The organism is Gemmata sp., assembly GCF_051859125.1.
Taxonomy (GTDB): domain Bacteria; phylum Planctomycetota; class Planctomycetia; order Gemmatales; family Gemmataceae; genus Gemmata.
The window spans coordinates 1-48,745 of record NZ_JBHYGG010000255.1; the positions used below are offsets into that span (position 1 = coordinate 1).

The 48,745-nt window shown below is 71.5% G+C and carries 34 protein-coding genes and 4 pseudogenes; 19 read left to right on the forward strand and 19 right to left on the reverse strand.

Going from position 1 to position 48,745, the window contains the following annotated elements; genetic code table 11:
* The 8 genes and pseudogenes from ACTIGN_RS23015 to ACTIGN_RS23050 all read left to right on the forward strand — a co-directional run.
* Positions 1-665: pseudogene (locus ACTIGN_RS23015) on the forward strand (protocadherin); the annotation flags it as partial.
* Positions 666-705: 40 nt separating this feature from the next.
* Positions 706-912 (forward strand): hypothetical protein, encoded by a 207-nt coding sequence (locus ACTIGN_RS23020; protein WP_439628223.1) that lies wholly within the window; start codon positions 706-708, stop codon positions 910-912.
* 93 nt (positions 913-1,005) lie between these two features.
* Complete coding sequence (locus ACTIGN_RS23025; protein WP_439628225.1) at positions 1,006-3,729, forward strand: MGH1-like glycoside hydrolase domain-containing protein; 2,724 nt, start codon at positions 1,006-1,008, stop codon at positions 3,727-3,729.
* A 76-nt stretch (positions 3,730-3,805) separates the two neighbouring features.
* Positions 3,806-5,083, forward strand: coding sequence for an efflux RND transporter periplasmic adaptor subunit (locus ACTIGN_RS23030; protein WP_439628228.1), 1,278 nt, complete (start codon positions 3,806-3,808; stop codon positions 5,081-5,083).
* Positions 5,084-5,125: 42 nt separating this feature from the next.
* Positions 5,126-8,446 (forward strand): efflux RND transporter permease subunit, encoded by a 3,321-nt coding sequence (locus ACTIGN_RS23035; protein ID WP_439628230.1) that lies wholly within the window; start codon positions 5,126-5,128, stop codon positions 8,444-8,446.
* Positions 8,443-10,494, forward strand: coding sequence for a glycogen debranching protein GlgX (gene glgX / locus ACTIGN_RS23040; RefSeq protein WP_439628232.1), 2,052 nt, complete (start codon positions 8,443-8,445; stop codon positions 10,492-10,494). Before ACTIGN_RS23035 ends, glgX begins: the two co-directional genes overlap by 4 nt.
* A gap of 282 nt (positions 10,495-10,776) precedes the next feature.
* A pseudogene (locus tag ACTIGN_RS23045) lies at positions 10,777-11,004 on the forward strand (DUF1559 family PulG-like putative transporter); the annotation flags it as partial.
* Between the two features lie 37 nt (positions 11,005-11,041).
* A pseudogene (locus ACTIGN_RS23050) lies at positions 11,042-11,578 on the forward strand (DUF1559 family PulG-like putative transporter); the annotation flags it as partial.
* 512 nt (positions 11,579-12,090) lie between these two features.
* Here ACTIGN_RS23050 and ACTIGN_RS23055 read toward each other — a convergent pair.
* Positions 12,091-12,504 (reverse strand): hypothetical protein, encoded by a 414-nt coding sequence (locus tag ACTIGN_RS23055; RefSeq protein ID WP_439628234.1) that lies wholly within the window; start codon positions 12,502-12,504, stop codon positions 12,091-12,093.
* A 133-nt stretch (positions 12,505-12,637) separates the two neighbouring features.
* Here ACTIGN_RS23055 and ACTIGN_RS23060 point away from each other — a divergent pair, with 133 nt between their 5' ends.
* From ACTIGN_RS23060 to ACTIGN_RS23070, 3 genes are all read left to right on the forward strand, one after another.
* Positions 12,638-13,852 (forward strand): DNA polymerase Y family protein, encoded by a 1,215-nt coding sequence (locus tag ACTIGN_RS23060; RefSeq protein ID WP_439628236.1) that lies wholly within the window; start codon positions 12,638-12,640, stop codon positions 13,850-13,852.
* A gap of 190 nt (positions 13,853-14,042) precedes the next feature.
* Positions 14,043-14,201 carry a hypothetical protein gene (locus ACTIGN_RS23065; RefSeq protein ID WP_439628238.1) on the forward strand — a complete coding sequence of 53 codons (159 nt, stop codon included), beginning with the start codon at positions 14,043-14,045 and terminating at the stop codon, positions 14,199-14,201.
* A 3-nt stretch (positions 14,202-14,204) separates the two neighbouring features.
* Positions 14,205-14,336: a hypothetical protein gene (locus ACTIGN_RS23070; RefSeq protein ID WP_439628240.1), complete on the forward strand. Its 132-nt coding sequence runs from the start codon at positions 14,205-14,207 to the stop codon at positions 14,334-14,336.
* Between the two features lie 93 nt (positions 14,337-14,429).
* Here ACTIGN_RS23070 and ACTIGN_RS23075 read toward each other — a convergent pair whose 3' ends face one another.
* From ACTIGN_RS23075 to ACTIGN_RS23105, 7 genes are all read right to left on the reverse strand, one after another.
* On the reverse strand, positions 14,430-15,395 hold the full coding sequence (locus tag ACTIGN_RS23075; RefSeq protein ID WP_439628242.1) for a DUF1559 family PulG-like putative transporter: 966 nt from the start codon (positions 15,393-15,395) through the stop codon (positions 14,430-14,432).
* A 44-nt stretch (positions 15,396-15,439) separates the two neighbouring features.
* Entirely contained in the window at positions 15,440-16,039 is a 600-nt protein-coding gene (locus ACTIGN_RS23080) for a hypothetical protein (RefSeq protein ID WP_439628244.1), read from the reverse strand.
* A gap of 75 nt (positions 16,040-16,114) precedes the next feature.
* Positions 16,115-17,155 (reverse strand): DUF1559 family PulG-like putative transporter, encoded by a 1,041-nt coding sequence (locus ACTIGN_RS23085; RefSeq protein ID WP_439628246.1) that lies wholly within the window; start codon positions 17,153-17,155, stop codon positions 16,115-16,117.
* 95 nt (positions 17,156-17,250) lie between these two features.
* Positions 17,251-20,412, reverse strand: coding sequence for a sigma-70 family RNA polymerase sigma factor (locus ACTIGN_RS23090; protein WP_439628248.1), 3,162 nt, complete (start codon positions 20,410-20,412; stop codon positions 17,251-17,253).
* A gap of 1,013 nt (positions 20,413-21,425) precedes the next feature.
* Positions 21,426-21,773 (reverse strand): hypothetical protein, encoded by a 348-nt coding sequence (locus tag ACTIGN_RS23095; RefSeq protein ID WP_439628250.1) that lies wholly within the window; start codon positions 21,771-21,773, stop codon positions 21,426-21,428.
* 139 nt (positions 21,774-21,912) lie between these two features.
* Positions 21,913-22,200, reverse strand: a complete 288-nt coding sequence (locus tag ACTIGN_RS23100; protein ID WP_439628252.1) for a hypothetical protein — start codon at positions 22,198-22,200, stop codon at positions 21,913-21,915.
* A gap of 48 nt (positions 22,201-22,248) precedes the next feature.
* Positions 22,249-22,710 carry a chlorite dismutase family protein gene (locus ACTIGN_RS23105; protein WP_439628290.1) on the reverse strand — a complete coding sequence of 154 codons (462 nt, stop codon included), beginning with the start codon at positions 22,708-22,710 and terminating at the stop codon, positions 22,249-22,251.
* A 432-nt stretch (positions 22,711-23,142) separates the two neighbouring features.
* Here ACTIGN_RS23105 and ACTIGN_RS23110 point away from each other — a divergent pair, with 432 nt between their 5' ends.
* Both ACTIGN_RS23110 and ACTIGN_RS23115 read left to right on the forward strand, forming a co-directional pair.
* The gene (locus ACTIGN_RS23110; RefSeq protein WP_439628254.1) at positions 23,143-23,994 is read left to right on the forward strand and encodes a PP2C family protein-serine/threonine phosphatase; all 852 of its coding nucleotides are present in this window, start codon (positions 23,143-23,145) and stop codon (positions 23,992-23,994) included.
* A gap of 175 nt (positions 23,995-24,169) precedes the next feature.
* On the forward strand, positions 24,170-24,646 hold the full coding sequence (locus ACTIGN_RS23115) for a DoxX family protein (protein ID WP_439628256.1): 477 nt from the start codon (positions 24,170-24,172) through the stop codon (positions 24,644-24,646).
* Positions 24,647-24,658: 12 nt separating this feature from the next.
* Here the strand turns inward: ACTIGN_RS23115 and ACTIGN_RS23120 are convergent, their stop codons facing one another.
* Complete coding sequence (locus tag ACTIGN_RS23120) at positions 24,659-25,210, reverse strand: RNA polymerase sigma factor (RefSeq protein ID WP_439628258.1); 552 nt, start codon at positions 25,208-25,210, stop codon at positions 24,659-24,661.
* Between the two features lie 202 nt (positions 25,211-25,412).
* Positions 25,413-27,311, reverse strand: a complete 1,899-nt coding sequence (locus tag ACTIGN_RS23125; protein ID WP_439628260.1) for a sigma 54-interacting transcriptional regulator — start codon at positions 27,309-27,311, stop codon at positions 25,413-25,415.
* A 92-nt stretch (positions 27,312-27,403) separates the two neighbouring features.
* Here ACTIGN_RS23125 and ACTIGN_RS23130 point away from each other — a divergent pair, with 92 nt between their 5' ends.
* From ACTIGN_RS23130 to ACTIGN_RS23145, 4 genes are all read left to right on the forward strand, one after another.
* The gene (locus ACTIGN_RS23130) at positions 27,404-27,946 is read left to right on the forward strand and encodes a DinB family protein (RefSeq protein WP_439628262.1); all 543 of its coding nucleotides are present in this window, start codon (positions 27,404-27,406) and stop codon (positions 27,944-27,946) included.
* Positions 27,934-28,677 carry an NRDE family protein gene (locus ACTIGN_RS23135; RefSeq protein ID WP_439628264.1) on the forward strand — a complete coding sequence of 248 codons (744 nt, stop codon included), beginning with the start codon at positions 27,934-27,936 and terminating at the stop codon, positions 28,675-28,677. Before ACTIGN_RS23130 ends, ACTIGN_RS23135 begins: the two co-directional genes overlap by 13 nt.
* A complete protein-coding gene (locus ACTIGN_RS23140) occupies positions 28,677-30,320 on the forward strand; it encodes a VTT domain-containing protein (protein ID WP_439628266.1) in 1,644 nt (547 codons plus the stop codon). Before ACTIGN_RS23135 ends, ACTIGN_RS23140 begins: the two co-directional genes overlap by 1 nt.
* Positions 30,321-30,450: 130 nt before the next feature.
* On the forward strand, positions 30,451-31,059 hold the full coding sequence (locus ACTIGN_RS23145) for a peroxiredoxin family protein (RefSeq protein WP_439628268.1): 609 nt from the start codon (positions 30,451-30,453) through the stop codon (positions 31,057-31,059).
* 617 nt (positions 31,060-31,676) lie between these two features.
* Here ACTIGN_RS23145 and ACTIGN_RS23150 read toward each other — a convergent pair.
* The 4 genes from ACTIGN_RS23150 to ACTIGN_RS23165 form a co-directional block, all read right to left on the reverse strand.
* A complete protein-coding gene (locus tag ACTIGN_RS23150; RefSeq protein ID WP_439628270.1) occupies positions 31,677-33,269 on the reverse strand; it encodes an alkaline phosphatase D family protein in 1,593 nt (530 codons plus the stop codon).
* 64 nt (positions 33,270-33,333) lie between these two features.
* Positions 33,334-34,416 carry a metallophosphoesterase gene (locus tag ACTIGN_RS23155; protein WP_439628272.1) on the reverse strand — a complete coding sequence of 361 codons (1,083 nt, stop codon included), beginning with the start codon at positions 34,414-34,416 and terminating at the stop codon, positions 33,334-33,336.
* A 50-nt stretch (positions 34,417-34,466) separates the two neighbouring features.
* A complete protein-coding gene (locus ACTIGN_RS23160) occupies positions 34,467-36,140 on the reverse strand; it encodes a LamG-like jellyroll fold domain-containing protein (RefSeq protein WP_439628274.1) in 1,674 nt (557 codons plus the stop codon).
* A complete protein-coding gene (locus tag ACTIGN_RS23165) occupies positions 36,137-36,691 on the reverse strand; it encodes a sigma-70 family RNA polymerase sigma factor (protein ID WP_439628276.1) in 555 nt (184 codons plus the stop codon). Before ACTIGN_RS23165 ends, ACTIGN_RS23160 begins: the two co-directional genes overlap by 4 nt.
* A 225-nt stretch (positions 36,692-36,916) precedes the next feature.
* On the opposite strand from ACTIGN_RS23165, the gene ACTIGN_RS23170 reads away from it, so the two are divergent.
* Positions 36,917-37,888, forward strand: coding sequence for a DUF1559 family PulG-like putative transporter (locus ACTIGN_RS23170; RefSeq protein ID WP_439628278.1), 972 nt, complete (start codon positions 36,917-36,919; stop codon positions 37,886-37,888).
* A gap of 36 nt (positions 37,889-37,924) precedes the next feature.
* Complete coding sequence (locus tag ACTIGN_RS23175; RefSeq protein ID WP_439628280.1) at positions 37,925-38,341, forward strand: hypothetical protein; 417 nt, start codon at positions 37,925-37,927, stop codon at positions 38,339-38,341.
* Between the two features lie 187 nt (positions 38,342-38,528).
* Here ACTIGN_RS23175 and ACTIGN_RS23180 read toward each other — a convergent pair whose 3' ends face one another.
* From ACTIGN_RS23180 to ACTIGN_RS23200, 5 genes and pseudogenes are all read right to left on the reverse strand, one after another.
* Positions 38,529-41,921 carry a tetratricopeptide repeat protein gene (locus ACTIGN_RS23180; protein WP_439628282.1) on the reverse strand — a complete coding sequence of 1,131 codons (3,393 nt, stop codon included), beginning with the start codon at positions 41,919-41,921 and terminating at the stop codon, positions 38,529-38,531.
* A gap of 6 nt (positions 41,922-41,927) precedes the next feature.
* Positions 41,928-43,772, reverse strand: coding sequence for a serine/threonine-protein kinase (locus tag ACTIGN_RS23185; protein ID WP_439628284.1), 1,845 nt, complete (start codon positions 43,770-43,772; stop codon positions 41,928-41,930).
* A gap of 216 nt (positions 43,773-43,988) precedes the next feature.
* Positions 43,989-45,248 carry a DUF1552 domain-containing protein gene (locus ACTIGN_RS23190; protein ID WP_439628286.1) on the reverse strand — a complete coding sequence of 420 codons (1,260 nt, stop codon included), beginning with the start codon at positions 45,246-45,248 and terminating at the stop codon, positions 43,989-43,991.
* A 57-nt stretch (positions 45,249-45,305) separates the two neighbouring features.
* The gene (locus tag ACTIGN_RS23195; RefSeq protein ID WP_439628288.1) at positions 45,306-47,780 is read right to left on the reverse strand and encodes a DUF1592 domain-containing protein; all 2,475 of its coding nucleotides are present in this window, start codon (positions 47,778-47,780) and stop codon (positions 45,306-45,308) included.
* Positions 47,781-48,231: 451 nt separating this feature from the next.
* Positions 48,232-48,745: pseudogene (locus ACTIGN_RS23200) on the reverse strand (hypothetical protein); the annotation flags it as partial.

Below are 48,745 nucleotides of genomic sequence, written 5' to 3' on the forward strand. Positions count from 1 at the left end.
CCGCGACCGGCGGGGCCGTGCGGACGAACTTCGGGTACTACAACGCCTTCCGCCCCGGGTGGTACGCGCAGTACCCCGGGGCGTGGTTCGCCGCCGGGTGGACCGCGGCCCGGGTCTGGAGCGCGCCGGCGTGGGGCGCGGTCGCGACCTACGGCGGCTACCCGGCCGAGCCGGTGTACTACGACTACGGCGAGACCGTCGTGTACTCGGGGGACACCGTGACCGTGAACCAGACCGAGGTGCCGGCCGCGCAGTTCGCCCAGCAGGCCACGGACCTCGCGGCGACCGGCGCGCCGGCGAAGGACGAGCCCAAGCCCGACGATTTCCAGCCGCTGGGCGTGTTCGCGATGGTCGGCGCGGGCGAGGAGAAGTCCACCAACATCTTCCAGCTCGCGGTGAGCAAGGGCGGGCTGATCCGGGGGAACTACTACAACGCGCTGACCGACACCGACGAGCCCGTGTACGGGTCGGTGGACCCGAAGACGCAGCGGGCCGCGTGGACCGTCGCCGACCGCAAGAGCCCGGTGTACGAGGCCGGGGTCGCGAACCTGACGAGGGACGAGACGACCATGCTCGTCCACTACGGCAAGGACAAGCGGCAGCAGTTCGCGCTGGTCCGGTTGCAGCAGCCCGACGGCGACCCACCCGCGGGCGACAAGAAGTAAGCACCCTCCCGATCCCCGGCCCGAACTCAAGGAGCGAGTGATGATCTCGACGCGGAACCGTCTGGACATTTATGTGGCCCGGGCCAGCGGCCAGTGGGTCGTCCGCGACGCGGACGGGCACTTCTGGTCGCTCCCGCCCACCGACACCCCGTGGGACGACCGCCGGCCGTTCGAGCCGGACGAGGGCGCGGAACTGGAGTCCGTACCGGGGCACTACCGGTACCTGCTCCGGCTGCCCCGCGACTGACCCCCGTGCCGGGCGCGGCCGTCGCGCCCGGCCCTCAGGGACGGGGCACCCGGCTCGACCCGAACCGCACCCCAACCCGAAGCGAGTGCCTCGATGAACGCGGAACAGACCCGACTCCGGGAGGCCCGGGACCAGACCGCCCCGTGGAAGAAGTGGGGGCCGTACCTGAGCGAGCGGCAGTGGGGGACCGTCCGCGAGGACTACAGTGAGGCCGGCGACGCCTGGGCCTACTTCAGCCACGACCAGGCCCGGTCCCGCGCGTACCGGTGGGGCGAGGACGGCATCGCCGGGGTGTCCGACGACAAGCAGCACCTGTGCCTCGCCGTCGCCCTGTGGAACGGGACGGACCCGATTCTTAAGGAGCGGCTGTTCGGTCTCACGAACGCCGAGGGGAACCACGGCGAGGACGTGAAGGAATACTACTTTTATCTCGATAGCACGCCGACGCACTCGTACATGAAGTGCCTGTACAAGTACCCACAGGCCGCGTTCCCGTACGACGACTTGGTCCGCACCAACAAGGCGCGGTCCCGCACCGATTACGAGTACGAGTTGCTCGACACCGGCGCGTTCGACGAGAACCGGTACTTCGACGTGTTCGTCGAGTACGCCAAGGCGTCGCCCGAAGACGTGCTGGTCCGCGTCACCGTCCACAACCGCGGCCCCGAGGCCGCGACCGCGCACGTCCTGCCGACGCTCTGGTTCCGCAACGAGTGGTCCTGGCTCACCTCTCCGGAGCGGCCGACCCTCCGGCAGGAGGCCGACGGTCCCGGCCGGGGCGTCGTCCACGCGGCCCACACGGCCCTCGGCGACCGGTACCTGTACTGCGACGGCAACCCCCCGCTCCTGTTCACCGAGAACGAAACTAACACGCAGCGTGTCTTCGGCATCCCCAACCGCACCCCGTTCGTGAAAGACAGTATCCACGACCACGTCGTCCACGGCCGCGAGGGGGTGGTGAACCCGCAGAAGACCGGCACGAAGGTCGCGGCCCACTACCGCCTCACCGTTCCCGCGGGCGGGTCGCGGACGGTGCAGGTCCGGCTCTCCGACGCGCCGCCCGAGGCGATCGCCCGGGCGAACGGCTCGAAGGGCGCGCCGTTCGGGGCCGCGTTCGACTCGGTGCTGAACGCGCGCCGCGCGGAGGCCGACGAGTTCTACGCGGGCGTCATCCCCGCCAAGCTCGGGGCGGACGGCGCGAACGTGATGCGGCAGGCGCTGGCCGGCATGATGTGGGGCAAGCAGTTCTACCACTACGACGTGGACAAGTGGCTGGAGGAGCGGGGCTCCGACCCGTTCAAGGCGACCCGCAAGGCGTCGCCCCGGAACGACCACTGGCACCACATGTACAACGGCGACGTGATCTCGATGCCGGACAAATGGGAGTACCCGTGGTACGCCGCGTGGGACCTCGCGTTCCACGTCCTGGCCCTGACCCTCGTGGACCCGGACTTTGGGAAGCAGCAGCTCAAGCTCATGCTCCGCGAGCGGTACATGCACCCGAACGGGCAGATCCCGGCCTACGAGTGGAACTTCGGAGACGTGAACCCACCGGTCCACGCCTGGGCCACGTACTTCACCTACAGCCTCGAAAAGCTCCAGGGCGGCGAGGGCGACCGGGAGTGGCTCAAGAGCAGCTTCCAGAAGCTCCTGTTGAACTTCACCTGGTGGGTGAACCGCAAGGACCGGACCGGGCGGAACGTGTTCGAGGGGGGGTTCCTGGGCCTCGACAACATCGGCGTGTTCGACCGCAGCTCGCCGCTGCCGACCGGCGGCTACCTGGAGCAGGCCGACGGGACCGCGTGGATGGCGCTGTTCTGCCAGAACATGCTCCAGATCTCGGCCGAACTGGCCCTGAGCGACCCGGACTATGCGGACATGGTCCTGAAGTTCACCGAGCACTTCTTATGGATCGCGTCGTCCATGACGCACGTCGGGAACGGGACCGGGATGTGGGACGAACAGGACGGCTTCTTCTACGACGTGTTGCGGCTGCCCGACGGCCGGTCCGAGCGGCTGAAGGTGCGGTCGATGGTCGGGCTCCTGCCCCTGTGCGCCGCCACGGTGTACGACGGCCGGGTGCTCGCGAAGTACCCGGAACTGGGCGAGCGGCTCCGGTGGTTCCTCGAGTCCCGGCCCGAGGTCCGCGCCGCGATCCACGACCCCGGGGCGCGGGGGTGCGCCGGCCGGCACCTGGCGTCGATCCTCGACGAGACCAGGCTCCGCCGGGTGCTGGAGAAGATGCTCGACGAGAACGAGTTCCTGAGCGAGTTCGGCATCCGGTCCCTGTCGAAGTACCACGAGGCGCACCCGTTCGTGATGAACGTGGGGGGCCAGGACTACCGGGTGGGCTACCTCCCGGCCGAGTCGGACACCGGGATGTTCGGCGGGAACTCGAACTGGCGCGGGCCGATCTGGGTGCCGGTCAACGCGCTCATCATCCGCTCGTTGCTCCAGTACTACTCCTACTACGGCAACGACTTCACCGTCGAGTGCCCGACCGGGTCCGGGCGGCACATGACGCTGTACCAGGTGGCCGAGGAGATCGGCCGCCGGCTGGCCAACATGTTCCTCCGGGGCGCCGACGGCCGCCGCCCGGTGTACGGCGGCTCCGAGACGTTTCAGACCGACCCGCACTGGAAGGACCTGGTGCTCTTCTACGAGTACTTCCACGGGGACAACGGTGCCGGGCTCGGAGCGAGCCACCAGTCCGGGTGGACCGGGGTCGTGGCGCGGGTCATGCACCTGTTCGCGACGATGCCGGCGGAGTGGTTCCTGAACCCGAACCGGGCCGCCCTGCCCCCGACGACCGCCTGAGGGCAAGCCAACCAGCCGTGCCCGCCCGCATCGGCCACGGGCGAACCGCCCGCACCGACCTTCACCAGAGACCCCTATGACCCTTGACATGTTGTTGGCCCGGGCCGGCCTCCTCGCCGCGACCCTCGCCCTCGCGGCCGGTTGCGGCAAGTCCGGCGACGCCGGCAAGGCCGAGTTGCCCCCGCCGATCGTGACCGTCGCCCCGCCGGCCGAGAGGACGGTCACCCGGTACGAACTGGCGACCGGCCGGGCGGAGCCCCTCGAACAGGTCGAGATCCGCGCGCGGGTCAGCGGCTACCTGATGGACGTGGCGTTCGAACCGGGGACGGAGGTGAAGAGGGACGCGCTGCTGTGCGAGATCGACCCCGAGCCGTACAAGGCCGACCTGGCCCGGGCGAAGGCGAGCCGGGCGACCGCCGAGGCCGACCTGGCGACCGCCGAGGCCGACCTGATCCGCGCGAAGAGCCGCGAGGCGACGACCAAGATTTCCTACGACCGGGAGGAGACCGCGCTGAAGAAGGGGGTGGGGGCCGAGGCCACGCGGGACGTGGCCAAGGGCATGTACGACGAGGCCGTCGCGACCGGCAGGGCCTCGGCCGCCAAGATCAAGCAGAGCGACGCCAAGATCGAGGAGGCCAAGGCGAACGTTCGGAACGCCGAGCTGAACCTGGGGTACTGCACGGTCCGGGCACCAATCGCGGGGAAGGTCGGCGACAAGCTCGTCACCCCGGGCAACCTGGTGACCGGCGGCATCGGGTCCACCACGCTGCTCACGACCGTCGTCGCGGACGAGAAGATGGACGTCGCGTTCGACGCCGACGAGAACACGCTCCAGCGGATCCAGCAGGCGGTGCGGGACGGCAAGATCAAGGCGCCCGCGGCCGGCGAGATTCCCGCCGAGGCCGGGGTGGCGGTCCACGGCACCACCTACCCGCTGAAGGGCCTCATCAACTTCTCCGACAACCGCGTGGACCCCAAAACCGGGACCATCCGCATGAAGGCCCGGTTCGACAACCCCAGGCCCGATAAGGGCCAGCGGCTCCTCGCCGCCGGCATGTACGCCCGCGTCCGCGTGCCCATCGGCGAACCGGTCAAGGCGATGCTGGTGCCTGACTCGGCGTTCGGGTCGGACCAGGGGATCCGCCACTTGTACGTCGTCGGGGCGGACAACAAGGCGGTCCGGATGGACGCCGCCACCGGCGCCCTGGAGGGGGACCTGCGGGTGGTGGAGTCGGTGGTGGTTCCCGGCGAGGGGAAGCCGCGGCCGCTCGCCCCGGGCGACCGGGTCATCGTCAGCGGCATCCAGCGGGTCCGCCCCGGCATGGTCGTCGACCCGAAGCCCGCCACGAAGTGAGCCCGGCCGCCGGTCCCCCAACCACCCCCGCGAGGACGCACCGTGTCCGGATTTTCCAAGGTCTTCATCGATCGGCCCATCTTCGCCGCCGTCATCTCGGTGGTCATCGTGATCGCCGGGCTGCTCTCGGTCCGCAAGCTGCCGATCGCGCAGTACCCGGAGATCGCGCCGCCGAGCGTCGAGGTCCGGTGCACGTACACCGGGGCCAGCTCGACGGTCGTGGCCGAGACGGTCGCCTCGCCCATCGAGCAGCAGGTGATCGGCGTCGAGAAGATGCTGTACATGTCGTCGCAGTGCACCAACGACGGCACGTACGTGCTGACCGTCACGTTCGAGGTCGGGACGGACGTGGACATCGCCCAGGTCCAGGTCCAGAACCGCGTGAACCTCGCCCTGCCGACGCTCCCGAACGAGGTCAAGCAGACCGGCGTGAGCGTCAAGAAGAAGTCCCCGAACATCCTGCTCGTGGTTAACCTGCTGTCCCCGGACAACTCGCGGGACCAGCTGTACCTCAGCAACTACGCCACGATCCGGGTCGTCGACGAGCTGAAGAAGCTCCCGGGCGTGGGCGACGTGACGATGTTCGGCCAGCTCGACTACAGCATGCGGATCTGGCTCGACCCGGACAAGGTCGCGTCCCGGAACCTGACCGCCCCGGACGTCGTCAACGCCCTGAAGGCGCAGAACGTGCAGGTGGCCGCCGGCAGCCTCGGGCGGCCGCCGGTACCGACCGGCCAGGCGTTCCAGTACACCCTCAGCACCCAGGGGCGGCTCATCACGGACGCGGAGTTCGGTGACGTCATCCTCAACATCAGCGACAAGGGGGCCGTCACCCGGCTCCGCGACGTGGTGTCGGACAAGCGGAAGATCAAGGACGAGGCCGGGGTCGAGCGGGAGGTCGGCGGCATCCAGCGCGGCGCGAAGAACGAGGACACCGGGTGCACCCTCGACGGCCGGCCGTCGGTCGGGCTGCCGGTGTACCAGCTCCCGGGGTCGAACGCGATCGAGACGGCCGAGCGGATCAAGAAGCGGATGGAGGAGCTGAAGGAGGAGTTCAAGGGCGGCGTCGACTACGCCATCGTCTACGACACGACGCCGTTCGTCGAGGAGTCGATCGCCGAGGTGTTCAACGCCCTGCGGGACGCGATCATCCTCGTGGCCGTCGTGGTCCTGGTGTTCCTCCAGAGCTGGCGGGCGACGCTGATCCCGCTGGTCGCCGTGCCGGTCGCGATCATCGGCACGTTCGCGGCGATGGCGGTGATCGGCTTCAGCCTGAACAACCTGTCGCTCCTCGGGCTCGTCCTCGCCATCGGCATCGTGGTCGACGACGCGATCGTCGTCGTCGAGGCGGTCGAGCACAAGCTCGCGCACGGCTTCCCCCCGCGGGAGGCGGCGCGCGCCGCGATGGACGAGGTGGCGTCGCCCATCGTGGCCATCTCGCTGGTGCTGATGGCGGTGTTCGTCCCGTGCGCGTTCATCAGCGGCATCACCGGCCAGTTCTTCAAGCAGTTCGCGGTCACCATCGCCGTCTCGACATTCTTCTCGGCGCTCAACTCGCTCACGCTCAGCCCGGCCCTCTGCGCCCTGCTCCTGAAGCCCAAGGCCGAGCAGACCGACCCCCTCACGCGGCTGCTGAACGCCTCCCTCGGCTGGTTCTTCAAGCTGTTCAACGCCGGGTTCGACCGCGGCTCGTCGGCGTACGCGGGGGCCGTCGGCTGGCTGATGCGGCTGTCGCTGATCGTGCTCGTCGTGTACGGCGGGCTGCTGTTCCTGACGTACAAGGCGTTCACCACGGTGCCGACCGGCTTCATCCCCACGCAGGACAAGGGCTACCTCGTCGTGAACGTGCAACTCCCGGACGCCGCGTCGCTGGAGCGGACGGCGGCCGTGATGGCGGAGGCCGAGCGGATCGCCCGCGGCGACCCGAAGGACCGGGAGAACTACCCCGGCATCCCCGGCGTGACCCACACGATCACCATCCCCGGCACGTCGGTGGTCCAGAACGCGAACGGGTCGAACTTCGGGACGATGTTCGTCGTCCTCGACGAGTTCCACAACCGGCACGCCGCCGAGTTGCAGGGGCCGGCGGTCATGGGCAAGCTGCGGGCCGAGCTGTTCCGGCGGGTGGAGCGGGCGGCGGTCGCCGTGTTCCCCCCGCCGCCGGTGGACGGGCTCGGCAGCGCCGGCGGCTTCAAGGTCATGATCCGGGACCTCGGGGCGCAAGGGCTGGCCCCGCTCCAGGCCGCCGCCGACACGGTGGTCGCCGACGGGAACCAGGCCCCGGGCCTCGTCGGGCTCTTCACCCCGTTCCGGTCGAACACGCCGCAGATGTACGTGGACGTGGACCGCACCAAGTGCATGTCGATGGGCGTGCCCATGAACGACGTGTTCCTCACGCTCCAGGTGTACCTCGGCGGGTACTACACGAACGACTTCAACGAGTTCGGCCGGACGTGGCAGGTGAACCTCCAGGCCGACCCCGGGCGGCGGCTCACCCCGGACGACGTCAAGCAGCTCAAGGTCCGCAACGGCGAGGGGAAGATGGTGCCGCTCGGCAGCATCGCCGACGTCCAGCCGGTCGGCGGGCCGGTGATGGTCACCCGGTACGACGGGTTCACGGCGGCGGCGATCAACGGCGCCTCGCTGCCGGGGGTGAGTTCCGGGCAGATGATCTCCTCGATCGACGTGATCGCAACCAAGACGCTCCCGCAGGGCATGGACTACCAGTGGACCGAACTGACGCTACTCCAGATCCGCGCCGGGAACACGGCCATCGTGGTGTTCGCGATCGCGGTCGTGCTGGTGTACCTGCTGCTCGCCGCACAGTACGAGAGCATCCGGTTGCCGTTCGCGGTGATCCTGGTGGTGCCGATGTGCCTGCTGTGCTCGGTCGCCGGCGTGGCGATCGCGAAGATGGACGTGAACATCTTCGTGCAGATCGGGTTCGTGGTGCTGGTCGGTCTCGCGGCGAAGAACGCCATCCTGATCGTCGAGTTCGCCAAGGAAGAGCGGGCGAAGGGACTGCCGGCGTTCGACGCGGCCGTAAAGGCGTGCCGGTTGCGGTTGCGACCGATCCTGATGACGTCGTTCGCGTTCATCCTCGGGGTGGTCCCGCTGGTGCTGGCCGCGGGCGCCGGCGCCGAGATGCGGCGGGCGCTGGGGGTCGCGGTGTTCGCCGGCATGCTCGGGGTCACCCTCTTCGGCATCTTCCTCACCCCGGTCTTCTACTACCTGATGGAGCGGATCGCGGGCGAGCCCGTACCGGCCGCGGCGCCCGGTTCCTCCGCGGCACCGGCGGAACACAACCCCTCACTCGAAGCTTCATCGCACCCGAAACCCTCTCCCACAAGTGATTCGCCATGAACGCCGTGATCGCCGGCCGCCCCTCGCCCCTCGGGGCAACGGTACTTGATGGTGGGGTCAACTTCAGTCTGTTCTCGCGCACCGCGACCGGCGTGGAGCTGCTGTTCTTCGCCCGTGAGGACGACGCCCGGCCGTCGAGCGTCGTCACGCTCGACCCGGTGAAGAACCGGACGTACCACTACTGGCACACGTTCGTCCCCGGGGCGGGGCCGGGGCAGCTTTACGCCTACCGCGTCCACGGGCCGAACGAGCCCGCGGAGGGGTTGCGGTTCGACCCGACCAAGGTGCTGATCGACCCGTACGGGTACGGCCTGGCTGTGCCGAAGAACTACCACCCGGACGCCGCACGGAAGCCCGGCGACAACGCCGGGACCGCGATGAAGAGCGTCGTCGTGGACCCCCGCGCGTACGACTGGGAGGGGGACGCACCGCTGCGGCTCCCGTCGTCCCGGACGGTGATCTACGAGATGCACGTCCGCGGGTTCACCCGGCACCCGAGTTCCGGTGTCGCCGAGCCGGCCCGCGGCACGTACGCCGGCCTCGTCGAAAAGATCCCGTACCTCAAGGACCTCGGAATCACCGCGGTCGAGTTGCTCCCGGTCCACGCCTACGACACGCACGCCTGCCCGGCCGGGCTGGTGAACTACTGGGGCTACCAGACCGTGTCGTACTTCGCGCCGCACCCGCAGTACAGCTCGCGCCCCGACCCGCTCGGGCCGGTGAACGAGTTCCGCGACATGGTGAAGGCGCTGCACCGGGCCGGGATCGAGGTCATCCTCGACGTGGTGTACAACCACACCGCCGAGGGCGGGCACGACGGGCCGACGCTGTGCTACCGCGGCATCGACAACCCGACGTACTACATGCTCGAGCACGGCGGCGGGCGGTACGCGGACTACTCCGGGTGCGGCAACACGGTCAACGCGAACCACCCGGTCGTGCGGCGGATGATCGTGGACAGCCTGCGGTACTGGGTCACCGAGATGCACGTGGACGGGTTCCGGTTCGACCTCGCCAGCATCCTCTCGCGCGGTCCGGACGGGCACCCGCTGCCGAACCCGCCGGTGCTGTGGGACATTGAGTCGGACCCCGACCTGGCCGGCACCAAGCTGATCGCCGAGGCGTGGGACGCGGCCGGGTTGTACCAGGTCGGCAGCTTCGTCGGCGACACGTGGAAGGAGTGGAACGGCCGGTTCCGCGACGACGCCCGCGACTTCTTCCGCGGCGAGGCCGGCACCGTCGGGAAGTTCGCCGACCGGATGCTGGGCAGCCACGAGGTGTACGGACACAAGGCCCGCGAGGCCGAGCAGAGCGTCAACTTCGTGACGTGCCACGACGGGTTCAGCCTCAACGACCTCGTGAGCTACAACGAGAAGCACAACGAGGCCAACCGCGAGGGGAACCGGGACGGGGCCAGCGACAACAAGAGCTGGAACTGCGGCACCGAGGGGCCGACCGGCGACCCCGCCGTCGAGGAGTTGCGGAACCGGCAGGTAAAAAACTTCCACACCGTCACGGTGCTCGCCCTCGGGGTCCCGATGATCCTGATGGGCGACGAGGTGCGGCGGACGCAGGCCGGGAACAACAACTTCTACTGCCACGACACTGAGGCGAACTGGTTCGACTGGTCCCTGGTCGAGAAGCACGCCGACGTCCACCGGTTCGTCAAACTACTCCTCTCTCGGCGGCTGCTCCGCGACACTTCGCACGAGGAGCGGCGGACGAGCCTGACCGACCTGATCGAGAAGGCGAAGAAAGCGTGGCACGGGGTGAAGCTGAGCGAGCCCGACTGGGGTCCGAACTCGCACAGCATCGCGTTCGGGGTCGAACTACCCGGTGAAAAGTTGCTCATGCACCTGATCATGAACGCCTACTGGGAACCGCTGGACTTCGAGCTACCGGCCGCCCCGGCCGGGTGGCGGCGGTGGATTGACACGGCGCTGCCGTCCCCGCAGGACATCGTCGAGTGGCGAAGGGCCGTGCCCGTCCCAGGGGGCTCGTATCGTGCCGGCCTACGGTCCGTTGTGGTACTCGTAGGTGGGTTGTAAGAACGGTGTTGGTAATCCCCATTTCCGAACCTGAAGTGATTGTGCGAGCTGGGGCGGCCGAGACCCGGGTGTCTTGTCTGCCAGGGGCGCGGGAAACTCGGGGCCGGTGGCGAAGAGCCCGTCCCGGCTCAGTTCCCCGAACGCGGCCAGCCACTCGTCCTCAGTCCGGTAGCCTCGATCGGCGCCGTGGGCACCCAGTGCCGGAACGTCGGGGGCCCCCCATCCACTTGCACTCGCACCCGGTCCGCTCGCGGAGCACGGGCTCCAGCTCGTCCGCCGGCCATGATCGCGCCGGGCGGCACTAACGCGAACCCCCCGAACAGCACCGGGTACGGCCCGAACTGGCTCGTACTGGTGCTCCCGTACGTCGAACAGGGCGCGCTGTACAACCAGCAGTCGGCCGCGATCACCGCCTGGGTCAGGGCCAGCACCACGGCCCCGACCGGGGCCGACGGGTGGCGGACCCTCGGGGCCGCGGCCGTGCCCGCGTTCCTGTGCCCGTCGGACCCGAACACCGCCACCGCGTACTCGGGCGCGGGCGGGGGGCAGCTACGTCGCGAACTGCGGCCCGGGCCAGTACAACGACTACGACGGCGCGACCCGGTCGTTCACCCTCACCGGCGGGTCGGCGATCACCGCCCGCGGGCCGTTCTGGGTCGCCACCAAGGGCCCGCACCGCGGCCCCGCGATCCTCGGCATGGCCGACGGGACCACGAACACTGTCCTGCTCGGGGAGGTCCGGGCGGAGACCGTCGCGTCCGACGCCAGCGGGGTCTGGGCCGTCGGGCACCGCAGGTCCAGTTCCGTTGGCGCGTACAGCTTCGGCGACGACGTGCTCATCAACAACCGGAACAGCGGGGCCGACGAAGTGCAGGGGTGCACCGACGCGGCCGCACAGGGCATGGGGTGCTGCGCCGGGTGCAACACCCACCAGGCCATCTTCCGCAGCACGCACACGGGCGAGGTGAACGTGGCGATGGACGACGCCTCGGTGCGGTTCCTCCGGGACGCCACCCCGGCCCAACTGCTCGCCCAGCTCGGGTCCGACTCCGACGGCCTGGTCCTCCCGTCGAACGACTGGTGAGCCGGCGACACCGTTCGGAGCTCCCAGCACGCTGCCGCACCCGATTCGAGGGACCGCACCCCAGTTGGGTGCGGCTCGCTTCCCGCCGACCGCGAAACCAGCCCCGCGGGGCCACGCGGACTCCCGGTGCCGCTTATGTGCCGCTTATGTGCCGCTTATGTGCCGCTTATGTGCCGCTTATGCGGCCTCTCCCCGGCCCTCGCTCGGCCTCCGGGCCAGTGCCCCGCGGACCACACGGCCGCCGCTCAGGTGGACCTCGACCTCCAAAACCTTTACCTCCGGGTCGTCCCCGAAGGCCCGCCCCCGCCACCCCAGGGCGTCAGCGTCCAGGCGGTCGCGGAGGGCGGCCAGAACGTCGCGTGGGCGCGTCGGGCGGGAGCGGGTAGGCCTCGGCCCAGCGGAGAAAGGCGAGTACGCTCTCGGCAATGTCGTCCATCGGCGCGGGTTCCGTTGGTGTGGGTCGAGCCTACCGCGCAGTACCGGTAGGCGGTGAGGTCCGTTGCCGGGGCCGGTTACTCGAACAAACTCGGGGTCGCGTCCTTCCTCCAGGTCGGTAGTCGGTAGCCCCGCCCGTCCCGCGGGTTCACCAACTCGCCCCCCGCGGTGAGGTCGGCCAGCGCCTTGTCGACGGTCCCCGGCCCGTGCCTCTTCCCCGCGGCCTTGAGCGCCCGGAGCACCTCCTTGCGGGTCAGCGACCGGCCGGCCGCGGCGACCACCGCCACCACGTCGGCCTTGCACCCGGTCCGCCCGCCCGGGGACCGCCACCGCACCGTGGGCATGGCCCGCTTTGCGTCCCACACCAGGACCAGACAGGCCACACCCTCCTCGGCGTCGGCCACGCGGACCGTCGGCGGGGTCCTCAGTGGTGCGAGGGACTCGACCAGGGCTCGGGCGGCCTCGACGGCGGCGCGGGGAGTGGTCGGCACGGCGGGACTCGGGTACGGGAACAAATCGGAACACGCTCAACCCCCTCCTGCGGCTGGACCTCACCTCAGATGAGTGTAATACTTCACCCGTTGATAGTGAGCACCCAATCACTATCGGCAGGGAGAACGACGCATGGTCGGGCACCTCGACGCGGACTGCTTCTACGTGAGCGCGGAGCGGGTGCAGCACTCGGACTTGGTGGGCGAGCCGGTCGGGGTGCTGGGCAACAACGGGGCGTGCGTCATCGCCAGGAGCTACGAGATGAGGGCCGCCGGCGTCAAAACCGGCGCTCCGATCTGGGACGCGGTGAAGCTGTGCCCCCACGGGGTGTACGTGAAGCGGGACTTCTACTGGTACGAGGTCCTGTCGCGGAAGATGCTGGAGGCGGTGGGCCGGCACTTCGGCCCGCTCGAATACTACTCCATCGACGAGTTCTTCTTCCGCGCCCAGGCCCCGCGGGCCGGTCAGTCCCTCCACGACGCGGCGCTCGCCGTTCGGGACCACGTCCTCGAAGCGTGCGGGCTGCCGGTGACCATCGGCGTGGCCCGGACGCGGACCCTCGCGAAGTTGTTCAGCGACACGGCCAAGCCGTTCGGCGCGGTCACGGTGACCGACCGGGACCACGAGCGGGCGCTCCTGGCCACGATGCCGGCGACCGAGATCAGCGGCATCGGGGGCCGGCGGGCCGCGCGGCTCGCGCCGTACGGCATCCGGACCTGCCTCGACTTCGCGCTGGCCGACGGGAAGCTCATCAAGCAGCTCCTCACGAAGACCGGGTACGAACTGTGGCTCGAACTCAACGGGCACCCGGTGACCCCGATCCGCCCCGAGCGGTCCCCGCACCAGGTGCTGGCCCGGGGCGGGAGCCTGAAGGGCCACGTCGAGGACCCGGCGGTGCTGTGGGCGTGGTGCGTGCGGCACACCGAGCGGCTCATCGAGGAGCTGCACTTCCACCACGTCCGCACCGACGCGCTGGGCGTCCACTTGAGCTGGAAGGACGGCGCGTCCACGGCCGGCCTGTGCAAGCTGCCGGTCCCGTCCGACCGGCTCGACGAGCTGCTGGACGCGGCCCGCTCGGCACTGCGGCGGGCGTACCGGCCCGACCAGCCGGCCACGCACATGCACGTCGTCGCCCCGAAGTTGCGTCGGGCGCGGGGGTTCCAGCTGAGCCTATTCGACCCGCCGGACCCGAAGCGGGAGGCGGTCGCGCGGGCGAAGGCCGCGGTCAACGAGCGGTACGGCAGGTTCACGCTGCGGAGCGCGTCGACGCTGTACCTGCCGGCCGTGTACGCGGGCCCGGCGAACAACTTCGACACCTGCGACGTGCGGGGCAAGGTGTGCTTCTGAGGTGGCGTCGAGGGCTCAGCCGTGTGTTCCGCCGTCGCCCTCGCCACCAGTGACCTCCCGCTCGCGCTCCTCGAGCAGCACGGGCTGGGGGGGCGGGTCCACGACCGCGGGGGCGAGCGTGAGGTCCGGTTCTACTGGCAGGCCGACCCGACGCTGTTGCCGGTGTGGTGGGACGGCTCCAGGTGGTCCGGTGGGGAACCGGGACCGGGCCGAGCGGAAGCTCCCCCCGACCGGGTGGATGTGGAAGGAGTCGGTCGCGAAGGGCACGTGGGCGGCACTGTCCCCCGAGCCGGTCTTGGTGCCGGCGACCTACGGGTACGCCAACGGCGTCTGGTACCGGGTCAAGTAGGGCATGCAGGGCGTGCTCGTTCGCGACCGCACGGGCCTGCATGTGGTGTGCGTGGTGACCGAGCGGGCCACGCGGTACTACCGGGTCGTGACCCGGGCCGAGTGGGTGCCCGCACTGGTCGGCGAGGTCATCTGAACGGAGCGGTACGATGCCGTACGGACAGAAGTCACCGCAGCAGGATCACGGCTCGGCCGGGCGGACCGACGGAGCCCCCGGGCTCGCGAGGCTTCACTCAAAGGGCGACGACAGCGGGGTGCCGTTCGTCGGGTTGTGGGCCTGGTCCCACACCGACGACCCGGCCGTCGTGTCGGAGCGCTGGCGGATGCTGCGGACGCTGCCGTCGCCCATGCCCACCTGGATCACCCCGGAGGCGAAGCCCTGGACGCGGGTCGGGTCGCAGTCCTCCGGCCGCGGGCGGTCCTGAAACCACGTGCCGTCCGGCGACGAGTCGTTGAAGTAGATGTACACCGGGGGAATCGTCTGGACCGACCAGACGAACGGGATGTCCGGGTAAGCGGCGGCGAAGGTCCACCCGGAGTCGAAGTTCCAGGCCGTCCGGCGGACGCCCGCGGTGTCGTTCGACGGGTCGTCGTCGCCGGCCGTGTTCCGCCGCCGGCAGTTCGCGTACCCCTCCTCCACAAAGACCGTGTTGCTCAGCCCGTCGGTGATGCTCAGAAACGTCGACCCGCCGGTGTACGGCATCCGGTTGACCAGGTACGAAATCGGGCCGGTGTTCTCGGGGTCCGCGGTCAGCGTCGGGTCGAGCCTGTTGACCAGGGCCTTGATCCGCGGCCCGGGTTTCAGGGCCGGGGCGGACGCCTGGTAGATCGTGGCCGGGCCGGGTTCGGACGCGTTCGCGCCCCAGGCACTAACGGTGGTCCGCCCGGCCTCGTAGACCGGGCCGCCGTCCATGAACGGCAGCAACCGGTAGAACACCGGCCCGGTCCACTCCGCCACGTTGCCGTCGTCCTCGACCTTGTCGACGTTGGCCTCGGGCATCACCTTCCTGGTGTCGTGGTAGCTGTGGGTGGCCAGCACGACCTGCTTGATGTTGTTCTGACTCTCGGCCCGCGCGGCCGCCTCCCGGACCCTCTGGACGGCGGGCAGCAGCAGGCCGATCAGGACGGCGATGATGGCGATCACCACCAGCAACTCGATCAGCGTGAACCCCCGGCGGGGTGTTGAGTGGGGCACGTCCGTCTCCGTGGAGTGTTGTGCGGGGTTGGGGTCCGAACCGGTTACGGGAGGGCGATGTCGAAGACGGAGGCGCCCGGCCTGACCTCGACCTTCGGGGAGTCCTTGCCGTAGGGCGACGAGTACTTGGCGTGCAAGGCCTGGAGGGCCGCTCGTTCCTCGGGCGGCACGCGGAAGTTGGTCAGCCCGGGGATCAACTTGGTGACCGGAGTCCGCTTCGCGAGCACCGGCGGGCGGGCGGCACTCGGGCCGGCCGGGACCGGCTCCCACCCGGGGGCGCCCTTCTTCCACGGCACGAACCGCTGGGCCGGCGGCTTCCCGCTCGGATCGAGGACGAGGGCCACGCGGGCGGTGCCGGCGGGCAACTGGTACGCCACGTACGTCCCGTCCGGGTTGATCGGCGCCGGTACCGGGACCGGGCCGTTGGCGTAGTAGAACAGCACCCGGCCGGCGGGAACCGGCCGGCCCCGGTGCGTCACCCGCCCCTTGACCACGCTGGTCCCGACCGGGGTGGTCCCGGGCAGTGCGCGGGGGACCGCCTGCCCGGCGCCGGCCTGCGGCGCCCGCCCGCACGAGGCCGCGACAAGGCACAGCGGGGCGACGACGGCCAGGAACAACAGCAACCTGCGGCGGAAGGTGGGCATGACTCGTGAACCTTGGTCCGGCGTGGCGGGATTCGAAACCGACGGGTGCGGAGCGGGCGGCGCCCGGCCCGGCGGTTACCAGTCCGATCCGAGCAGGTCGCCGCTCTGGGGCGTGCACGCCGCCACCCACGTCGCCACCGACACGGACCCGGCCACCTTCCGCACGCTCCCGTCGGCCAGGGCGACTTGCAGGACCCCGGAACTCAGAGCCTGCGGGACCGTCCCGCGGAAGTTGTCCCGGTCGCCGGCCGTGTCGAACAGCGGGCTGTACGCGCCGCCATCATCGACCGGGAAGACGCCCGGGATCACGATGAACCCGGGGCCGGAGAGTTCGATCCGGTCGGGGCCGGGGAACGGTTTCGGCGGCGCGAGCCAGCCGTCGCCGAAGGTGGTCGTGTCCCACCGCCCGTCCCGGTTCACGCCGATCGTCGTGCCCCCCTGGTCCGCGATCGACTCCGGGCTGGTGTCGGGGAACGGCGGGTGGCCGGACACCGTCGCGGTCGTGCCGCCGGACCCGTACTCCGCGTACCCTTCGGCGAGGAGGACGGTGTTCGACGTGCCGTCCGAGATGCTTTGCAACCGCCCCCGCCCGTTCAGCACGGCCCCGTTCCCGAGGTAGCTGCACATCCACGGCGAAGCCCCCTCGGCAACGAACGGGTCGTTCGGGGCGAGGAGCACCTTGATCGGCCCCCCGCGGCTGGAGTCGGCCGAGAAGTAGGTCTGGGCGCCGGGGGGGTAGTCCGGCGTTACCGCGGACGCCGCGTACAGGTCGCCCTGCTCCAGGTACGGGAACACGAAGAACGGCCAACTGCCGCTCGCGCCGCCCTGGCCGACGTACCCGCCGCCGATGAAATTCATGTCGGCGTCGTACTTCGCAGGAACGTACGGGATGCCCCCGCTGATCGGCGGCAGGAACTTGCGGGCGTCGTAGAACGCGTGGAGGGCCAAGGCGCACTGCTTCAGGTTGTTGGAGCTCTCGGCGCGGGCCGCGGCGTCCCGGACCTTCTGGACGGCTGGCAGCAGGAGGCCGATCAGGACCGCGATGATGGCGATCACCACCAGCAACTCAATCAGCGTGAACCCCGGTTTACGGGGCCGGAAGCGGGTCGGAAGCATCGGACGAATCTCCCCGAGTGGTGCCGATCCTCCGCGCCGGGGAGAGGGGCGGTCGCGGAACTCGACGACGAACGTACTGCGGGCGGGCCGTACCGCTACGGCTGTTCCGCCGCCCTCGTCTTGAACCGCGAGAGGGCCGCGGTCGCAAGTTGCCGGAGGTGGCCGCCGGCCGGGTCCGCCGCCAGTTCCCGGACCGCCTGGCGCGCGGCCGGGGTGCCGACGGACTCGATGACCTCGACTGCCCGGACCTCCGAGATCGCCGCGTACCCGGGCGGACCGTACCGGTCCAGCAACTGCTTGACCCGGGCGCGGGCCGCGCCCGACAACTCCCCGGCGGCCGCCCGTTCGAGGGCCGGCGCGATCGCCCCGAGGTTCCGGGCCAGCTCCCGGCCGGCGGCGTCCCGGACCCTGTCGTTCGGGCTGTCGAGATCGGACAGCCACCGCCCCACCGGCAACTCGGCAGCGGCGGGCGCGCGGACCCGGAGCTTCGCCACCACCCGACGCACGGCTTCGTCGCCGCCGCCGGCCAACTCGGACGCGGCCACGGCCGCGGCGTCCGGGGCCGGGTCGCAGAGTGCGGCCCACAGCCGGTCGAACCGGTCGCCCGTCATGCGGGCCGGTGCCGGCCGGGTCGGGACGGCCCAGACGAGACAAGTGGTGTCGGCCGACGCGGTCACGACCGACCCGCCGAGCGGGTCGAAGCCGATCGCGGTCACCGGACACGGCGGGGCGGCCAGCCTCGTGAGTTCCGCCCCCGTGCGCGGGTCGCAGAAGGCGACGGCCCCGGGGCGCCCGACCGCCAGCCACCGGCCGTCCGGGGAGAACTCGAACACGGGGTTCTGTCGCGACGACTCCGGCGCCGCGACCCGGCCCCGGAGCCGGCCCGTCGCTGTTTCGTAGAGCAGGACCTCGGGGGGCACCGCCGCGGACGGGACGGCGGCGACGGCCAGCGTCCGGCCGTCCGGCGAGAACCGCGTCCGGCCGACCGTGCCGGGGAGCGGGTACCGCCCGAGTTCGCGGAGCGTAGGGAGCTCCAACACCCTCACCCCGGCCTGGTCCGGGACGGCGAGGCGGTCGCCGGAGTGCGACAGGGACAGCGGGCCGATCAGGTCCGGTGGGGAAGCGTCGACCGCGGCGACGAACGTGCGGTCCCACTCCCCGCCGACCGCCCGCACCAGCCCGTGGCCCTCGCGATCGACGGCGGCGATCACGGTCCCGTCCGCCGACACCGCGGCCGCCACCACTTCTTCGTCCGGCTCGCAGCTCTGAATAACGGTGCCGTCCGACCGGCGGACGACGACCGCGCGGCGGCCGTCCGGTACGGCGACCGCGTGACCGGCAGCCGTCCGCCCGACCAGGAGCCCGGAATCGGCCCGCCCGCCCGCCGGGCGGCCGCCGGGCAACCCCCACAGCGTCGAGCCCGCGAGCCCACACGTCTCAACGGACCGGCCGTCCCGGCCCACGAGAACGGTGAGGGCGGGTTCGAACGGTCCCGCCCGCTGGGCGGCGGCCGAGGCGGCCGTCTCGGCCCCGGCCGCCGGGTCCCAGACGCGGACCGACGACTCGGTCTGGCCGGCCGCGAGGGACACGTCCGGGGCCATCCTCGCCCCGACCATGTGGGCCCCGCCCGGGGCCGGGGACCGGACCTCGGCCCCGGTCGCGCGGTCCCACCGGTACGCGGCCCCGTTGACCACGCACCCGACCAGCGATTTTCCGTCCGGCGTGAACGCGAGGTCGGAGTAGCAGCCGTCGGTCGGACCGTAGCCCTGGGACCTGCCGCCCGCGGCCAACTCCCAGACCGTTACCGAACCGAGCCCCGCCGCGGCGACCGCGTCCGCGGTCAGCGCGACCACCCCGCCGGCGGCCGCCGGGCGCGCGAACCGGAATCGCTCCGTTCCGTTCGCGGCGTCCCAGACGGCCACCCGCCCCGTCGCGTCGACCGCCGCGACCCGCTCCCCCGACGGGTCGAACGCCACGCCCGAAACGGCCCCTTCCGGGCCGGCGAGCGACCGGGGGGCGCCGCCGACGCGGACGACTTTGACCACCCCGACGAGCCCCGCGGCGGCGCTCTGGCCGTCGGTCGTTACCGCGATCGCGTGAGACGGCCCGTCGATCACCCAGGTGGCAATCGGCTGCGTCCCGCCCAGGTCCCACGCCCGCAGCTTCCCGGCGGCGGCGACGAACACGCGGCCGGAGGCGGCCACGGCCACCGCCGTCGGCTCGTCCCCGGTCCCGACGCACGTCCGCGCGACCCCGGTGCGTGCGTCCCACACCCGGACCGTGTGGTCGGCCCCGGCGGACGCGACCCAGCGCCCGCACGGTGCGGCCGAAACGAGCTGAACGGTTCCCGCGTGACGGAGTACACCGGTGCCGAGCCGCGCCGTCGCACCCGGGGGCAGCGACTCAGACGTTTGCTGGGTCAACGCGACGGGTGCGGCCGTTGGCGGCCCCCCTGCCGTGCCCGCGAGAACCCAGCCGGCGACCGCCGACGCCACCAGGAGGCCGACGACCGCCGCCCCACCGACCCCGGTCAGCCCGCCGCCCGACCCGCTCGCCAGTTGGGCCGCGGCGGCCGACACGGGTTCCCCGAAGGCCGCCCCGGTGGCGGCCGCCATCGCGCGCTTGGGAACAACGGACTCGACGACCGCGACCACCAGAAAGGCCGCGGGCAGCGACAGCCCCCGGGCGGACAATCGGGTCCGGAGTAACTCCCGCCCCTCGGCCAGCCGCCGGTCGAGCGTCCGCGGGGCAACGCCCAGGCGGGCGGCCGCCGCGTCGCGGGGAAGTCCCTCCAGATAGTAGGCGACGAGGGCCCGCCTACAGGCTTCGGGGAGGCGAAGCAGTTCGTCATCGAGAGCGGCCATCAGCTCCGCCGCCGTCACAGATTCCAGCGGGGACGCGGCCACCGGGCCGTCGTGCTTGGGGGGCGGGACCGGACGACGGGCGGCAACTCGGGCCTTCGTCGCCAGCCGGACCGCGACCCCGTGCAACCACCCCCCGACCCCGTCCGGGTCGCGGATCTGCCCGGCCGACCGGACCAGGGCGAGGAAGACGGCCTGGAAGGCGTCTTCGGCCACGGCCCGGTCGCCGGTCCGGCGGAGGCACACGTTCCACACCATGCCGGAGTGCCGGTGGACCAAGGCCGCGAGGGCGTCCCGGTCCCCGTCCCCGACGTACTGCCGCAGGAGCCGCCCGTCCGCCGACCGGTCATCCCCGGCCTGGGCGGCCTGACAAACGGTCCGAATCAGTGGTGCCAAGTCGTGGCGACTCACAGCCGCTCCGGTCCGGGGACCCGTCGTTGTCGTGTCGTGATTTGACGCACCCTATTGTTCTCCCCCGGGCACAACTTCGCCATTTTTTTTCGACCGTCCGTCGTGACCGAGGGGAGGTGGTTTTCCGACAGCCGGTCATTACCGCCGGGTCCAGCGCGTTCTTCCCGTGCGACTCCTCGGTCAACTCACGGGCGTGGGACGCCATCTCGTGCCCCATTCGGAGCGCGTCCTCCGGCGCCGGGCACCGGACCTCCATCCCACGGTGCCCGTCCGCCAACTGCGAATCTGGGCTGGTCGCCACCAGCAGGTTCCCCAGCGACCGCCGTCCTCGAAGAGCGGGCAATCCAGTCAGCGCCCGAGAGCGGCGGCCGTGCCGAGTACGACGGGTCCAAGCGGCGACGGAGGTCGAAGGTTCCCACGGCCGTCGGCACCTTGGGGCTGTTGCGGGCCCTCCGGGTGACAGCGGCGAGCGAGCCGAAGCGGGCTTGGCCTTGAGTGGCGGGAGCGGCCGCTCCTCACCGCGACCCGAATGAAGACAAACCCGACATCTCCACTGGGGGCGATGGAGACGATGAACGAAGCGTTGAAGAAACTCCTGACGACAGAGCTCGACGGCTGCCACGGCGCGAGCGAGCGAGCGAGCGACGCGCCGCGGCCGCGTTCGTCCTGGCCTGTGTCGAGGACGCGGACTTCGCGGAGCGGGCGGGCGAGGCGTTGACCCGCCTCGGCCACGTGCCGGTGGCCGGTCCCCAGAGGGAAAACTGCCCACCGGCTGGGGATACCCGCCCTCGCGAGGACGAGCCGCGGACCTGGGCCACGGTATCGAGGTGCAGCAGGAACGCATCCACGCCGCCGCACGCGCGGACGGCCTCGGCCACCTTGCGCGCCGGCTCGACGCCGCCGGCCGCGGTGACCACCGTGTTCACCATCGCCACGTTGGCCAGGACCGGCGCCGGGTCGGCGGCCGCCGCGACCGTGTCGGCCTTCGGCTTGTGGAGTTAGGCCCGAACCTCGTACACGGCCCCGCGGGGCGACCGCTCCGAGGCGGTCACCCCGCGGGCCCGGGCGCGGCGGACGACGTCCGGGGTCGGCTGATCGAGGCCGTCGGCGAGAACCTCGCGGACCACGGGGCGGGCGGGGAGCGGCACGAGGCGGCCCCGGTGAGGGTGCGTGACGCGGCTGCCCGTAGCGACCGTGCGGTCCGTACGGGTATCGTGCCACGCACCAAACCCGGCGTCGACGGGCCGGACCGACGAGTCGTGGGGATCTGCGGGAGACGAACCGGTCGCGCCGGTTGTGCGGCCACGCAGGTCCGACGGGATGTGTGCGTCGATGAGGTCGAACATCGAACCTCCTCGGCTGCTGCGATTGGTCTCGAAATGGAACCGACGAATTGCCGCTTCCTGCGGAACGGTCCGGGCCACTTGCGCGACGTGCTTCCAGTCCTTGCGCGTGCGGATGCGGTACACGGCCCGTCCGCGAGGGTCAGTCCGCTCTGGCGGCCAGCTCTTCCGGCCGGTCGGGGAGGATCAGGATCGGCACACCGGGATCGCGGCACAGGGTCCTGCTCACCACCCACCCGTCGGCCCCGAAGAGTAGGTGGTCCAAAACGACCAAGGCCGGGGCCTCGGCACGGGCCACGTCGAGCGCCTCCCGACCGTCGTGTGAGGTGCGGGTGTGATACCCCCGCGTTCGTGTAGGTGGCGACCCCGCACCGGTCTTCGGGTCGTCCTCGGCGATCAGAACCGCGGCGCTGTGACCGGTCCCCTCCATCACACAAACCTCCCCGGTGCGAAGCAGTCCGACCGGAAGCGACCACGGTCAGCCGCCGTCGCGAACGAGTCGGACGTCCACCTCGCGCTCGACGTACTTCCACTCCTCCGACGCCCGCAGCTCGGCCACCATCTGCTCGAACGCGGGCGCGTCGGCCCCGGCGTAGTCGAAGAGCGTGACGAAGTCGAACGGCTCCGCCTCGCCGAGGTCGCGGCAGTGGTGCAGGCGGCGGGCGACGGCCGGGAGGTACCGGAGCCCGGTCCTCACGTGGTGCGACGTGTCCTCGAAGACGGCCCGGCGCTCGTCCTGGGTGAGCGCCCACCACGCCGCGTTCTTGCGGATGGGGATCAGCGCGGCGTGGGTCGCGGTCGGCCGCCCCAGGCCGACCTGCTTGGCCGCGAGTTCGGTCTTCTCGGGTCGGGTGGCGTACCGCTCGTTGCTGGTGACCCCGCGCAGCACCCACCCCGCCCCCGCACCGGCCGGGTGGGTGAGAACGTTCCGGTTGACCATGTCCAGCCGCTCCACGCTCGGGAGCGGCTCTCCGAGGTACGGCTTGATGAGCGTGACGCGCCAGGCACCCGTGGGGCCGCCCACGAAGCTGAAGAGGCGCGGGTTCGGTTCGGCGGTCACGTCGGTGCCCCCTGGGGTCGGTTGAGGAATCGGGTTGTTCCGCAGCGCGCGGTACGCGACCGCCGCACCGGCCGCACCGGCGGCGACCCCGGCGAGGAAGCGTCGCCGGGTGGTGCGGGGGCGATCGGGTTCGCTCATGTGAGGTCTCCGCGGTAAGGGCTGCGCGTCACACTGGTCTGTGTTCTGATGCGAGCGCCGCGCACGGAGTTACGCGGTGCCGGTGTAACCCGGCCGGTGCCCGCGCATCCAACGGGGAGCGGGTCGGCGGGTCGGCGCGCCGACCCGTGGCCCCCAGCGAGACCGGAGCACGCGATGACCACCCCGCACCCGACCCCGGCCCGAACGCTCCAGTGCATGGAGATCTGGGGCGGGAGCCGGGCGGCGGAGCGGTCCATCTCGACCCCCGGGTTGGACGTGTGGGTGTACAGCCGGCCGCACGATCGGGCGACCCACGGCGGGGACGTGTACTACGCCTCGCTGTGCGGCGGCGGGTCCATCACCCGGCTCATCCTCGCGGACATCTGCGGCCACGGGGCGTCCGTCGCCGACCTGGCGCACTCGCTCCGCGGGCTGATGCGGCGGAACATCAACCGCCGGAACCAGGCGCGGCTCGTGGGGGCGCTGAACCGCGAGTTCGGCGAGTTGGCAAAGATGAACCGGTTCGCCACCGCGGTCGTCGCCACCTACCTCACCGACGACGACACGCTGACGGTGTCCAACGCCGGGCACCCGCGCCCGCTCTGGCGCAGGGCCGCGACCGGGGCGTGGTCGGTGCTCAAGCCCGACGGTCCCGCGTCCGCCGCGCTCGAGGACCTGCCCCTCGGGATCGTCGCCGAGATGGCGTACACGCGGCACGAAATCGTTCTCCAGCCCGGCGACCTGTTCCTCCTGTACACGGACGCGCTGACCGAGGGGGAGAGCCCCGATGGCGTTCAACTCGGAGAGGAGGGGCTGCTCGCCCTCGTCGCGGCACTCGATACCACCGACCCGACGACCGTCCCGGACGCGCTCGTGGCCGCGCTGGACGCCTTCCGCGGCGGGCGTGCGGTTGACGACGACGCGACGTTCATTCTCATGCACCACAACGCCGCACCGGGCCGCCGCCCGGGGTTCCGCGAGAACCTGACCATCTACGCGAAGATGCTAGGGCTGAAGTCGGTGTAGCACCCCCGCACCTCAATAGACGGCGCGAATGGACCGTCCGTCGAGTCGCGCTCGCGCCGGGGTGCGGTCGATTCCGCGCCGGTAGCGGGCCTGTAACCGGCGCGGGCCGCCAGACATCAGAGGGTGTAGCCGCGGCCCGATCTGGGACGCCAACACTGCTGGGAGCGACCACCGAATGTCCGCTGAACAGACCCCGCACGCCGCCCACACCGTCGCGGGTCGGGCGGCCCGGCCCGCGGCTACGGTCGCATGGGCGGCCCAGGTCATAGTGGCCGCGGTCCTGGCGCAGACACTGTTCTTCAAGTTCACCTACCCGCCGGAAACGCAGTACATCTTCGAGGGCCGCGGCGGCCGCCCGGCCGCGACCCTGATCGGGCTCGCGGAACTCGCGTGCGTCGCGCTGCTGCTGGTCCCGCGCACGGCCGCGGTCGGCGCGGTGCTGGCGCTGGCCGTCATCAGCGGGGCGATCTTCACGCACCTCACCGCCCTCGGCATCGAGGTGAAGGACCCGGCGACCGGCGAGGGGGACGGCGGGCTGCTGTTCGCGCTGGCGGTCACCGTCGCCGCCGGGTCACTCGTCGTGCTGGCCGTGCGCTGGAGGCAGTTGCCGTTGCTCGATCGTGTCCGGGGGCGGGGGTCCGTGGCGGCCTGACGGGCCGCGGGGCTACACCGCGTTCGCGAGGTGCGGCTCCAGAACGGTCTTGAGCGCCTGGCGGGCGCGGTGCAGGCGCGTCTTCACGGCACCGCTCTTTACCCCGAGCCGGGCGGCGGTTTCCTCCGTGCTCAGCCCTTCCAGGTCGCGGAACCGGATCACGTCGCGGTACGCCTCCGGGAGTTGGTCCACACCCTCGCGGACGCGGGTGCAGGTCTCGGCCTGCGACACCGCACTGTCGCACCCCGGTGCGCTCGTGGCGGTGCCCTCCTCCAGCGGAACGAGACGCGACCGCTTGCGGCGGCGGAGATTCAGGAGGCAGGCGTTCACCGTGATCCGGTGCAGCCAGGTGCTCAGTTTGGCCGCCCCCTCGAACGCGGCCATCGCCCGGAACGCGGCCACGAACGCGTCCTGGACCGCCTCGGCCGCGTCTTCGGTGTCGCCGAAGAACCGCCGGGCCGCGGCCGTCATCGCGCCGGAGTGGGTGCGGAACAACTGATCGTACGCGGCGCTGTCGCCGGCCCGCAGGCGGACGATCAACGCGGCTTCGTCGAACGCGGACATGCTCGGCTCCTGGTGGGGTCACCGGGGCCATAGCGAGGGCCGTGCCGGGGGGCGAACCGGCCGGCGGGAGGCGACGGAAGCGCTTACGGCGCGGCGGGTTCGCGTCGCGAATTCGGGCGGCCGCGGTGCCCGCCCCTTGCCCCGCCGCGCTGCGGACGCCCACGACCCGTCGTGGCACCCACGACATGTCGTGGGCGGACGGCTACGACCCGCTGGTGTCGGGCCGCGCGATGTCGAGCTTCTTCATGCGGCTGCGGAGCGTGTTCGGGTGCAGGCCGAGTACCTTCGCGGCACCGTTCGGGCCTTCGATCACCCACCCCGCCTGGTTCAGAACACCGAGGATGTGACCCCTCTCGACGTCGGCAAGGCGCGTGCCGCCCGGGACCGAGGGGTCCGAGTCGGCGAGCGGGGCCGCGACCGGCAGCACCTCGGGGTCGATCTCCAGGTCCGGGCCGTCCGAGAGGATCACCGCGCGCTCGATCACGTTCTCGAGTTCGCGGATGTTCCCGGGCCACCGGTACGCGGTCAGCAGGGCGAGCGTGTCCGGGCTAACGCGCTCGACCCGCGCGCCGAGGCGGCCGGCGAACCGGGCCAGGAAGAACCGCACCAGGAGTGGGATGTCGCCGGGCCGCTCGCGGAGCGGCGGGAGCCGGACCGGGAACACGTTCAACCGGTAGAACAGGTCCCCGCGGAACGTCCCCGCCGCGGCCATCTCCGCGAGGGCGCGGTTGGTCGCGGCGATCACCCGCACGTCCACCTTCACCGGCACCGTTCCGCCGACCCGCTCGAACTCGCGCTCCTGGAGCACGCGGAGCAACTTGGCCTGCGTCTCGGGCGGCAACTCGCCGACCTCGTCCAGGAACAGCGTGCCGCCATCGGCCAGCTCGAACCGCCCCGGCTTGCGCGCGACCGCGCCGGTGAACGCCCCCTTCTCGTGGCCGAACAGTTCGCTCTCCACCAGGCCCGCCGGGAGCGCGGCGCAGTTCAGCTTGATGAGCGGCTTCCCCCTCCGCGGGCCGGCCGAGTGGATCGCCCGCGCGACGAGTTCCTTGCCGGTCCCGGTCTCGCCGGTGATGAGCACGGTGGCGTCGGTCGCGGCGACCCGGGCGACGCGCTGCAGCACCGCCACGAGCGCGGGGCTCTGCCCCACGATCTCGTCGAAGTTGTGCGCCGACTTGATCTCCTCCTGGAGGTAGACGTTCTGCTGCAGGAGCCGCGCCCGCTCGCGCTCCAGCAGCACGCTCTCGGTGACGTCGATGAACATCGTGCGCGTGAACGCGCCGCCGGGGTCGGGCCGCGACCACCACCTGACCCAGATGGGCCGGCCGTCGTCCCTGCGGCGGAGTTCGAGCACCACGCCGCCCGGGTCGGTGCCGGTGCCGATCGACGCGAACGCCTCCCTCACCCGCCGCTGCGCGTCCGGGGTGTCCGGCACCAGCGACGTCCCGACCGTGCCGGCGACCTCCCCGGGCGTGAGCCCGAGGACCCGCAGCGCCGTGCGGTTGGCGCTGATGAACCGCGATTGCAGGTCCTCGTGGACGTACGCGATCGGCGCCTCCTCGAACAGGTCGCGGAACCGGGCCTCGCTCTCGCGGAGCATCCGGTCCGTGCGGAGCCGGTCGAGTTCGGCCGCGGCGCGGGCGGCGAAGATCTGGAACGTGTACAGGAGCCGCGGCTCCGCGGGCATCGGCCGGGTGTCGAACACTGCGAGGTGCCCGAGCACGTCCCCGGTCGCGTCGCGGAGCGGGACCCCGAGGTAGCTCTCCACGTCCGCGGACCCGGGGTCGGTCGGGAACTTGTGCCGCACGCCCATCGGGTGGTGGCAGGTGTTCCCGTTCAGCACGTCCTCGCACGGGGTGCCGGACAGGTCCCACTCGTCGTTGGGCAGCACCGCCCCGGCCCTCCAGAGGGCCAGCGTGCGGACGCGGGTCTTCACCCCGGCGAACTCGGCGACGAACGCGTTCGGCACGCCGGTCGCGGCGCTCAGGTTCCGCACGAGCGAGCGGAAGAACGCTTCGCCGGTGTGCCGGGCGGTGCCCTCGACGATGGCGCGCAGCGCGGCGAGTTCGGCGCGGTCCGCGGGTTCAACGGGGTCTGGCATCGGTCCCCTGCGTGTAACCGGGTCGGGGCTGGCGGCATCGTATCCGTACGCGCGGTACGCTGCGACACCCCGCACCGTTCGGAGGCGATGCCGTGATCGAACCCGCCCGCCCGCCCGAGCCCGGGGCCGTTCGCCCGCTCGTGGGGCTGCTGCGCCAACTGTCCGACCTGATCGAGTCGCTGACCGACGAGCAGTACGCGCGGGCACCGGTCGGGGCCGTGGAGAGCGGCATCGGCGGGCACGTGCGGCACAACCTGGACCACGTCGCGGCGCTGCTCCGCGGGCTCCCGGGCGGCGCGGTGTGCTACGACCACCGGGACCGCGGCACCGCCGTCGAGCGGGACCGTGCCGCGGCCCTGGGCGAGATCCTGCGGCTCGAGCGCGAACTGGCGGCGTTCCCGTGGGCGGACGTTCCCGGAACCGTGACGCTCTCGGCCCTGGTCGCGCCCGACCTTCCGCCGGTCGTCGCCGCGACCAGCGCGGAGCGGGAGGTGGCGTTCGTCGCCGGCCACACGGTCCACCACAACGCCCTCATCCGCGTTATGTTGAAGGTGATCGGTGCCGCCGCGGCCGCCGACTTCGGGTACGCCCCTTCGACGATCGCCGACAGGCGGAGGCGCACGTGTGTACGCTGAGCATCGTCCCGCTCACCGCTGATGTGGTGCGGGTCGAGTTCAACCGGGACGAGTCGCCGACCCGTGCGGCCGGGCTGCCCCCACGGGTCCGGCGGTTCGGGAGCCGGGCCGCGGTGCTGCCGCTCGACCCGCCGTCCGGGGGCACCTGGCTGGCGGTGAACGACGCCGGGTTGGTTCTCGCGCTGCTGAACGTGAACCCGTCGCCCCCGGCCGCCGGGCCGGCCGCGCGGAGCCGGGGCGAGGTGATCCCCGCGCTCCTCCACTGCGACTCGCCGGCCGCGGCCCTCGCCGCCCTCGAACAGTCGCTGGGGTACGGCGACTTCGCCCCGTTCCGGCTGGTCGTGCTGGGGTGCGGCGTCCTGGCCGACGTACGGTGGGACGGGCGCGACCCGATGGTCGCCTCGCACCTGCTCGGCACGTCCCCGCACATGTACACGTCGTCGGGCCTCGGCGACGCGCTGGCGGACGCGCCCCGCCGGGCGCTGTTCGACGAGTTGTTCTCCGCGCCGCCGGCGCAGTGGGACCGGGCACAGGACTGGTTCCACCGCTCCCGCTGGCCCGGGCGCGAGCACCTGAGCGTGAACCTGGTCCGGGCCGGCGCCCGCACCGTGAGCCGCTCCGTGATCGACCTCCGCGCCGGGGTGGCGACGTTCACCTACCACCCCGGCGCACCCGACGCGCCGTCGGACGCCGTGGCCCTCGCGCTCCCGCTCGCGGTGGAGTGCCCGTAATGACGCTCGGACTCCCGTTCGACCCGGCAATGGCGGCCCCGCTTGCGGTGTTCCTCGGGATCGTGTTCGCCACGTTCGTGTCGGAAGACCTGACGTGCGTCGCGGTCGGGCTGCTGCTCGGCACCGGCCAGGTGACCTGGCCGGTGGGCCTCGGCGGCTGCTTCGTGGGCATCGTCGCCGGGGACTTCGGGGTGTGGGCGGTCGGCCGGACCGCCGGGAGCGGGGCGCTCCGGTGGCGGTGGACGCGCCGGCTCCTGCCCGCGGGGCGGTTGGCCGAGGTCGAGGGGTTGCTGTGCCGGCACGGCGGGCGCGCGGCGGTGGTGTCGCGGTTCCTGCCGGGCACTCGGGTGCCGCTGTTCCTCGCCGCCGGCATTCTGGGTGCCTGCTGGTACCGGTTACTCGGGTGGGCGCTCGTCGCGGCGCTCGTCTGGACCCCGGTCCTGGTGGTGACGGTCGCGCTGCTGGGCGACGCCGTCGTCGGGCCGCTCGTGCGGGCGTCGCGGGTCGGCTGGGTTCTGCTCCCGGCGGTCGTCGCGGCGGTGTTCTTCGGCCTGCGGGTGCTCCCGAAGTTCGGCACGCCCGTCGGGCGCGCGGCGCTGGCGGCCGGCGTCTCGAAACTGTGGCGGTGGGAGTTCTGGCCGGCGTGGGCGTTCTACCTGCCGGCCGTGCCGTGGTACGCGTGGCTCTCGGTCCGGTACCGCGGGCCGACCGTGTGGACCGCGGCCAACCCCGGCATCCCGGCGGGCGGCGTGGTCGGCGAGTCGAAGGCCGACATCCTGGCGCGGCTGCCCCGGGAGTGGACCGTGCCCACGCTCCTGATCCCGGCGGGCGACACCGGCCCGCGGGTGCGATCGGCCCTTGCGGCGGTCGCCGAGCGCGGGTGGGCGTACCCGCTCGTTCTCAAGCCAGACGCGGGGCAGCGCGGCGCGGGCGTGAAGATGTGTCGCGACGCGGCCGCGGTTGAAAAGTACCTGCGCGCGAACCCGGACCCGGTGATCGCGCAGCCGCACCACCCGGGGCCGTTCGAGGCCGGCGTCTTCTACTACCGGGTGCCGGGGGAAGCGACCGGGCACATCTTCTCGGTCACCGACAAGGTGTTCCCGGTGCTGGTCGGGGACGGCCGGTCCACGGTCGAAGAGCTGATCTGGGCGCACCCTCGGTACCGGATGCAAGCGGTCACGTTCCTGACCCGCCACGCGAACGAAGCGACCCGCGTGCTCGCCGGCGGCGAGCGGTTCCCGCTGGCGCTGGCCGGGAACCACTGCCAGGGTACGCTGTTCCGCGACGGCGCGCACCTCGTCACGCCCGAACTCGAGCGAACGATCGACGCGATCGCGAGGTCGTTCGAGGGGTTCCACATTGGCCGGTTCGACGTGCGGTTTTCGAGCGAGGAGGAGTTCCGTGCGGGCCGCGGGTTCGCGGTCATCGAACTGAACGGCGCGACCTCGGAATCGACCAACCTGTACGACCCGTCGTGGCCGCTGTGGCGCGCCTACCGGACGCTGTTCGCGCAGTTGGCGATCCTGTTCCGCATCGGGCGCGAGAACCAGCGCCGCGGGCACCGCCCGACCCCCCTCCGCGACGTGCTGGCACTGGTCCGTGCGCACTACCGCGACCGGGTGGCCGACCCGCTCGCCGACTGACCGCCTTCGGGCGTCGAGCCGTGCGGTTCGGGTCGCGGTTTCCCTGTAACCCGCCGGCCCGCGGCGGCATCAACACCCCTGCCTCGCGGGCGTGGTGCCCGCCGCGGCCCCGTGACGAGGAGACCTGCCGATGACGACCCCGTTCCCGTTCACCGCCGCCCGCGTGGCCGTCGCTGCGGCGCTCGTGGCGGCGACCCTCGCGGGCTGCACGGCGGCCGCCCCGCTCCCGGGGCAGCCGCAACCGAAGGCCGCGCCCGGCCCGAAGGTCGGCGAGGAAGCGAAGGACTTCGAGCTGACTGCGATCGGCGGCGAAACGGTCAAGCTGTCGAAGCTGACGGACGCCGGGCCGGTGGTGCTCGTGGTGCTCCGCGGGTACCCCGGGTACCAGTGCCCGCTCTGTACCGCGCAGGTCGGCGGACTGCTGGGCAAGGCGGACGAGTTCAAGAAGGCCGGGACGCAGGTGGTGCTGGTCTACCCCGGCCCGGCCGACAAGCTGAAGGAGAAGGCCGCCGAGTTCGTGAAGGGCAAGGACTACCCGGCACACTTCACGTTGGTGACCGACCCGGACTACGCGTTCACGAACGCGTACGGTCTGCGGTGGGACGCCAGGAGCGAGACGGCGTACCCGTCGACGTTCGCGCTCGACTCGAAGCGCAAGGTCACATTCGCCAAGGTGAGTACGACTCACGGCGACCGGTCGAAGGTGGACGACGTGCTGAAGGCGGTCGGCGCGCGGTAGCGGCGGTCCGGTGCGTTGTTGACTTCGTACCAAAGCGGCTCGCCGACACTACCAAATCAACGGAGTGCTTGCACCCGCACCCACTCGAGCGGGCGGGGCCGCGGGGGTGCGTGCGTGGCTCATCAGGCCGGCTCGGCCGGCCCTCCCGCCCCGGCCAACGCTCCGACTTGTGGCGCTCGTAGCCCCGCACCCGGAGGTGCTCGCGCGTCAGGCAGTCGTGGTTCCGTGCGCCGGGGTCGGTCCGGCGGGAGCACCCCACGGGCGGCCCGGGCGCCTTGCACGTTCCGCGGCACGCCTTCGGCCGGGTCGAGTCCCGCGACGGCCAACGACTTCCCGGCGGCGGTCTTGCGGGCCACCCCGGCCGTGAGTTGGCCGAACCCGTGGACCGCCGGGCGGCGTCTTCCAGCAACCGGGGAGGTACGGACAGTCCGCGGCTCGGGCGACTCACTACCGACGGGGCCGGCGACCGGGCAACTCGCTCCCGGCCAGCGGCGGTCCTGACCGTGGTACTGCCTGAACTCAGCCGCCCCGAAATTCGCTGCCGAGGGAGACGCACGCGGCCGGGAGTGAACCCTTCTACGGGACGTGCCGTTCTGACCCACGAGATTCGGCACCACTTACCCCACGACGGGACGGGCACCGGCCGTGCCCGCCTCGACCGCGAACGCCGCCCGGAGCGCCGCCGGCACGCCGGGGCGGGTGACGTCCGCGACCACCATGAAGTCGCTCCTCCACTCCTTCGGCGTGACCGTGCAGCGGACGTAGCCGCGCTGCCGGTTGTGGAAGCGCACGCACGGGTTCTTCGCGGCGAGCGCGTCGAGGTCCTTCGGCTTGTCCAGCCCGTTCCCGCCGCTGGTGACGCTCGTCCCCACGAACTCGGTGGCGACGACGGGGGTCTCCGGCTTCCGGTCGTCCACGCGGAGGTCGCTCACCCAGTTCGAGTGGATGTCGCCGGTCAGCACGACGGGGTTGGGCACGCGCCGCTCGGCGAGGAACCGCACGAGCGCCATCCGCTCGCTGGCGTACCCCGGCCACTGGTCCATCGAGTACCGCTTGTCGTCGCCCGCCGACCGGTCCACCATTCCCATCATGACCTGCTGCGCGAGCACGTTCCACGTGGCGGTCGACTTCAGCAGCGCCCCCTTCAGCCAGCCGGCCTGGTGCGCCCCGAGCATGGTGTTCTTCGGGCTCAGCGCGTCGTCGTTGATGTCGCCCGGCTTCGTCCCGTTGGGCTGCCGGGTGCGGTACTGTCGCGTGTCGAGCACCTGGAACGACGCGAGCCGGCCGAAGCCCTGCGTGCGGTACAGCTTCATGTCCGGCCCGCGGGGCACCGAGCGCTTCCGCAGGGGCATCATCTCGTAATACGCCTGGTAGGCCGCGGCGCGCATCTCGAGCACCTCCGCGGGGTCCGCGCCCGCGCGCTCGGAGGCGGCGGAGGCGTAGTTGTTCTCCACCTCGTGGTCGTCCCACGTGACCACCCACGGGCACCGGGCGTGGGCGCGCTGGAGCAGCGGGTCGGACCGGTACAGCGCGTGCCGGCACCGGTAGTCGGCGAGGGTGAACAGTTTCCCCGTCGGGTGCTTGCGGAAGAACTTGTCCTTCCCCTCGCGCTCGTAGATGTAGTCGCCGAGGAAGAACACCAGGTCGAGGTCGTCCTTCGCCATCTGCTCGTAGGCGGTGAACAGGCCGTACTCGTAGTGCTGGCAGGAGGCGAACGCGAACCGCAACTTCTCCGGGGCGGCCGCCGGGGCCGGGGCCGTGCGGGCGCGCCCGACCGCACTGGTCGCGTCCCCGGCGAGGAAGCGGTAGAAGTACCAGCGGTCCGGCTTCAGGCCGTCCACCTCGACGTGAACCGAGTGCCCGAGTTGCGGGGTCGCGACCGCGGCCCCGGAGGCGATCCGCGTCTTGAACTGCTCGTCGTCGGCGAGTTCCCACCGCACCTCGACCGCCTCCGGCGGCATGCCGCCGTCCGGCTGGAGCGGCTTGGGTGCCAGCCGGGTCCAGATCACGAAGCCCTCCGGCAGCGGGTCGCCGGACGCGACCCCGAGCGTGAACGGGTCGGCCGGGAACGCGACCTTCGGGGCGGTCGCGGAGCCGTGCTGCGCGTGCGAGACGAGCGCCGAGAGGGTCGCGCCGGAGGCCAGGAAGAGTCTCCGGCTCAGGCCGCCCTCGCGGCGAACGGCGGCGCGGAAGTCGGCAGCGGTCGGCATCGGTGTCGCGCTCTCGTGTGGGAACGTGTGGGAACCGGGCGGCGGCCCGGTTCGCGGGGATCGGTTACTTCTTCGCCGGTGGGGCGACCGCGGCGAGTTCGAGGGTGAAGCGGTTCTGCGGGGACTCGTTCCGCTGCTTCCGCACCGGCGAGTAGTCGACCACCTCGACCGTCTTCTTGTCCGCCTTGAACTCGAGCAGCCGCAGCCACCCGTCGCCGCCCTTCGGCCGCATCTGGAAGTTCACCAGCACCTGCGGGACCGCCCGGCCCCCCGGGGTCGCTGTCGTCACGCGGCCGAGGCCGTCGACCAGGACGTGCCCGTTGAGCGTCAGGACGAAGTTCTCGTGCTTCGAGACGAGCCGGTCCCACAGTTCCTCGCCGTCCGACACGTCGTCGGCCGTGGCCTTCGCGACCGGGTAGGCGTGCGGGTTCCAGCGCTGCTCGGTGCCGAACTTCTTCCAGTTGTACCGCGTGTCGTCGTGGAAGATCAGCGCGTGGGTGATGAGGATCGTCTCGCGCGTTGCGTGCTGTCGGGCGACCGCGTTGGCCCAGCGGAGGACGTCGGCGCGCGGCCCGAACTCCAGCGCCAGGACCAGGAAGTCCCGGCCGCCAGCGGTGAACAGGTGGAAGCTGTTCTCCATCCGGTCCGGTTCCTTGTCGTAGGTCCCCCCGAACGTCGGCCGGGACTTGAACAGCTTCACCGGCAGGTGCTCGTTGAGGAGCGTCGTGCGGTCCTTGCAGAGCCCGCCCTCGCTGTAGTCGTGGTTGCCGGGGCAGAAGGCGTAGGGGACGCCGCCCTCGTCCAGCGCGGCCAGCGCCCCGGCCGCGGTCCGCCACTCGGCCGCCGTGTTCCGGTTCGTCACGTCGCCCAGGTGAAGGGCGAACGCGATGTTCCGGCTCTTCCGCTCCTTCGCGATCCAGTCCGTCTGTGCGAGGAACGTGGCCGGGTACTTCTCGCTGTAGTGCTGCGTGTCGGGGAGGACCGCGACGGTGAACGAGCCGGCCGCGGGCGCGGGCGGCTCGCCGTCGATCAGCCTGGCGTCCGCGTAGGGGTCCGGTGCGTCGCCCCGGGCGAGGGCGGCACCGAGCGGTGCGAGCGGTGCGAGCGCGGCCCGTGTGAGGAAGGCCCGGCGATCCGTCTCGAACATGTCTCGTCCATCGGTTAGGTGTGCGCGGTCCAGGACACCGGGCGCGCCGCTCACTGCGGGCCGCTCCCGGACCCGAGCGCGTGGTGGCGGGCGATCTCCTCGGGCGCGAGGGCGTGGTCGTACACCGCGACCTCGTCGATCGCGCCCACGAACGGGCGGCCGCTGAACGTGTTCCCGTCCTGGCTCGCGTGCAGCGCGCCGAGGACGATCCGGCACCGCGGGAACGGGCCGTCGTCGCTGGGCGCGCCGAGCCCGGCCAGTTCACCGTTGACGTACAGTTCGAGGCGGGGGCCCGACTGCCGCAGCACGAGGTGCTGCCACGAGTACGGCAGGTACTGGCCGGGGGCGAACAGGTTCACGCCGCGGCCCTTGCCCGCCGGGAGGCGGTGCAGCGCCCGGACGGTACGAGAGGGGTGGCGGTACGGCGACGGCTGGCCGGTCAGTTCGAGCAGCAGTCCGTGCCGGTCGGACGCGGTGTTGTTCCCGCCCTCCGCCGCGACCATGCCCAGCACCGAGGCCTGCCGCACCAGGCGCGGCATCGCCCAGCACTCGACCGTGTACTCGCGGCCGCGCGGGGCCCACGCCCCTTCCGTGATCGCGCCGTGCAGCACCTCCTCGGTCGGGTGCGGGAGCGAGAGGCCGCGGTTCCCGTCGGCGCGCTCGCCGAGGGCCGCGTCGCCGACGATGCGCAGGGGCGGCCCCCCCGCGACCTCGTTGCCGACCGCCCGGTCCGCGGCGGACTCGAACCGCCAGTACGCGGCGGGCCGGGCGGCGAGGACCGTCTGGGCGTAGGTCGGGGACAGCGGGAGCGGCGACGCGATCACCGGGATCGCGCCGATGAACCGCCCCTCGGGCTGGGGCGCGGCGAGCGGCTGGAGGGTGCCGTCGGCGACCAGCGCCGCCTGGCCGCCGAACAGCGCTTCCGTGCGGATCGTTCGTCCGCTCCGGTTCAGGAGGCACACGTTGGTCCGGCCATCGGCGACCGCGACCGACGCGGTCCCGGCCCCGTCCACGGTTAGCGCGAACTCGGCCGCCGAGCTGAACTCGGTTCGGTTCGCCGCCACGACGAACCCGTGCGCCTCGGCCGGCGAGTTGATCCGGAACTTCCCGCTGCGGCAGTACACCCGGTCCAGCGACTGGAGTTCGAACCGGGCCGGCCCTTCCATGTGAACGGTGACGCCGTTGAACAGCGCGAGGGTCACGCTGCCCGTGCGGAGCGCGAGGACGCCCGGCCCGACGACGGCGCGCTCGGCCGGGCCGTCGCCCTCCCACACGGCGTTGCCGAGGTGGGCGACCACCGCGATCCGGTCCGCGGGTCCGGTCGCCCGGCCGCCGGTCAGGAGCGCCACGGCCGCGATTACCGTTGCCGCGACCGCGGCGGCGACCGCGGCCCACCGGGTCCGCTTGCGGGCGGGCCGCGGCCGCGGCTCCAGTTCCATCCGGGCGATCCTGGCGGCGACCGCGTCCCCGAGGGCCGCGGGCGGGGGCTCCGCGCTCCACCCGAGTTCGTCCTCCAACCGCAGCCAGCGCGGGGCACCGGCCCGCACGACCTGGAGCATCCCCAGGAGCCGCACCTGCTCGGCGGCGGCGGCCCGGAAGGTCGGGTCGCGGCCGAGCCGCGCGAGCAGCGCGGCCCGGCGGTCGTCGGGGACCGGCGCGCCGAGCCAGGCCGCCACCAGTTCGGCGAGATCGTGCTCGTTCGCCTCGGGCGTCTCGGGCGTCACGAGGGCTCCTTCTGGAGACAGGTTCGGAGCAACTGGTTGGCCCGGTAGTGGAGGTTGTAGACGGCCGCGGTGCTGGTCCCCAGCTCGGCGGCCAGGGCCGCGGCCTTCGTGCCGGCGAGGCCCGCCCGGACGACCCGCCGCAGCCGCTCGGGCAGCCGCGCGACGCAGTGGAGGAGCCGCTCGATCACCTCGGTGCGGTCCTCGGCGGTGCTCCGGTCGAACTCGACCCCGACGGCCTGCGCCACCTCGCCCCGGAACCGGTCCAGGAGCGACTCCCGGCGCGACTCGGACCGGAAGTACATCAGCACCTCGTTCCGCGCGATCCCCCGGAGCCAGGCCGCGAAGCTGCCGTCGGGGCTGAACCGGTCGAGGTTCCGGTACGCGGTGATGAACACCTCCTGGGCGATGTCGTCCACGTCGTCGAGGCGGTACACCTGGCCGGCGAGGTAGCTCCGCAGCGGCAGGCCGAACGCGGCGACCAGCCGGTGGAACGCGTCGCGGTCGCCTTGGAGCACCGCGCGGACGATCGCCGCAACGTCACCGGGGTTCATGGCCGCTCACCTGCGTGGGCCAAAGTCCTAATCACGAGTATGCCGCCCGCGGCCGATTCTCTCGCGCGGACCGGGCGGCGGCCCGTGAAGTTTCGAGTCACCAATTCTACTCGGGGACTTCATGGCAGATTCGCCCCGCCGTGGCAGATACCTGCCGCACGAAGGCGCCGGGCGTACTCGTCCCGGTTGTGGGCGGCGGTGCCTTCGCGGAACGGGAGACGGCCAATGGTGCGGCGCACCGGCTTCACGCTGATCGAACTGCTCGTGGTGATCGCGATGATCGCCGTACTCATCGGGCTCCTGCTGCCGGCCGTTCAGAAGGTGCGGGAGGCGGCGGCGCGGATGAAGTGCCAGAACAACCTGAAGCAGCTCGCGCTGGGGATGCACAGTCACGAATCGGCGGTGCAGGCGTTCCCGTCCGGCGGCGACGGACCCGCGGACGGCGGCACGAACCTGAACCCGCCGAGCCTGTCCGTTCACGTCTTCCTGCTCCCGTACATCGAACAGGGGCCGCTCTACGCCGCGGCCGACCTGAAGATGAACTTCAGCGCGCAGGCGAACAAGCTCGTCGCGGTGAACACGGTTCCGGTCTACCAGTGCCCCACCGCGCTCTCCCGGGTGAGTCTCCTCACGTCGGAAGACACGCTCGTCGCCGCCGGCCAGCCGCGGGTGCGCCAGCAGACGACGAACTACTACGGGGTGATGGGGCCGAAGGGGGCCAAGCTCGGCGGCGGGACCTACCCCCCGGCGGCGTACGAGACGAACGACGCGTCGTTCCAGGGCGGCGCGTCCGCGCTCGGCGTGATGGGCTGGAACAAGCGGTGCCGCGTCGGCGAGATCACGGACGGCACCAGTTCCACGCTCGCGTTCGGCGAGTACGCGACCCGGACCGCGGCCGAGACGTCGGACACCAACGCGCAGCGCATGTGGGTGCGGGGGTGCGCGTTCGGCGTCTTCGGGGCCGCCTCGCGCGGGTGCGCCTCGACGAAGAACGTGGTCGCCGAGATCAACAGCCCGGCGGGCGAGTACAACTCGTCGGCGTTCAACTTCAACGACGTGAGCTTCGGGAGCCTCCACACGGGCGGCGCGAACTTCGCGTTCTGCGACGGCTCGGTCCGGTTCCTGGCGAACTCCACGCCGATCCTCGTCCTGAAGGCGATGGCCAGCCGCGCCGAGGGCGAAGTGGTCCCCGAGTGACGAACCGTCCCCTTCGCATTGACCCGAGGATTCACCGTGTCCCGACGAACAACCGCGTGGCTCGTTCCCGTAGCACTGGCCCTCGCCGGCTGCGGCGGCACCCCCGACCAGTACCCGGTGTCCGGGACGATCCGCATCGGGGACAAGCCCATCCCGGCGGGGTACGTGACCATCGAGGCGCTCGATTCGCCTTCCGCGACGCAGGGGTACGCCCCGATCCGCGACGGCCGGTTCGACACTCGGGACGGCGGGCAGGGGGCGGCCAGCGGACCGGTGGTGTTGCGGATCGACGGAAGAGGCGAGCCGAGCGAACGGTTCCCCCAGGGCGTCCCGGTGTGCCTGCGGTTCGAGGTCCGGGCCGAGTTGAAGCCGGGGCCGAACCAACTCGAACTGACCGTCCCCGAAAGCGCCCGCGTCCGGGAGCCCAGGGGCGGGTGGGGCGCGGCTCCGTGATGTGCAGCCGGCCCGGCCACAGGCCGAGGTGGTCGCCCGGTTCCACGCCGGTGCCGGGGCTACTCCGGGGGAACGGCTGTCCGGCCCGCTGCAGTCGCACGAGACGGCACGGGCACATGGCCCGCACAACCATGTGCGCCGGCCATGTGCCCGCCGGCGACCACGCTCGGCTCGTTCCCCTCCCCGGCTACCGCCCCAGGCCCGAGAGCGAGAACGCGGCCCACTTGAGCGGGTGGGTCGTGGTGCCCGTGGTCACCGGCCCCTCGTCCGCGGCACCCGGCACGACCTCGAACTTCCCCCGGAAGCCCGCCGCGAGGTCCCCGATCTTGCCGGGGTTGCGGTAGATCGTCAGTTGGGCCTGACGCAACGCCTCCAGGGGCGACAGGTTCTTTTCCCACAGGTTGCGGTAGAACTCGGCCATCACCGCCGCCGTGGGCTGGTCGGGAACCTTCCACAGCGACGCCACGACGTTGCTCGCGCCGGCGTAGTGGAACGCCCGCTGCAACCCGAACGTGCCCTGACCGCCCGCCACGTCGCCCAGGCCCGTCTCACACGCGCTGAGCACCGCGAGTTCCAGCCCGCTCAGGTCCAGATCGACCAGGGCCTCGCCGGTCACGATGCCGCGGCCCGGCGTCTTCGGGTTGTTCGCGCCGGCGAACACCAGCCCCGTCATCACCAGCGGGCTGTTCGCGGCCCTCCCGATGCGCTCGCCCCGCAGCGACTTCTCGAAGTCCTTCTCGTCGAGCTGGAACACGGACCGGAACGTCGGGTCGGAGAAGAACCCGTGCGTGGCGAAGTGGGCGTGCCCCGCCTTCGGCAGCGCAGCCAGCACCGCGGCGGGGGTCGCGGCGTCGCCCTCGATGCGGGTCACCGGGAACTTCTTGCGCACGGCGCCGGCGGTGACGCCGCTGACCTCCGCGACCGTGCCGGGCAGGAACCCCCAACCCGGCTGGGCGCCGGGCTTGAGCAGCGGGTCGCCGCGCGACGCAATGGCGTTCGGCACGGGTGAGGTGAGTTCCGCGTCGTACTTCACGCCGCCGACCGCGAGCACGGCCGCGGACGGGTTCCTCGGCGCGTCCTGCGGCCAGAGCTTGTCGAGCAGGAACGGGGCGTGCGGGATGGCCGCGATGGCGTACTCTTCGAGCAGGATCGTGCCGGGCTTGTCGCCGGGCAACGCGACCCACGGGACGCGGCACAGAGCCTCGTCCGGGCAGATGTACAGCGTCTTGACCCCCGCGGGGATCTCCTTCCGCACCTTGGCCCAGACGAGTTCGCGGACCTTCGCGGGGACGTCGGCGGGGATGTCCTTGCCCGAGGTGATGGCCCCACGCCACGCACCCACTGCCGCGTCGATCTGGGCGGCCGTCTCCAGATCGACCCACGCCAGCGTGTCCCCCGTCACGACGAACGCGACGTAGCGTGCGGTTCGCTTCTCGCCGGCCTTGCCGGGCTTGTCCTTGTCGTACTCGAAGAACGTGTAGCGGAGGAAGTCGACGACCGCGGCGTCGGCGGGGAGGGCCTTCTGAAGGTCGGCGACCGTGGCGGCGTTGAGCTTCTCGGTTCGGGCGGCCGCGGGCAGCCGCTGAGAAAGTGTCGCATCGAACGCGCGAATCTTCGCCTCCAGCACCTTCAGGTCGTCGGCGCGTTTGGTGAGGGTGCCGGGGTCCTTGGTCGCGGGCGCGAGGAGCAACTCGGCGCGACGGCGACGGGCGTCGGTCAGTTCCGCGAGTTGCAGGGCGAGTGCCGGGTCGGTCGCGGCCGCGCGGGCCCGGAGTTGACGCTGCTCGAAGATGCGGGCGATTGCCCCCTTCTCGAGCCACACGTCGGGGTACACCGTCGATGCCGGTGATCCCTGTCCCCGTGCGTTCGAGAGAAGCGCTGAGAGCGCGGTCTCCCTCGAAGAAATCAACGTTAACGTCTCCCCTTCGGACTTTTGGCATGCGTAGGTCGCGACGAGTCGTCGGGTGATCCCCAAACTCTCGCGGAGAAGGCCTTCCGCCTCCGCCCACCTCCCCCGGGAGTTGTGCAGTGACGCCAGGTTGACCAGACTGGTGGCCACGAGGGGGTGGTCGCTCTTGTACAAACGCTTGCACATTGCGAGCGAATCCTGGTGGAACTTTTCCGCCTCTGCCCACTTCCCCCGGGAGTTGTGCAGTGACGCCAAGTTGCCCAGAGTGGAGGCCACGAGGAGGTGGTCTCCCTTGTGCAAGCGCTTGCACATCGCGAGCGAATCCTGGTAGAGCAACTCCGCCTCTGCCAACTTCTCCTGATCACTGAGCAGTGCCCCCAGGTTGCACAGGCTGGCGGCCACTTCGGGGTGGTCGCCCTTGAACAGACGTTTGTTCATGTCGAGTGCTTCTTTGTAGAGCAACTCCGCCTCTGCCAACTTCTCCTGATCACTGAGCAGTGCCCCCAGGTTGCACAGGCTGGCGGCTAACAGGGGGTGGTCGCCCTTGAACAGACGCTTGCACATCCCGAGTGCGTCCCTGAGGAGCGGCTCCGCCTCCGCCGACTTCCCTTGGTCATTTAGCAGTTTCGCCAAATTATTCAGGTCGCCCGCTACGTCAGGGTGGTCGCCCTTGAACAGACGCTTCCGCATCGCGAGAGCGTCCTTGTAAAACGGCTCCGCCTCCGCCCACTTCCCCTGAACATTGTGGTGCACTCCGAGGTTGATCATACTATCGGCCACGTCAGGGTGGTCGCCCTTGAATAGACGCTTGTGCATCGCGAGTGCGTCCGTGAGGAGTTGCTCCGCCTCCGCTACTTTTCCCTGAACTTGGAGCAGCACCCCCAGCCGTTGCAGGCTGGCTGCCACTTGGGGGTGGTCGCCCTTGAACAGACGCTCGTGCATCGCGAGTGCGTCCCTGAGGAGCGGCTCCGCCTCCGCCAGCTTTCCCTGAACCTGGAACAGTACCCCCAGGTCGTTCAGGTTGGCGGCCACTTGGGGGTGGTCGCCCTTGAAGAGACGTTTTTGCATCTCAAGTGCCTCCTTGTAGAGAGGCTCCGCCTCCGCTGGTTTCCCCTGAGCATTGTGCAGTGCCGCCAGGTTATTCATGATGCTGACCACTTGGGGGTGGTCGCCCTTGAACAGACGCTTGTGCATCGCAAGTGCGTCCCTGAGGAGTGGCGCCGCCTCCGCCAGCTTTGCCTGAACCTGGAGCAGCACCCCCAGGTCGTTCAGACTGGCGGCCACTTGGGGGTGGTCGCCCTTGAAGAGACGTTGTCGCATCTCAAGCGCCTCCTTGTAGAGAGGCTCCGCCTCCGCTGGTTTCCCCTGACCGTGAAGCACGATACCCAGGTTGTTCAGGCTGGCGGCGAGGTTGGTGTGTCCATCGGGGAAATCGGCCTTTGGATATCCACGGCGTGTGATCGCGAGCGCATCCTGAAATGCCTTCGTGCCCTCCGCGACCTGGCCCGCCTGGTGCGCCTTGAAACCCGCTTTGCTCAACTCGGCCACCTTGGCAATCAGAGCCTTGCGTTCCTCGGGCGTGAGCTTCTTGGGTGGGTCGTCGGCGTTCGCGGGGGCGCACAGCAGCACGCACGCGGTGGCGCAGAGCAGGAACATCACGAGGCGATTCATGGGCGCTCACTTTCTGCCCGTGCGGGCGAAACTCACGGCGGACTGGAATGCGGCCTTCCCCTCAAGCGAGTTCCGCAACTGACCCTGCCAGCGGGCGAACGGGTCGTCCTGGGCGACTTTCTCGAACGTCCTCAGCCGGTTCGGGTCGTCGCACTCGGTGTAGTCGTCGAACCACACGGCCGAGCCCTCCCCGCTCGCGGGCAGCGGCAACTCGGGGAGCGTTTCGAACCACTTCCGCACCTCGTCGTCGGGGGCGTCGAGCGGCGTCGCGCGGGCGAACAGCACCATCGTCGCCACGCCGGGCTTCGAGTTCGGGGCGCGATACGTCTCGCCCGCGGCCGGCAACCGCAGCCGGACGGTGGGCACTTCTTTCGCGGGCCGACTGCCCCACCCCTTCTCGGGGTTCCACGGGTACACCGGCGTCACGTCGTGCTCGGGGTCCACCCACAGCAGGTACAGGTACGCCGCCGGTTCCACGCGGCCCTCGATCACGAACTTGTCCTGCGGACGCAGCGGCAGCGCCCCCGGCTCGGTCAACCGCACCAGTCGCGTCCCGCGTTCCACCTTCACGTCCACGCTGCCACGGTACCGGACCGGCGGGACCGGGGGCGGGACGGGCGTGAGAGCAGGACCGACCGGTGAGTCCTTGTCGACAGCGACCGGCTGCGTACCCGGACGGGTGAGCACCCAGATCGCGACGACCAGTGCGAGTGCGGCAACCCCAATCCCCGCGACGATCCCCATTCGTCGAGGCTTGCCGGTCGCGGTCGGCGGGGGCGTCGGGAACAGTGCGGTCGCGCGCTGAGAATCGGACGGCAGCGGAGAGGCGAGTTCTTCCGCTACCGCAGTCGCTGTCGCGGGGCGATCAACGGGGTTCTTCGCAAGCAACCGCATGATGAGGTCCGACAGCACCGCCGGCACCGATAGGTTCACCTCGTGTGGCGGTTGCGGGTGGTGTTCCGCGACCGCACGCAGCACCGCGGTCAGCGTCGGGCCCTGAAACGGCCGCGTGCCGGTCGCCGCCTGGTAGAGCGTCACGCCCAGGCTGAACAGGTCGGCCCGCCCGTCCACGGGCAACCCGTTGGCTTGCTCGGGGGCAAGATAGCCGGGTGTCCCCAGGACGGACCCCTCGAGGGTCATGCCATCAACGCCGTCGACCGAGCGTGCCAGTCCGAAGTCGAGGACCAGGAGTCGCCCGTGGGGCGCTTCGAGCCAGAGGTTCGCGGGCTTGATGTCGCGGTGGACGAGGCCGGCCTTGTGCGCCGCGGCGAGCCCCAGCGCCGCTTCCCGACCGAGCCGGGCGACCTCGCCGGGCGGCAACGGGCCGTTCGCTCGCGCGAGCCGATCGGCGAGCGATTCGCCTTCGAGCAGCGGCATGACGAGGAACGGGGCACCGTCCCGCTCGCCGACGTGGTAGACGGGAACGATGTGGTCGTGCCGGACGGCGGCCGCGGCGCGGGCCTCGCGGAGGAACCGCTCTCGCGAGTGGGCGTCGGCGGCGAGTTGCGGCCTCATCTCCTTGACGGCGACCCGGCGGCCGAGCTTCGCGTCGTGCGCCTCGAGAACCCGACCCATTCCGCCCTCGCCGATCACCCGCACCACCGTGAGACCCCCGAACGTGGGCGCGGGGGTGCGGCCGTCGCTGAGCGTGCCTCCGGCACCGATCCCGTCGGTGCCGGCGGTGTGAGTTTGCGCGAGTTGCTCGGCGGCGCGGACGGCAGCGATGCGGCCGCGGAGTTCGGGGAGGAGTTGGGGAGTGTCCTTGCACAACTCTTCCGGCGTCACGGGGTCACCGCTCGCATGCCTTCGCTGCCAATCGGCGAGGGCGTCGCTGACATCGTCGTGGGGCATGGCGTACGAGTGCTCGGGCCGTGGTGCCGGAGAGGGGACGCGATGGTGAGGGTAAACGAAGTGCGCCTGGAAAGCCAGACGCCGACGCCCGCTGGAGTTGGTGGGGCACTCGGGTCCCCCGGTCGCGTTCCCCGTGACCGGGTCCGTGACCCGGGCCGAGTGGGTGCCGGCCGTCGCCGGCGGGGTCATCGGAACGCGACCACGAGGGCCCCGGCGTCACACCTCGGACACCACGCCGGTGCTCACCCCGAACGCCTTCGCCTCGATGCCCGTCTGGTGCAGCACCCGGACGTACAGGTTCGAGAGGAGCGTGTTGTTCTTCCGGTCGAACGCGACGTGCCCGGCGTGCCTGAACCCGCCCCCGGCGAGCAGCACCGGGAGGTTGGTGTTGTCGTGCGACGACGAGTTGCCCAGGTTGCTCGCGTACACGACCGCGGTCCGGCCCAGGAGCGTGTCGCCCCCCTCGGTGCCGGCCTTCATCTTGTCGAGGAACTCGCCGAACACCTTCAGCTCGGCCTCCTCGATGAGCGCGAGCTGTTCGAGCTTGGTCGGCTCCTGGCCGTGGTGCGAGGCGTCGTGGTGCGGGAGCGTGACCCCCTCGATCTCGGGCCGCTCCTGCGACCCCAGGTGCAGCGACACCACGCGGGTCGAGTCGGTCGCCAGCGCGAGCCGCACCAGCTCGAACCACTGGCGGCTCCGCTGGAGCAGCTGCGGGCCGCCGAAGTCCTGGACCGGGGCCGCGGGCTTCACCTCGGGCTTGGGCGCCTTGACCCACGTCTCGTCCTGCTGCAGCCGCTGCTCGGCCTCGCGGACCGACGCCAGGTACTGTTCGAGCCGCACCCGGTCGGCCCCGCCGAGCTTCGTGTTGAGCGTGGCGACCTGCTCGCGGACCCCGTCGAGGATGCTCCGCCCGTCGCGGATGCGGCGCAGCTCGCGGGCCTCCTCGTCCGGCGTCCCGCGGACGAACAACTGCTTGAACACCTGCGTGGCCCGGGCCTGGGCCGGCACCCGCACCCCGCGGCGGTTCCAGGCCGCGTCGCCGCCGCCGAGCACCAGCGACGGGAACCGCGTGTGGCCGCCGACGTGCGCGGCGACCTCCTGGTCGAGCGAGACGCCGTTGCGGATCTCGTTGGGGCGGATGTTGTCGGGGTGGACCCCGGTGAACAGCCCGACCTCGGCGAAGTGCCCCGCGGGGTACCGGTGCGAGACCCCCGAGAACACGGTGAACTGGTCCCGGTGCGGCTCGAGCACCTTCAAGTACCGGCTCGGCTCGTAGTCCTTGCCCGCCTTCTCCGGGAAGAAGAACGGGGCGTACATCCCGAGCGGCCGGCCGACGAGCACCACCCGCCGCGGCGCGACCGCCCTCGCGTCGGCGGCCCGCACCCGGGCCGGCAGCATCGCGTCGAGGACCGGCAGCCCGATGGCGACGCCCGAGGCGCGGAGCAGGGTGCGGCGGTCGAGGGGCCTGAGCGGCATCGGGAACTCTCTCGGGGGAAGGCACGAAATCCACCAGGTGGTCGGGCGACCCCCGGGCTACTTGTTCAGGAACGCCCGGCTCTGCACGACCTCGTGGACGAGGGTGCGGAACCCGTACTTCTTGTCGCGGACCGCGGCCACGATCCGTTCGATGACTTCGCGGTCGGCGAACTGGACGTCGGCCCCGGTCGCGTACACGAGCAACTTCTCGGCGAGGTTCCGGGCCACCTGGTCCTTGTCGGCGAGCAGCAGCGCCTTGTACCCGTCGATGTTGGCGAACTTCTTGCCGTCGTGCGTCTCGCCGGTGGGGTCCACGTCCGGCCCGCGGAAGACCGGGCGGCCCGTGTACCCCGGCAGGGCCACCGCCCCCTTCGGGGTGCGGGTGCTCGCCCGGTAGAACGCGCGCCACCCGCCGATCGGGTCGAAGCTCTCCAGCGCGAACCCCGGCGGGTCGATGTGGACGTGGCACGCCGCGCACGCCGCGACGTTGCGGTGCTTGTCGAGTTGCTGGCGCACCGTCGTGGCCCCGCGGATGTCCGGCTCGATGCTCGGGACGTCCGGCGGGGGCGGGGCCGGCGGCCGGCCGACGATCTTGTGCAGCACCCAGGTGCCCCGGAGCACCGGCGAGGTGCGGGTGCCGTCGGCCGTCACCTTCAGCACGCTCGCGTGGGTCAGCACCCCGCCCCGGTGGCTCCCCGGCGGCAGTGCGACCTTGCGGAAGTCGTTCCCGGAGACCCCGGGGATGCCGTAGTGCCTGGCGAGCCGCTCGTTCAGCATGGTCCAGTCGGAATCGATGAACTCCAGCAGGCTCCGGTCGTGCTTGAGGACCTCGTCGAAGAACAGCGTGGTCTCGCGGGGCATCGCCCAGAGCAGGGTGCCGTCGAAGTCGGCGTACAGGTGCGGGTCCGGGATGGTCGCGGCGATCCTGCGGAGGTCGAGCCACTGGCCCACGAAGTTCTCGGTGAACCGCTGCGCCTTCGGGTCGGCGAGCATCCGCTCGACTTGCGCCCGCAGCACCGCCGGTTTCGTGAGCTCGCCCTTCTTCGCGAGGGCGAGCAACTCGTCGTCGGGGAGCGTGGACCACAGGAAGTAGGAGAGCCGGGCCGCGACCGCGTAGTCGTCGAGCGCCGGGCCGGTCGCGGTCGGCTCCGCGAGGAGCAGGAAGTGCGGCGAGGCGAGGACCGACTTGTACCCGTAGGTCATCGCGTCGAGGAACGATTCGCCCTTGTCGAGCCGGTCGTGGACCCGGGCCACGAACGGCTTCGCGACGTCCTCGGGCACCGGCCGCCGGAACGCCCGCGGCAGGAACCCGCGGATCAACCGCTCGGCGTCCTCCTTCGGCTTCGCGGACGCGGGCACGAGCGGGTCGCCGGCCCACGCGGCCTCGCTCCGGTTCGGTGCGATCTTCGGCGGGGCCTTCCCCTCGCTCTCGGCCTTCGCCACCGAGCGCGGCTTCAGCGGCGCCCCGGCGAACAGGGTGTCGTAGCTCTTCGGGGGCCACGCACCGACCGGCCCCTCGATCTTGACCCACTCGACGAGCAGCCCGGGGCCGGTGTGCTCCTCGATCGGCTTCTTGGTCGCCCGGATGTCCCAGCTCGTGAGGAGGTTCACCACGAACGCCTCGCGGCGCTCCAGGTCGACCTCCAGTTCGATGACGGTCGGCTTACCGGGCTTCACGTCGCGCATCTCGCGCAGCACCGGGTCCTCGCGGCCCTGCCCGACGAGCATGAACGCGGCCGGCACCGACTTGTTGTCGACCCCGACCGCGGCGACCGACACCTGCACCTTGTACCGCCCGGCGGTCGGCACCGATGCGGTCTGGAACAAGCCGTACCGCGGGAGCTTGCTATAGATGACGAGCGCGTCGTCCTTGAGGTAGCAGGTGCGGGTTAGCGCCTGCTTGAAGTTCGGCCCCTTCTCGGTCACTTCCTTCCCGGTGCGCCGGTCGGCGAACGGGACCGGCGGGTGCGGCGGGACGACCGAGCGGACGGCCCGGTCGGCGGCTTCGAGGTACAGCAGTTGGTGCGTGGCCGACACGTCGAGCACCGCCCCGACGTTGTCGAACCCGGCGGCCGAGTTGTCCTCGGGGAGCAACTCCTTGAGCCGCACGCCGGTACCGAGGAGGTCGCGGACCGTGTTCTCGTACTCGGTGCCGTTGAGCCGCCGCACGGCGACCCGGCCGAGTTTCTCCTGCCGCGCCAGCGAGGCCGCGTGGAGTTCGGTGCGGAGCCAGGCGGTCGCCGCGTCGAGGTCGGCCTTCGCGGGCCGCTCGCGCTTCTTCGGCGGCATCTCGCCGGACGCGATCTTGTCGTACACCGCGGTCCAGGTGGCGGCCGTTCGCGGGTCGCCGAGGTCGGGGGCGAGGTCGTCGAGCCGGAGCCTCGCCTTCTGCACGTCGGGGCCGTGGCAGTCGACGCAGTGCGCGTCGAGGAACGGCCTGACCGCGGCCGCGAACGCGGGGTCGGCGGCCCGTGCGCCCGGGGGGGCGAGGACGAGCGCGGCGGCGAGCGGGACGAGGGTGGCTCGGATCATGGGTGGGGGCGGTCGGCCGGAGCGGGTGCGGAACAGGTGCCCCACTTTAACCCCGCCGGTCGGCCGGCGTGTCGAACTTTTCTGAGAATCGGTGCCCCCGTTCGCACACGCCGCCGGAGGGCGTCAGGGGCGCCCGGGCCGCCCCATCTGCTTCAACACCCTCGTTCCCGGCGCGACCGCCTCGTGGGTCGTGTCGCGGCCCCCAAAGGCGGGGCGGTCCGGTTGCTCGCGGGGACTGGAGATTCGATCGGACACGTGCCGGTGGCCCGATCGGGGGGCGGGGCGTCCCGTTCTGCCAGGGCGCCCTCGCCCGGTCAGGTTGAGGGCGTCGTGCCGGCACCAGGGCACCGGCCGGCCACCCGCGGTCATCGACCAACACGGGCGGTCAAGTACCGGCCGGTGCGTCCCGTCGCCGGGACGGGAGCGAGGACCGCTGGTCCCGCCCGCACCGTCACCGGCGCTCGTCCTCCTGGGCGATGCGGACCGCGGCGATGGCCCGGGCCAGGGCCTCGACCGCGGCCGGGTCGGTCGCCCGGGCCACCGCGATCTGCAGGTCCATCGCCAGGCGGGTCCGCTCGCCCGGGACGAGCGCAGGCCCGATGCCCTCCAGCACCCCGCCCAGCACCGCTTCGCGAGCACCCGAGCCGGTACACGCCAGGGCGGCGACGACCGCCCGCACCGCGGCAGCCCCGAGCGCGACCAGCACCTCGGACAGGGCGGCCCGACGGGCGGGGGTCCGGGTTCGGAGCAGTGCGGCGACGACCGCCCCGACCACCGCGTCCACTGCGGGCCGCGGGTAGTCGACCGCGATCCCGGGGACGCGCGCCCGCCGCCACTCCGGGGACCCGGCCACGAGCCGGTCGATCAGGTCCTTCAGGGCGGCCGCGGTCGTGGGGTCGGGGCCGGGCGGCGGGGCCGGGCGGGGCGGTCGGCGCGTCGGCCGGCCCGTCCACGGCCCGCAGATC

Excerpts from the sequence above, each read along its gene's own strand:
- ACTIGN_RS23020 (WP_439628223.1), top strand. The coding sequence starts at position 706 with ATGATCTCGACGCGGAACCGTCTGGACATTTATGTGGCCCGGGCCAGC.
- ACTIGN_RS23025 (WP_439628225.1), top strand. The coding sequence starts at position 1,006 with ATGAACGCGGAACAGACCCGACTCCGGGAGGCCCGGGACCAGACCGCC.
- ACTIGN_RS23030 (WP_439628228.1), top strand. The coding sequence starts at position 3,806 with ATGACCCTTGACATGTTGTTGGCCCGGGCCGGCCTCCTCGCCGCGACC.
- glgX (WP_439628232.1), top strand. The coding sequence starts at position 8,443 with ATGAACGCCGTGATCGCCGGCCGCCCCTCGCCCCTCGGGGCAACGGTA.
- ACTIGN_RS23060 (WP_439628236.1), top strand. The coding sequence starts at position 12,638 with ATGGTCGGGCACCTCGACGCGGACTGCTTCTACGTGAGCGCGGAGCGG.
- ACTIGN_RS23070 (WP_439628240.1), top strand. The coding sequence starts at position 14,205 with ATGCAGGGCGTGCTCGTTCGCGACCGCACGGGCCTGCATGTGGTGTGC.
- ACTIGN_RS23080 (WP_439628244.1), bottom strand. The coding sequence starts at position 16,039 with ATGCCCACCTTCCGCCGCAGGTTGCTGTTGTTCCTGGCCGTCGTCGCC.
- ACTIGN_RS23085 (WP_439628246.1), bottom strand. The coding sequence starts at position 17,155 with ATGCTTCCGACCCGCTTCCGGCCCCGTAAACCGGGGTTCACGCTGATT.
- ACTIGN_RS23095 (WP_439628250.1), bottom strand. The coding sequence starts at position 21,773 with ATGTTCGACCTCATCGACGCACACATCCCGTCGGACCTGCGTGGCCGC.
- ACTIGN_RS23100 (WP_439628252.1), bottom strand. The coding sequence starts at position 22,200 with ATGGAGGGGACCGGTCACAGCGCCGCGGTTCTGATCGCCGAGGACGAC.
- ACTIGN_RS23105 (WP_439628290.1), bottom strand. The coding sequence starts at position 22,710 with ATGGTCAACCGGAACGTTCTCACCCACCCGGCCGGTGCGGGGGCGGGG.
- ACTIGN_RS23110 (WP_439628254.1), top strand. The coding sequence starts at position 23,143 with ATGACCACCCCGCACCCGACCCCGGCCCGAACGCTCCAGTGCATGGAG.
- ACTIGN_RS23115 (WP_439628256.1), top strand. The coding sequence starts at position 24,170 with ATGTCCGCTGAACAGACCCCGCACGCCGCCCACACCGTCGCGGGTCGG.
- ACTIGN_RS23120 (WP_439628258.1), bottom strand. The coding sequence starts at position 25,210 with ATGTCCGCGTTCGACGAAGCCGCGTTGATCGTCCGCCTGCGGGCCGGC.
- ACTIGN_RS23125 (WP_439628260.1), bottom strand. The coding sequence starts at position 27,311 with ATGCCAGACCCCGTTGAACCCGCGGACCGCGCCGAACTCGCCGCGCTG.
- ACTIGN_RS23140 (WP_439628266.1), top strand. The coding sequence starts at position 28,677 with ATGACGCTCGGACTCCCGTTCGACCCGGCAATGGCGGCCCCGCTTGCG.
- ACTIGN_RS23145 (WP_439628268.1), top strand. The coding sequence starts at position 30,451 with ATGACGACCCCGTTCCCGTTCACCGCCGCCCGCGTGGCCGTCGCTGCG.
- ACTIGN_RS23150 (WP_439628270.1), bottom strand. The coding sequence starts at position 33,269 with ATGCCGACCGCTGCCGACTTCCGCGCCGCCGTTCGCCGCGAGGGCGGC.
- ACTIGN_RS23155 (WP_439628272.1), bottom strand. The coding sequence starts at position 34,416 with ATGTTCGAGACGGATCGCCGGGCCTTCCTCACACGGGCCGCGCTCGCA.
- ACTIGN_RS23165 (WP_439628276.1), bottom strand. The coding sequence starts at position 36,691 with ATGAACCCCGGTGACGTTGCGGCGATCGTCCGCGCGGTGCTCCAAGGC.
- ACTIGN_RS23170 (WP_439628278.1), top strand. The coding sequence starts at position 36,917 with ATGGTGCGGCGCACCGGCTTCACGCTGATCGAACTGCTCGTGGTGATC.
- ACTIGN_RS23180 (WP_439628282.1), bottom strand. The coding sequence starts at position 41,921 with ATGAATCGCCTCGTGATGTTCCTGCTCTGCGCCACCGCGTGCGTGCTG.
- ACTIGN_RS23185 (WP_439628284.1), bottom strand. The coding sequence starts at position 43,772 with ATGCCCCACGACGATGTCAGCGACGCCCTCGCCGATTGGCAGCGAAGG.
- ACTIGN_RS23190 (WP_439628286.1), bottom strand. The coding sequence starts at position 45,248 with ATGCCGCTCAGGCCCCTCGACCGCCGCACCCTGCTCCGCGCCTCGGGC.
- ACTIGN_RS23195 (WP_439628288.1), bottom strand. The coding sequence starts at position 47,780 with ATGATCCGAGCCACCCTCGTCCCGCTCGCCGCCGCGCTCGTCCTCGCC.